This is a genomic window from Gemmatirosa kalamazoonensis, from assembly GCF_000522985.1.
Taxonomy (GTDB): domain Bacteria; phylum Gemmatimonadota; class Gemmatimonadetes; order Gemmatimonadales; family Gemmatimonadaceae; genus Gemmatirosa; species Gemmatirosa kalamazoonensis.
The window spans coordinates 2120652-2177647 of record NZ_CP007128.1 but is presented as its reverse complement, the minus strand read 5'-3'; the positions used below and the strand labels follow the sequence as shown (position 1 = coordinate 2177647).

The 56996-nt window shown below is 73.2% G+C and carries 52 protein-coding genes (2 of these 52 cut by a window edge); 16 read left to right on the top strand and 36 right to left on the bottom strand.

Features of this window, described 5'->3' with window-relative positions:
* From panC to J421_RS09395, 6 genes are all read right to left on the bottom strand, one after another.
* On the bottom strand, positions 1-376 hold the start of the coding sequence (panC, locus tag J421_RS09420) for a pantoate--beta-alanine ligase (RefSeq protein ID WP_025410930.1). Its footprint begins 479 nt before the window's first position; the window shows 376 of its 855 coding nt (coding positions 1-376); its start codon is at positions 374-376; the stop codon falls past the left edge of the window.
* Between the two features lie 139 nt (positions 377-515).
* Positions 516-950, bottom strand: a complete 435-nt coding sequence (locus J421_RS09415; protein ID WP_025410929.1) for a hypothetical protein — start codon at positions 948-950, stop codon at positions 516-518.
* 84 nt (positions 951-1034) lie between these two features.
* Complete coding sequence (locus J421_RS09410) at positions 1035-1703, bottom strand: response regulator transcription factor (RefSeq protein WP_025410928.1); 669 nt, start codon at positions 1701-1703, stop codon at positions 1035-1037.
* Between the two features lie 4 nt (positions 1704-1707).
* Positions 1708-2268 carry a hypothetical protein gene (locus tag J421_RS09405; protein ID WP_025410927.1) on the bottom strand — a complete coding sequence of 187 codons (561 nt, stop codon included), beginning with the start codon at positions 2266-2268 and terminating at the stop codon, positions 1708-1710.
* Between the two features lie 17 nt (positions 2269-2285).
* Entirely contained in the window at positions 2286-4031 is a 1746-nt protein-coding gene (locus tag J421_RS09400; protein ID WP_025410926.1) for a fibronectin type III domain-containing protein, read from the bottom strand.
* Between the two features lie 100 nt (positions 4032-4131).
* Positions 4132-6909 carry a TonB-dependent receptor gene (locus J421_RS09395; protein WP_025410925.1) on the bottom strand — a complete coding sequence of 926 codons (2778 nt, stop codon included), beginning with the start codon at positions 6907-6909 and terminating at the stop codon, positions 4132-4134.
* A gap of 247 nt (positions 6910-7156) precedes the next feature.
* Between J421_RS09395 and J421_RS09390 the strand changes: the two genes are divergently transcribed.
* On the top strand, positions 7157-7870 hold the full coding sequence (locus tag J421_RS09390; RefSeq protein WP_025410924.1) for a matrixin family metalloprotease: 714 nt from the start codon (positions 7157-7159) through the stop codon (positions 7868-7870).
* A gap of 42 nt (positions 7871-7912) precedes the next feature.
* Here J421_RS09390 and J421_RS09385 read toward each other — a convergent pair whose 3' ends face one another.
* Complete coding sequence (locus tag J421_RS09385) at positions 7913-8671, bottom strand: response regulator (RefSeq protein WP_025410923.1); 759 nt, start codon at positions 8669-8671, stop codon at positions 7913-7915.
* 281 nt (positions 8672-8952) lie between these two features.
* On the opposite strand from J421_RS09385, the gene J421_RS09380 reads away from it, so the two are divergent.
* The 3 genes from J421_RS09380 (at position 8953) to J421_RS09370 (ending at position 11704) form a co-directional block, all read left to right on the top strand.
* The gene (locus tag J421_RS09380) at positions 8953-9585 is read left to right on the top strand and encodes a hypothetical protein (RefSeq protein WP_025410922.1); all 633 of its coding nucleotides are present in this window, start codon (positions 8953-8955) and stop codon (positions 9583-9585) included.
* Between the two features lie 65 nt (positions 9586-9650).
* Positions 9651-10862, top strand: a complete 1212-nt coding sequence (locus J421_RS09375) for an acyl-CoA dehydrogenase family protein (protein WP_025410921.1) — start codon at positions 9651-9653, stop codon at positions 10860-10862.
* A 53-nt stretch (positions 10863-10915) separates the two neighbouring features.
* Positions 10916-11704, top strand: coding sequence for a pentapeptide repeat-containing protein (locus tag J421_RS09370; RefSeq protein WP_025410920.1), 789 nt, complete (start codon positions 10916-10918; stop codon positions 11702-11704).
* A 146-nt stretch (positions 11705-11850) separates the two neighbouring features.
* On the opposite strand, the gene J421_RS09365 is transcribed toward J421_RS09370, so the two are convergent.
* From J421_RS09365 to J421_RS09285, 18 genes are all read right to left on the bottom strand, one after another.
* Positions 11851-12108, bottom strand: coding sequence for an anti-sigma factor family protein (locus J421_RS09365; RefSeq protein WP_025410919.1), 258 nt, complete (start codon positions 12106-12108; stop codon positions 11851-11853).
* Positions 12105-12749, bottom strand: a complete 645-nt coding sequence (locus J421_RS09360) for a sigma-70 family RNA polymerase sigma factor (RefSeq protein ID WP_025410918.1) — start codon at positions 12747-12749, stop codon at positions 12105-12107. The genes J421_RS09365 and J421_RS09360 overlap by 4 nt, the downstream gene beginning before the upstream one ends.
* 48 nt (positions 12750-12797) lie before the next feature.
* Entirely contained in the window at positions 12798-13679 is an 882-nt protein-coding gene (locus tag J421_RS09355) for an L-histidine N(alpha)-methyltransferase (RefSeq protein WP_025410917.1), read from the bottom strand.
* Positions 13680-13685: 6 nt separating this feature from the next.
* Positions 13686-14429, bottom strand: a complete 744-nt coding sequence (locus J421_RS09350) for a spondin domain-containing protein (RefSeq protein WP_025410916.1) — start codon at positions 14427-14429, stop codon at positions 13686-13688.
* Positions 14430-14467: 38 nt separating this feature from the next.
* On the bottom strand, positions 14468-14947 hold the full coding sequence (locus J421_RS09345; protein WP_025410915.1) for a DM13 domain-containing protein: 480 nt from the start codon (positions 14945-14947) through the stop codon (positions 14468-14470).
* A gap of 12 nt (positions 14948-14959) precedes the next feature.
* Entirely contained in the window at positions 14960-16339 is a 1380-nt protein-coding gene (locus tag J421_RS09340) for an NAD(P)/FAD-dependent oxidoreductase (RefSeq protein WP_025410914.1), read from the bottom strand.
* Positions 16336-16527, bottom strand: coding sequence for a hypothetical protein (locus J421_RS09335; RefSeq protein ID WP_025410913.1), 192 nt, complete (start codon positions 16525-16527; stop codon positions 16336-16338). The genes J421_RS09340 and J421_RS09335 overlap by 4 nt, the downstream gene beginning before the upstream one ends.
* A 238-nt stretch (positions 16528-16765) precedes the next feature.
* Positions 16766-17926, bottom strand: coding sequence for a glucose 1-dehydrogenase (locus J421_RS09330; protein ID WP_201773131.1), 1161 nt, complete (start codon positions 17924-17926; stop codon positions 16766-16768).
* Positions 17923-19539 carry an SMP-30/gluconolactonase/LRE family protein gene (locus J421_RS09325; RefSeq protein ID WP_025410911.1) on the bottom strand — a complete coding sequence of 539 codons (1617 nt, stop codon included), beginning with the start codon at positions 19537-19539 and terminating at the stop codon, positions 17923-17925. The genes J421_RS09330 and J421_RS09325 overlap by 4 nt, the downstream gene beginning before the upstream one ends.
* Before the next feature lie 2 nt (positions 19540-19541).
* Positions 19542-20405: a heme-binding protein gene (locus tag J421_RS09320; RefSeq protein WP_025410910.1), complete on the bottom strand. Its 864-nt coding sequence runs from the start codon at positions 20403-20405 to the stop codon at positions 19542-19544.
* A gap of 210 nt (positions 20406-20615) precedes the next feature.
* The gene (locus J421_RS09315; protein ID WP_201773130.1) at positions 20616-21395 is read right to left on the bottom strand and encodes a VOC family protein; all 780 of its coding nucleotides are present in this window, start codon (positions 21393-21395) and stop codon (positions 20616-20618) included.
* Entirely contained in the window at positions 21344-21622 is a 279-nt protein-coding gene (locus J421_RS33590) for a VOC family protein (RefSeq protein ID WP_201773129.1), read from the bottom strand. The genes J421_RS09315 and J421_RS33590 overlap by 52 nt, the downstream gene beginning before the upstream one ends.
* Complete coding sequence (locus J421_RS09310) at positions 21619-23244, bottom strand: GMC oxidoreductase (RefSeq protein ID WP_025410909.1); 1626 nt, start codon at positions 23242-23244, stop codon at positions 21619-21621. Before J421_RS09310 ends, J421_RS33590 begins: the two co-directional genes overlap by 4 nt.
* Before the next feature lie 382 nt (positions 23245-23626).
* On the bottom strand, positions 23627-24448 hold the full coding sequence (locus J421_RS09305; protein ID WP_025410908.1) for an aquaporin: 822 nt from the start codon (positions 24446-24448) through the stop codon (positions 23627-23629).
* The gene (locus J421_RS09300; protein ID WP_025410907.1) at positions 24445-25011 is read right to left on the bottom strand and encodes an OsmC family protein; all 567 of its coding nucleotides are present in this window, start codon (positions 25009-25011) and stop codon (positions 24445-24447) included. Before J421_RS09300 ends, J421_RS09305 begins: the two co-directional genes overlap by 4 nt.
* Positions 25012-25069: 58 nt before the next feature.
* Complete coding sequence (locus J421_RS09295) at positions 25070-26020, bottom strand: RNA polymerase sigma factor (protein WP_025410906.1); 951 nt, start codon at positions 26018-26020, stop codon at positions 25070-25072.
* Positions 25981-27948: an amylo-alpha-1,6-glucosidase gene (locus J421_RS09290; RefSeq protein WP_104023073.1), complete on the bottom strand. Its 1968-nt coding sequence runs from the start codon at positions 27946-27948 to the stop codon at positions 25981-25983. Before J421_RS09290 ends, J421_RS09295 begins: the two co-directional genes overlap by 40 nt.
* Positions 27945-30653: an MGH1-like glycoside hydrolase domain-containing protein gene (locus tag J421_RS09285; RefSeq protein ID WP_025410904.1), complete on the bottom strand. Its 2709-nt coding sequence runs from the start codon at positions 30651-30653 to the stop codon at positions 27945-27947. The genes J421_RS09290 and J421_RS09285 overlap by 4 nt, the downstream gene beginning before the upstream one ends.
* Before the next feature lie 172 nt (positions 30654-30825).
* Between J421_RS09285 and J421_RS09280 the strand changes: the two genes are divergently transcribed.
* Positions 30826-31725 (top strand): hypothetical protein, encoded by a 900-nt coding sequence (locus J421_RS09280; RefSeq protein ID WP_025410903.1) that lies wholly within the window; start codon positions 30826-30828, stop codon positions 31723-31725.
* 84 nt (positions 31726-31809) lie between these two features.
* On the opposite strand, the gene J421_RS09275 is transcribed toward J421_RS09280, so the two are convergent.
* The 3 genes from J421_RS09275 to J421_RS09265 form a co-directional block, all read right to left on the bottom strand.
* Positions 31810-32184 carry a GIY-YIG nuclease family protein gene (locus J421_RS09275; RefSeq protein WP_025410902.1) on the bottom strand — a complete coding sequence of 125 codons (375 nt, stop codon included), beginning with the start codon at positions 32182-32184 and terminating at the stop codon, positions 31810-31812.
* Positions 32185-32369: 185 nt separating this feature from the next.
* Positions 32370-34205: a chloride channel protein gene (locus tag J421_RS09270; protein WP_025410901.1), complete on the bottom strand. Its 1836-nt coding sequence runs from the start codon at positions 34203-34205 to the stop codon at positions 32370-32372.
* Between the two features lie 10 nt (positions 34206-34215).
* On the bottom strand, positions 34216-37095 hold the full coding sequence (locus tag J421_RS09265) for a BTAD domain-containing putative transcriptional regulator (protein WP_148306229.1): 2880 nt from the start codon (positions 37093-37095) through the stop codon (positions 34216-34218).
* Positions 37096-37258: 163 nt separating this feature from the next.
* Between J421_RS09265 and J421_RS32710 the strand changes: the two genes are divergently transcribed.
* From J421_RS32710 to J421_RS09250, 4 genes are read left to right on the top strand one after another with little or no spacing between them, the layout of a single operon-like run.
* Positions 37259-37639, top strand: coding sequence for a hypothetical protein (locus J421_RS32710; protein ID WP_025410899.1), 381 nt, complete (start codon positions 37259-37261; stop codon positions 37637-37639).
* A gap of 2 nt (positions 37640-37641) precedes the next feature.
* Positions 37642-39048: an alpha,alpha-trehalose-phosphate synthase (UDP-forming) gene (locus tag J421_RS09260; RefSeq protein ID WP_158508717.1), complete on the top strand. Its 1407-nt coding sequence runs from the start codon at positions 37642-37644 to the stop codon at positions 39046-39048.
* Positions 39049-39063: 15 nt separating this feature from the next.
* Positions 39064-40290: a cation:proton antiporter gene (locus J421_RS09255; protein WP_025410898.1), complete on the top strand. Its 1227-nt coding sequence runs from the start codon at positions 39064-39066 to the stop codon at positions 40288-40290.
* A 4-nt stretch (positions 40291-40294) separates the two neighbouring features.
* On the top strand, positions 40295-41662 hold the full coding sequence (locus tag J421_RS09250) for a cation:proton antiporter (protein ID WP_025410897.1): 1368 nt from the start codon (positions 40295-40297) through the stop codon (positions 41660-41662).
* Positions 41663-41668: 6 nt separating this feature from the next.
* On the opposite strand, the gene J421_RS09245 is transcribed toward J421_RS09250, so the two are convergent.
* The 6 genes from J421_RS09245 to J421_RS09220 form a co-directional block, all read right to left on the bottom strand.
* On the bottom strand, positions 41669-42913 hold the full coding sequence (locus tag J421_RS09245) for an ROK family transcriptional regulator (RefSeq protein ID WP_025410896.1): 1245 nt from the start codon (positions 42911-42913) through the stop codon (positions 41669-41671).
* Positions 42914-42921: 8 nt separating this feature from the next.
* On the bottom strand, positions 42922-43515 hold the full coding sequence (locus tag J421_RS09240; RefSeq protein ID WP_025410895.1) for a LutC/YkgG family protein: 594 nt from the start codon (positions 43513-43515) through the stop codon (positions 42922-42924).
* A gap of 151 nt (positions 43516-43666) precedes the next feature.
* Positions 43667-45883, bottom strand: a complete 2217-nt coding sequence (locus tag J421_RS09235) for a bifunctional rhamnulose-1-phosphate aldolase/short-chain dehydrogenase (RefSeq protein ID WP_025410894.1) — start codon at positions 45881-45883, stop codon at positions 43667-43669.
* A complete protein-coding gene (locus J421_RS09230) occupies positions 45880-47307 on the bottom strand; it encodes a rhamnulokinase (protein ID WP_025410893.1) in 1428 nt (475 codons plus the stop codon). Before J421_RS09230 ends, J421_RS09235 begins: the two co-directional genes overlap by 4 nt.
* Positions 47308-47461: 154 nt before the next feature.
* Complete coding sequence (locus J421_RS09225; protein WP_025410892.1) at positions 47462-48745, bottom strand: sugar isomerase; 1284 nt, start codon at positions 48743-48745, stop codon at positions 47462-47464.
* 356 nt (positions 48746-49101) lie between these two features.
* Positions 49102-49950, bottom strand: coding sequence for an AraC family transcriptional regulator (locus tag J421_RS09220; protein ID WP_025410891.1), 849 nt, complete (start codon positions 49948-49950; stop codon positions 49102-49104).
* A 134-nt stretch (positions 49951-50084) separates the two neighbouring features.
* Here J421_RS09220 and J421_RS09215 point away from each other — a divergent pair, with 134 nt between their 5' ends.
* From J421_RS09215 to J421_RS09205, 3 genes are read left to right on the top strand one after another with little or no spacing between them, the layout of a single operon-like run.
* Entirely contained in the window at positions 50085-50771 is a 687-nt protein-coding gene (locus J421_RS09215; protein ID WP_025410890.1) for a DJ-1/PfpI family protein, read from the top strand.
* A 24-nt stretch (positions 50772-50795) separates the two neighbouring features.
* Positions 50796-51236: a hypothetical protein gene (locus J421_RS09210; RefSeq protein WP_025410889.1), complete on the top strand. Its 441-nt coding sequence runs from the start codon at positions 50796-50798 to the stop codon at positions 51234-51236.
* Complete coding sequence (locus J421_RS09205; protein WP_025410888.1) at positions 51233-52261, top strand: alpha/beta fold hydrolase; 1029 nt, start codon at positions 51233-51235, stop codon at positions 52259-52261. Before J421_RS09210 ends, J421_RS09205 begins: the two co-directional genes overlap by 4 nt.
* A 6-nt stretch (positions 52262-52267) precedes the next feature.
* On the opposite strand, the gene J421_RS09200 is transcribed toward J421_RS09205, so the two are convergent.
* On the bottom strand, positions 52268-53086 hold the full coding sequence (locus tag J421_RS09200; RefSeq protein ID WP_025410887.1) for a helix-turn-helix transcriptional regulator: 819 nt from the start codon (positions 53084-53086) through the stop codon (positions 52268-52270).
* Between the two features lie 157 nt (positions 53087-53243).
* On the opposite strand from J421_RS09200, the gene J421_RS09195 reads away from it, so the two are divergent.
* From J421_RS09195 to chrA, 4 genes are read left to right on the top strand one after another with little or no spacing between them, the layout of a single operon-like run.
* Positions 53244-53768 (top strand): hypothetical protein, encoded by a 525-nt coding sequence (locus J421_RS09195; protein ID WP_025410886.1) that lies wholly within the window; start codon positions 53244-53246, stop codon positions 53766-53768.
* A gap of 4 nt (positions 53769-53772) precedes the next feature.
* Positions 53773-54195, top strand: a complete 423-nt coding sequence (locus J421_RS09190; RefSeq protein ID WP_025410885.1) for a FixH family protein — start codon at positions 53773-53775, stop codon at positions 54193-54195.
* A 10-nt stretch (positions 54196-54205) separates the two neighbouring features.
* Positions 54206-55459 (top strand): cytochrome-c peroxidase, encoded by a 1254-nt coding sequence (locus J421_RS09185; protein WP_201773128.1) that lies wholly within the window; start codon positions 54206-54208, stop codon positions 55457-55459.
* 22 nt (positions 55460-55481) lie between these two features.
* The gene (gene chrA, locus J421_RS09180) at positions 55482-56624 is read left to right on the top strand and encodes a chromate efflux transporter (protein WP_025410883.1); all 1143 of its coding nucleotides are present in this window, start codon (positions 55482-55484) and stop codon (positions 56622-56624) included.
* On the opposite strand, the gene crtI is transcribed toward chrA, so the two are convergent.
* Positions 56621-56996, bottom strand: the final stretch of a protein-coding gene (gene crtI / locus J421_RS09175; protein WP_025410882.1) for a phytoene desaturase family protein. The gene runs 1151 nt beyond the window's last position; 376 of the gene's 1527 nt are visible here — the last part of the coding sequence; its start codon lies beyond the right edge, outside the window; its stop codon occupies positions 56621-56623. The two genes, chrA and crtI, sit on opposite strands and share 4 nt — an antisense overlap.

Genomic DNA, 56996 nt, shown 5'->3' with positions numbered 1-56996 from the left:
AGTGGCCCGGTCCGCGCTGCGCGCCCTCCATCGGCTCGGTGACCCGCGCCACGGTGACGCTCGTGGCGAATCCCGGCGGGTAGATCTCCGCGGGCTCCGGCGCGAACAGGTACGCGACGCCCGCAACCGCGGCGACGCTCGCGTCGCGCGCCTCGTCGCGCGGGTACGCCACGAGGTCCGCGGGATCGTCGAACTGCGTGGGGTTCACGAACAGCGACACCACGACGACGTCGCACGCGTCGCGCGCGCGGCGCATGAGCGACGCGTGGCCCTCGTGGAAGTAGCCCATCGTCGGCACGAGGCCGACCGTACGGCCCGCGCGCCGCTCGTCGTCGAGCAGCGCACGCAGCTCCGCGACCGTGCGCACGATTCTCATCGCGGCCTCACGACGACGCGCCGACGCGCGCGCGCCGTCCCCGACCGCCGTGCGGCCGCTTCACTGGCGATCCCTGACATGCCGGGAAGTTATCGACGCGACGGCGGGAGTGCGTCCGCGGTCGCGAGGCGCTCGCCGCTCAGCGGTCGAGCGCGCGCATGTCGGTGACCGCGACGGCGATCGTCCCCTCACCGATGGGCGCGCCGTCGCGCACGATGCCCGCGTCCAACTCGGCGCCGACACCGAGCCGCGTCACGACGCCGCCACGGAACCAGCCGCCGCTTCCGCCGCTCGCGCTCCACGTCACGCGATAGGTGAACGACACCGCACTCGGCCCGCTGCCGACGAACGAGAGGCGCACCGGGACCGCCTGCGCGCACCCATCGTCGATGCCCGGCGCGTAGCGCTGCACGACGCGCAGTCGCGCGAGCGACGCCGCGCCGGTCCCCGCCGTCGATACGTCGATCAGCCGGTCGACGTCGGGGAACGGGCGGTCGCACGGGTTCACCGCACCGCGCTCGCATCCCATCCCCGCCAACACCAGCATCGCCGTCGTCCACACCGGCATGCGCATGCCCCATCATGGCGCGCCGATCGCCGCCGCGCCGCGCGAACCGGTCACGAGCGCGTCACGGCCGCGTAACGTGCCCTCTCGCCATCACCAGCGTAGCGCGTACCCCGCTTCGTCCGCCGATCGCCCCAGCGTCACGCCGAATGGGCGCAGCTTGCGCCGCAGGCGGTGCGCGACGGAAACGAGGGCGCGGATGTGCGCGCGCGTCCCGTCGTCCCAGAGCACGCGGCGCAGCCGCACGTCGGGGACGCCGCGTGGATGCGCGAGCAGGAGGCGCAGCAGCGCGAGCTCGCTCGGCGACAGGGCGAGACGCGCGTCGCGCACGCGCACCTCGTTCAGCAGCCCGTCGAGCGCGATGGGACACGCGGTGTCGCCGCCCGCGCGGCCGGCACGCTCGCGCACGAGTCGCAGCACGCTCCCCGCGGCGGCGGCGATCGCCGGCGCGTCCGACGGGCGCGCGACGACGGCATCGCACGCCGCGGGCGCCGGGCCATCGGTGACGATGATGACGCCGACGTGCCGCACCGTGGGATCGCGGCGGAGGCGCGGCAGCAGTCCCACGCGCGGCGACAGCGCGAGCGCCTCGCTCGCGACGAGCAGCTCCGGTGGCCGCTCGTGCACCGCGATCCACGCCTCGGCGACGCTCGGCGCGCTCGCCACCGTGAAGCCCGCGCGCGCGAGCCCGTACGTGAGGTCGGCGACGACCTCCGTCTCGCGCGCGGCGACGAGCGCGTGCGGCGCCGCGCGGGCCGTCATCGACTCAGAGGTTCGTGCCGAAGCCGACCAGCTTGAACCGCCCGTCGCGCTCCACCACCGACAACCGCAGCGTCGCGCCGCCAGCCGCGGGCACGGCGACGGTGCAGTCGTAGAGCCGCAGCGCACGCGAGACGCGCGGCGCCGTGCACGCCGAGCGTACGGCGCCTAACGATCGGCCGCCGAAGCGCTGCAGCGCGCGCGTGAGCCCGCGCGCGCTCTGCGACGAGATCTGCGTCCACATGACGTCGGGATCGAGCTCGTACGGCGGCTGCGCCATCGGGCTGTCGGCGTAGTAGAGCCACGCGAACTCGCTCACGGTGAGCGCGAGCGGCCGCAGCGCCGCCGTGTCGCGCGCCGCGACGCCACGCGCCCACCGGGCGAGCAGCGTGTCCGCGCCCTCCGCGGCGCCGTCGCCTAACCGCGTCGGCCGCTCCGGCACCTGCTGCCGGAAGCGCGCGATCATCACGCTCGGCGCATATGCACTGTCGGCGGCCGACGGCCGCTCGGCGCCGCGACAGGCACCGAGCAGCGCGAGAACGAACGAGACACGAGACGCGAGCTTCATCGGCGATCGGGATCCGATCAGTTGCGCGCGTAGCTCGTCCAGCCGGCCCACCACTTCGTGCCGCTCGGGTCGGCCGCGCCGCGGTACGACGTGGCCGGCATCGCGCCGCCGAAGAAGCCCGTCACGCGCGCCGCGACGCGAGGCGGCAGCGTCGTGAGACCGCCGCTGCGCAGGGGCGACGCCGCCGACGGCGTCCAGTCGAGCCCAGCGAGCGTCGGCGTCGCGCCGGCCGCGGGGAGCGCGGTGAAGAACGTCGTCGGATCGGCCGGCGAGTCGTCGTTGTTCGGGAAGCTCGTGAGCTGGCCGAAGCCGGTGCCCGCGGCGTTGAAGTTCCCGCCGGCGTTCGACGCGAACACGTTGTTGCTCACGAACAGGCTGTCTTCCTGCCGACGCTGGTCGGTCTGCGCGTCGACGACGTTCAGCCCGATCCCCTGCCAGCGCGCGATCACGCCGTTGAACAGCGAGCCGCCCGAGCCGCGGCGGATCGTCGCGCCGCTCGTGTTCGCGGCCGAGATGCCGGTGAAGACGTCGGGGCCCGACCCGATGAGCGTGAAGTTCGCGAACACCGGCATCGAGTACGGCTTCGTGTTGTAGTCCGGGCAGCCCGGCTTGTCGTTCTCGCAGCCGTCTCCCTCGAAGCCGCGCGGGTCGCTCGACGCGAAGCCGGCGCCGGCGCGCGGCGTGGGCTTGTACGTCTGCAGTCCGATGATGAACTGCACGCGGCCGTTGAAGCCCTCGGTCCAGTCGAAGTGGTCGTCGCCCGCCTCGTACGACACGAGGTAGCGCGCGTCGACCGAGCCGCCGAAGAACTCGAACGAGTCGTCGAGCCCCGACAGCGCCTCGAGGTACTCGTACGTCGTGCCGCGGCCGACCGCGTAGCTCGACAGCGCGTTCAGCTCCTGATTCACGTCCACCGCGTAGCCGGCGAACTCGATGCGCACGTAGCGCAGCGTGCCGCTGTTGTCGTTCGGGTCCGTACCGCCGGCGTAGTTCTCGGCGGTGTTCTGCAGGCCGCCCGACGGGCCCTCGGTGAGGGTCGCGTTCACGCACGCGGGGTTCGCGGCGTTCGGGCAGCCGCGGTTCGCGATCGCCTTGCCGACGATGATGACGCCGCCCCAGTCGCCCGGTGCGCGCGTGCCGGCGGCCCGCTCCGACGTGAACACGATCGGCTGCGCGGCGGTGCCCTGCGCGTCGATCTTGCCGCCCTGCAGGATCCAGAGCGAGGAGCCCGGCACGAGCGTGTCGCCGACGATCACGGTGCCCGGCTTCACGACGAGCTGCCCGCCCGCGCGCACCTTGTAGAAGCCGCTCAGCACCCAGTTCGTGTCCGGCGTGAGCGTGCGCGTCGTGGTGAGGTTGCCGGCGAGCGTCACCGTCGCCTTCTGCGCCGAGCCCATGGCCACCGCCGCCCACGTCGTGCTCGTGTCGGCGTTGCGGAGCGTGGCGACCTGGTAGCGGTACTGGGTCGCCGGCGTGAGGCCGGTGTCGGTGTACGTCGTCGTACCGACGTTCGACGCGATGGTCGCGAACGCGCCGCTGCCCGCGGCGCGCTGCACGACGTAGCCGGTCGCGGTCGTCGGACCGCTCCACGTGAGGCGGATCGACGTCGGCGAGAGCGCGACGGCGGTGAGGTTCGAAGGCGCATCCGGCTTCGTGACCACTGGCGGGTTCGTCGTGCCGACGACGCCGTTGTCGTTGCTGCTGCAAGCCGCGAGCGCCGTGATCACGGCGAGCGTGAGGAGCCGACGGGGGTGAAGACCCATGTTGGCGAGGTGTGTCGAGGTGTGTTGAAGCAAAGAGAACGACCCCACGAACGATGTCCGTGGGGTCGCACAGTTCCGTTACGACGAGGTCACAGCTCCGTCACGGCGTCCAGGTCAGCGCCATGGAGAGCACGCGTCCCGTGCGGTAGCGCACGCGCGTGAGGCCGCCGGCGCGCTCCTCGTACGGCGCGTCGAGCAGGTTGCGCCCGTTCAGCTTCGCGGCGACGCCGCCGGCGAGCGGGAACTGGAGCGAGAGGTCGAGCATGTTGCGCGGCTGCACGTAGGTATCGGGCGTCGGCTTCGTGCCCGTCGCGGCGATCGCGCGGCCGACGACGTTGTACAGCAGCGTCGCGCTCGTGCCGCCGCCGGCGGTGGCCCACGACAGCCCGGTGTTCACGACGTACGGCGCCTGGCCCACCATCGGCCGGTCGGCGCTCGTGAGCGCGCTGATGTCGGTGTTGCCCGGCGTGATGGTGCTCTTCATCAGCGTCACGTTCGCGAAGCCGGAGAACGGCCGCAGGGGCGCACCGAGGAAGCCGAGCCCCTTCCGCGCCTCGAGCTCCACGCCGTAGTTGTGCGCCGCGTCCGCGTTCACGAACGAGTAGATGTTGCCGCCGTTCGTCGACACCTGCACGCGCTCGATCGGATGGTCGAACCGCTTCGCGAACACGGCGAGGCTGAGGATCTCGCCCGGGTTCGGGTACAGCTCCCACCGCGCGTCGACGTTGTCGATCAGCGCGCGCTGCAGCGACGGGTTGCCGACGAAGTCGAGGTCCCCGATCGGCCCGCGCTCCTGCAGCGGCGACAGCTCACGGTACTCGGGGCGCGACAGCGTGCGCGACGCCGACAGCCGGACGTTCTGTGCGTCGGTCAGCTTCACGTTCAGCGCGAGCGATGGGAGCACGTCGGTGCTCGTGTACGTGGAGTCGAACCGATCGCCGACGGTCTGCCGCGTGTTCAGCGCGAGCCGCCAGCTCTCGACGCGCGCGCCGCCGACGAGGCGGAGATGGTCGCCTAACGGGATCTCCGCCATGCCGTAGCCGGCGGCCACGCGGTCGTTCGCGGTGTACGCGCCCGACGCCGGGTCGCGGTCGACGATCACGCGGTTCTCGGCCGTCAGCGTGGGGAAGAGCTGCTCCGGCGTCTGACGCAGCTCCGCTTCGGTGACGCTCGGCGACGTGAAGAAGAACGGCTCGTTCGACGCCGTGCGCCGCGTGTCGCGGTAGGCGCCGCCGACCTTCAGCGTCCACGGGCGGACGTCGCTGCCGAGCTGCACGCGGTAGCTCGCCTGTGGCGCCACGCTGTTCTCGCGCAGCGCGGCATAGAGCCGGCGCGCCGCGCGGGGCTCGCCGAGCGGCAGCACGTAGGCGTCCCGCGGCGTGTCGCGGCGCAGGAACACGTCGGTGCGGTCGGGCTGGTCGCGCGTCACGCCGGACGACGTGATCGTCCAGTCGAGGCTCTGCCGCGCGCCGATCGTGTGCTCGCCGCGGAGCTGGTTGGAGCGCACCGTACGCTGCACGAAGTCGAGCCACGAGCGGCGGATGGTGCTCGCGTGCGCCGTCGGATCGACGCTCTGCGACTCGTCGAAGCCCTCGTCGAGGTGCGCCTCGTTGTCCGCCGACCGGTTGTACATGTTGTTCAGCGCGATGCGCGTGTGCGTGCCGAGCAGCGTGCTGACGTTCGCGATGCCGCCCCACAGCACGCTCTCGCGTCCGGTCTCGCCGGCGAGCGAGTTGAACGCGCGCACCTGCGCCGGCCCGCCGCCGACCACGAGCTGCCGCAGCTCGTCGGCCCGGACCTCCTGGTTGTACGCGTACGACAGCGACGCGACGTATCCGATGGAGCGGCCACCCAGGAAGCCTAACGGCGCCTGGCCGCCGATCGACGCGCCGAGGCCGGCATTCGGCCGCGCGGTGGACTGGAACGGCGTCCAGTTGTTGTGCAATTGCCCGACGAAGCGGCGCGACTGCGCCGGATCGAGGGCCCGTACCGCCAGATCGCCGCCGGCGGGCAGCGCGCGCCCGCTGCCGCCGAGGCCGAGCCACTCGGTGCCGAGCCGCGCGCCGCCGAGCACCGTGCGGCCCGTGGCGATCGAGTTGTAGCCGGTCGTCGCGGTGAGCGTGACGAGCCGCTTCGCCGGGAACTCGCGCGTCGCGATGTCGACCGAGGCGCCGGTGAAGTCGCCGGGCTGGTCGGGGGTGAACGTCTTGCTCGTCGTCACGCTCTGGAGCAGCGCCGACGGGAACAGGTCGAGCGGCACGACCTTGCGCTCGGGCTCCGGGCTCGGCATGCGCGCGCCGTTCAGCGACGCGGTGGTGTAGCGCTCGCCGAGCCCGCGCACGAGCACGTACTTGCCGTCGGTGACCGTCACGCCGCTCACGCGCTGCACGGCCTGCGCGGCATCGCGGTCGGGGCTGCGCGCGATCTGCTCGGCGGTGACCGAGTTCACGATGCCGGTCGCGGTGCGCTGCCGGTCGAGCGCCTCGCTCACCGTGCCACGCTCGGCGGACGCGGTGACGGAGACGGCCTGGAGCTGCACGGTGGCGGCGCCTAACGCGATGCTCTGCTCCACCGAGCCGCCGGCGGGCACGACGATGCCGGTGACCGTCTTCGCCTGATAGCCGATGCGGCGCGCCATCAGCGTGACGCTGCCGGCGGGCGCCGCCGGAACGGTGAACCGGCCGTCGACGCCGGTGAGGGTGCCTAACGTGGTGCCGACGACCTGGATGCCGACGTCGGCGAGTCCCGCCCCGCTGGCCGCGTCCACCACACGGCCGACGATCCTGCCGGTGGTGCGCGCGGGTTGCTGCGAGACGGCGGGCGCGGCCAGCGCGAACGCGGGCGCCACGGCGAGGACGAGCGGATGGGGGATTCGCATGGCCGATATCTCGCCGGGCGCGGTATCGGGGCGATTGCGGTTCGGCAACGGACTTGTAACGGAAGGGCGGCGCTTCCGCTGATCCGTCACCAGAGCTCTGAGGGGAGTGCGTCTCGAGGAGCCGGGCTCCCGAGCGCCGAGCACCCGTCCATGTAACAGGGCCGCCGCCCGAATTGTCCGTCTTGTCACGGCTTCGTATCTTCTGCGTCACGGACAGGTCTCGTCCTCGGGTCGCAGGTGCAGCGCCATGCCGTTCTTCCCTCTCCTCGCCGCGCTGCTCGTGCAGCGCCCCCAGCCCGCCGTGGACGTCGACTCCACGCCGGCGCTCGCGTGTGGGAGGCTCGCCGCGAGCGTCGCCGGAGGAAGCGTGGCCGCGAGCCTGGAGCGTGCGCTCCTCGTGCACGGCGGCGCCGTGCGGTGGCCCGCGCGGACGGTCTCGGTGTGGCTGCAGCGCCGCCCGCTCGACGTGGGGAGCACCGGTCACGACGCTGGCGAGTGGCGCGCGGCGCTCGCCGCTGGAGCGACGGCGTGGAGCGACGTCGTCTCGGGGCTGCGGGTGACCGTCGCCCGCGACTCGACGCGGGCCGACGTGCGAGTGGTGTGGGCGCCGACGCTGCGCACCGCACCCGACGACCCGTCGGCCGGCGCGCTCGGGGCGCTCACGGCCGGCCGCACGACGCTCGTCTCCGACGACGACGGGCGCGCCGTGGCGGCCACGGTCGTCCTCGCGCTCGCGACGCCCGACGGCGCGCCCTACGCGCCGCGCGACGTGCGCGCGGTGACGCAGCACGAGATGGGGCACGCGCTCGGCCTCGGCCACCACGCGTCGGCCGGCTCGGTCATGGCGCCGCTCGTCACGGCGGAGCGCATCGGCGACGAGGACCGCGCGGTGCTGCGCGCGCTGTACGCGCTGCCGATCGGGACGCGCTGCACGGCGCCGGCCGTGATCGCGGCCCGTTAGGCGGCCCGTCGGCGGTCGATCGACGGCGCCCACCGGAGCGCGTTAGGCATCTCGGATCGGCGTGGCGCCGTCGGGCTCGAAGCGATAGCCCACGCCGGGATCCGTCTGGATGAACCGCGGCCGCACCGGATCCGCCTCGATCTTCCGGCGCAGGTGTCCCACGTACACGCGCAGGTACTGCTGCGGGTCCCCCTCGGACGTGCCCCACACCTCGCGGAAGAGCTGCCCGTGGGTGAGCGTCTGCCGCGGGTGCAGCACGAACGTGCGCAGCAGCGCCCACTCGGTGCGCGTGAGATGCAGCGGCGCGCCGGCACGCTCGACCCGTCGGCGCGGCAGGTCGACGGCGAAGTCGCCGAACGTCACCACCGTCGCGGACGCCGACGCGCTGCCCGCCCGCGCCCGGCGGAGCTGCACGCGCACCCGCGCGAGGAGCTCCACGGTGCTGAACGGCTTCGTGATGTAGTCGTCCGCGCCGGCGTCGAGCAGCGCCGCCTTCTCGGTGTCGGTGTGGCGCGCGGAGAGCACGACGATCGGGGCGTCGAGCCAGCGGCGGATCTCGCGGCACACGTCGATCCCCGGCATGTCGGGGAGGCCGAGGTCGAGCACGACGAGCGCGGGAGACTCCGCCGCGGCGAGGTCGATCCCCTCCTGACCCGTGCCGGCCTCGATGACGCGCACCTCCGCGGCCGGCTCGGCGTCGGCGGATGCGTCGACCGGACCCGCGGTGAGCGCGTTGCGCAGGAGCCGGCGGATCTGCGGCTCGTCGTCGACGACGAGCATCGTGAGCGTCGCGGACGCCATCGCGGGTGGCCTCGGTGTGCGCGCGCCGGCGCGTTTCTTACGCGGCCGCGGCGTTTACGAGAGAAATCATAGCGTCCGGACGCGCGGGTCGGACGGCCGCGCGCCACTTCGTCGGACGGAGGAGACGGCGGCGTATCTCGCCTGCCGCCGAGCGCCGGTGGACGCGGCGATGCGGGAGCGCGCGCAGACGACGGTGGAGGCGGCGGCTGCTGTGCGCGCCCGCCCCGATTCGAGCACACTGAGCTCTCTCGTCGGCGTGCGCGCCGGGCTATCGTTCGCCGATGCCCGCGCTCTCCGTCGACGTCGCGCCGCACCCGCTGCTCCGCGCGGCGTGGTTCGTCACCACGTTCCCCACGCCGCTCGGCGAGCTCGCGACGCCGCCCGACGTGCTCGCGCTGCTCGATGCGAACGCCGCGGCCCCGCTCGCGCGCGACGAGCGCGTGCGCGCCGACGTGCGCGACATGCTGCGCATCGGCGGCTACAGGCCCACGGGCCGCGGCAAGCCGGCCTCGGAGTACCTCGTGCGCGCCGCGTCCGAGGGCGCGCTCGGCTCGATCAACGCCGCCGTCGACACGTGCAACGCGGTGTCGCTGCACAGCGGGTTCCCGATCAGCGTCGTGGACCTCGACCGCGCGTGGCCTCCGTTCCGCATCGACGTCGCACCAGAGGACTCGCGCTACGTGTTCAACGCGTCGGGGCAGGAGATCGACCTCGCGGGACTCGTGTGCCTGTTCGACGCCGAGGGGCCGTGCGCGAACGCGGTGCGCGATGCGCAGCGCACGAAGACGTACGCCGGGTCGACGCGGACGCTGAGCGTGATCTGGGGCTGCGCGGGGCACGAGGCGCGGCTCGACGACACGGTGCGGTGGTATCGCGCGCTGCTCGAGGGCGCCGGCGCGACCGTCGCCGACTGACGCCGCGATCGGAACCTTTTCGGAACGCTCGCCCTTCTGCGGTGCATCTACCTCGGAGGTGCGAGATGACGACGACGATGCAGGCCGGCGCCGACCGCGGCGCCACGGTCGACGAGACGCTGCTCGCGCGGGCCCGCGCGCTGGGACCGATCGTGCGTGAGCACGCCGCCGCCGCCGAGCGTGAGCGGCGGCTCGCGCGGCCGGTGGTCGACGCCCTGCGGGCGGCGGGCCTCTTCCGGATGTTCACGCCGCGCGAGTTAGGCGGCCTGGAGACCGACCCGGTCACGGTCGCGCACGTCGCCGAGACGATCGCGAGCTTCGACAGCGCCGCGGGGTGGGCGCTGCAGGCGGGCAACACGGGCGCCTGGTGGGCGTCGCGCTTCCCCGAGGCCGGCGCGCAGGAGCTGTTCGCCGACGGCCCGGACCTCGTCATGGCGGCGTCGTTCAGCCCGCCGCACCGCGCGGAGGCCGTGCCCGGCGGCTACCGGCTCACCGGACGCGGGCCGCTCGCCAGCACGATTCACGAGGCGCCGTGGGTGATGATGACGGGGATCGTGTTCGACGGCGACGAGCCGCGCATGACGCCGTTCGGTCCCGCGATCGTGGCGCTCGTGGCGCGCACGAGCGAGGTCGAGATCGTGGACACGTGGCATTCGCTCGGCATGCGCGGCACCGACAGCAACGACGTCGCGGCGGACGGCGTGTTCGTCCCCGCAGCGCGGAGCACGTTGATCGCTCCGACGTTCGAGCCCGCAGGGCCGTTCGCCGGTCCGCTGTACCGCATGCCGGCGCTCGCGTCGGTCGACGTGGTGATCGCGCCCGTGGCGCTGTCGATCGGGCGCGGCGCGATCACGGCGCTGCGCGAGCTCGCCGAGCGCAAGACGCCGCTCGGCGCGACGAAGACGCTGCGCCACCGCGCGGCGGTGCAGAGCGCGGTGGCGGAAGGCGAGGCGCGGCTCCGCGCGGCGCGCCTGCTGTTCTACGACACGCTCGGCGCGACGTGGCGGCGCACGGTCGCGGGAGAGGCGAACACGCTCGAGCACCGCGCCGACCTGATGCTCGCGAGCGCGCACGCCGTGCGCACGGCGGCACGGGTGACGGACCTCATGCACCGCGCCGGCGGTACCGGGGGGATCTACGCGCGCAGCCCGCTCGAGCGGCACTTCCGCGACGCGCAGACGGTGCGCCACCACGGGTTCGTGGGCGAGGCGCGGCTCGAGACGGTGGGACAGGTCTACCTCGGCGTCGAGCCGGAGTTCGGGATGGTCGCGTTCTGAGTCGATGCCGCGCGGCATTGACATACGCCGCGCGGTGGCTCGATTCGCACGCCATGCTCTCCGTTCACCGCTGGGACACCGGCGTCACGATCCTCGAGCTGCCGTGCGACACGCTCGCCGCCGCGGAGCTCCCGCGCGCGGTGCTGTCGTACGCCGACCTGCGCGCGGCGGATCTGCGCGACGCGGATCTCCGCGGCAGCGATCTCTGTCTCTCCGACCTGCGCGACGCGGTGCTCGCCGGCGCGGCGCTCACCGGCGCGGACATCACGCTCGCCGACCTCGAGGCAGCCGACTTCTCGCGCACGCTGCTCGGCGACGCGCGGCTGCAGGCGGTGAACCGCAAGCGCCCGGGCCCGAAGCGCACGTCGTTCGCCGCCGCGGACCTCACGCGCGCGACGCTGAAGAACTCGAACCTCTCGGCGTGCCGCTTCGACGACGCGACGATGTTCCGCGCGGACCTCACGCGCTGCGATCTCAGCGGCGCCGACCTCACGGGCGCCGACCTGTCGTACGCGACGCTCGCGTTCGCGAACCTGGCGGGCGCCACGCTGCGCTACGCGTCGCTCGTCGGCGCGAACCTCACGGGCGCCGTGCTGGAGAACGCCGACCTCGCGCACGCCGACCTCTCGCTCGCCGCGCTGAACGGCGCACGCGTCGCCGGCGCGGACTTCACCGACACGCTCTGGTCGCGCACCGCGCTGTCGCGATGCACCGGCTTCGGCGCCGCGCGCGGGCTCGACACGCTGCGCTACGGCGACCCGTCCGGCGCGGATCCGTCGAGCGTGCACGGCGCGACGCTGCCGGCGGAGCTGCTGGCGCACCTCGGCTACGGTGCGGATTGAACCGCAGAGGGCCGCAGAGGACTGCCCTGTCGAGTTGAACCACAGAGGACACGGAGGACACAGAGGAAACCACCTTTCTTGAGGGGTTCTCCTCCGTGTCCTCCGTGTCCTCTGTGGTTCAAATCAAAGGCACCGTGGCCCGCCGCCTAACGCGCTCCCTCCGCCGCGAGCGCGCGCAGCACCCGGTCCCGTAGCCCCGCTGGTAGCGTGACCTCGATCTGGCGCAGCTTCGCGCGCACGCCGCGCAGCACGCTCGCCTCGAAGCGGAATTCGCGCGCGCAGCCGGCGCAGATCTCGAGATGCTCGTGCACCAGCTCCGTCTCCGCGGCGCTCAGCTCGCGGTCGAGGAAGTCGTCGAGGCGACGGAACGCCTCCTCGCAGGTAAGGCGGGTGAGGTGGCTCATGGCCGCTCCTCCCGGTGCGCGAGATCGCGCACGATCCCCGCTTCCTCGGCAACGTGCCAGAGCACTTTCTGGAGCATCTTCCGCCCTCGGTGTAGTCTCGACCGCACGGTGCCGACCGGGATCCCGAGCACGGCGGCGATCTCGTGGTACGCGAAGTCTTCGGTGAAGTAGAGCGCGCACACGGTGCCGTACTCCTCGGGAAGCTGCTCGATCGCCGCCTCGACGCGCTCGGAGCCGAGTCGGTCGATGAGCAGGCTGGCCGGATCCTCCCCCTCCCATGGCAGCCCGGCCGCTGCCGATCGCGAGTACAGATACAGGTCGGGCGTGTCCTCCAGGTCCACCGTCGTAGGGCGGCGCTGCTGCCGTCGATGTCGCGCGTAGAAGCAGCGCGTCAGTATCTGGAAGAACCACGCCTTGAAGTTGGTTCCCGGCTCGAACGTGTGCGCCGCGCGGAACGCGAGCAGCGACGCGTCCTGCACGAGGTCCTCGGCGTCGGCGCGGTTGCGCGCGAGACGCAGTGCGTAGCCGAACGCGGGCGAGAGCACCGCGAGCAGCAGCGGCTCGAACCCGCCCGGCGCGAGCCCACCCACCTCGGCGGGCGCGACGGGCGATGCGGTCGATGTGTGGGTCGACTCGGTCATGAGGCTCACGATGACGCGATCTCGTGCGCTGTCAATGGTACGTGCCCATCACGCGGCGGGCGCCGCGACGACCAGGGCGAAGCGTTCCGCGGCGTCGGTCCACCACGACGTCGCGCGGAGGCCCACCCCGCTCAACATCGCGTCGACACGGCCCCGATCGAACTTGCAGTCCACCGCCGTGCGGATCGACTCGCCCTGCCGCAGCACGATCGAGCCGTGCCGCGCCGTCTCCACGAACAGCGCGCGGCGCGCGACGAGCGACGTGTCGACGCGCCGCAGATCGGCGTCGTAGCGCACGGTGTACGCGAACTGCCGCGCGTCGAAGTCGGCGCCGAGCTCGCGGTTCAGCAGTCGCAGCACGCCGAGGTGCGTCGCGGCGCGGGCACCGGCGGCGTCGTGCCCCTCGTCCTCCAGCACCGCACGGTCGCGCCGCAGGTCGAGACCGAGCAGCAGGCGGTCGGCGGCGGTCATCGTCGCGCGCACCACGCGCAGGAGCCGCACCGCGCCCACGGTTCCAAAGCGGCCCAACGCATTTCCCGTGCAGACGTGCAGCCGTGGATGCGGCAGCGACGGCAGCCCGAGGTCGAGCGTGGGATCGCCGGCGACGGCGTGCACCGTGGTCCCCAGCTCGCCGAGCGCGTCGAGCAGCGGCTCGGCGGCGCTCGCCGCATCCGGCGCCACGAGCACGGCGACACGCACGTCGGCGCGCAGCAGCTCCGGCAGATGGTTCGTGATCAGCGCGCGCTCCACCGCCGCGCACGCGTGCCTAACGATCTCGTCGCCGTCGGCGCGGGCCTCGGCGAGCACCCACGCCGGCACCTCGCGCTGCCGGTGGCGCAGCGCGTCCATCACCTCGGCGACGCGGGCCGGGCCCCAGTGGGGGCTCCCGGTCCGCGATGCCTCGTCGGATCCCGCCGGCGCGGTCCGCATCTGCGCTCAGCGCGCCGCCGTCGCGGTGGACGGACGGATGGTGACCTTCACCACGTCGCGCGTGGCGGGGTACGTGAAGCGGTCGTGCACGAGCTGCACCGGCCTGCGCTCCGCGGCGCCCGTGTTCGGCGCGGGCTGGCGCGGCGCCTGGCTCGCGCCGAGCCCGGGCTCCTCGTTCACCTCCGTGCCGGCGTCCCACAGCCGCAGCTCGCTCGTGACGTCCGCGACGCGCGGCTGTCCCTTCGCGTCGAACAGCGCGATCGCCTTCGGGCCCGGCGCGTAGAACAGGTCGTTCGACTGGCCGAACATGAACGCGAGCGTCAGGCGCTGGCCGGGCGACGCCGCGACGGTGAACTCGTACGCCTTGCCCGGCGTGATCGGACCCGCGTGCGCGTCGCCGACCGGCGTGCCGGCCACGCCGTTGCGCAGCACGCTCTTCAGGTTCGCCGTGACGTAGTCCGCGAGCACGCCGGGGTTGCCGTCCTCGGCGAGCCGCTCGAGCCCCTGGCCGCGGTCCACCGCACCGGGCGTGAACAGCGGGTTCCCCTCGTCGGTGATCGTCCACAGCAGCGGCGCGGTGGGCGCTGGCGCGGTCTTGCCGTTCGACAGCTTGAGCGTGGCGGGCGTGGACACGTTCTCCACGCGGATCGTGAACTGCACCTCGCGGCCGGCCGCGTACTGCGCGCGGAGCGAGGCGGGAAGCGTGAGCGCGGCGACGGCGAGCAGCGCCGCGGAGCGGGAGCGAGTCATCGGAGTGTGTCGGTCGTGTGTGTGGTGTTGGGACGCGCTCAGCTCGCGGCGAGCGGCGCGGTCGCGAAGTTGACGCTGAAGCGGCGGCACCAGACGGTGACCGCGCGGTACTTCGCGAGGTCGACGGAGTCCGGCACGTCGTAGTTCTGATCGCCACGGTTGCCCTTCATCGCGCCGAGGCTGATGAACCCGGCCTTCGTCACGGTCGCGTTGTCCGACGCGTCCGGCGCAGCGACGAGGTAGATCTGCACGTCGGGGCCGTTCGACGTCTCGAAGCCGGTGAAGCGCACGATGCGCTTGCCGTTAGGCAGCCGGTACACCGTGGCCTGCCCCTTCGTCTCGTGGTGCACCCCGTGGAACGCGCCGGTCTCCAGCGCCACGGGCGTGGTGCTCGGCGCCGCGGCGGCGAGCGTCTCGTTCACGGTCTGGTTCACGAACAGGCGCTCGGGGCGGAACGCGTACCAGGCGCCGCCGGCGATGATGGCGGCCACGGCGATCAGTGCGGTGCGACGTTGCATCGGTCGGGCTCCTCAGGTGTGGGCGGATTGCAGTGCGTCACTCGTGTCGGCTAGATGTGTCGCCGCCGCGAAATGGTTCCGAGCAAAGCGAGGCACCTGCTCGTGCCGAGCGAAGGGCGACGTGCGCGTGCTGAACTGGACGAGGTCCTTCGAGAACAGCACGTCGAGCGTCCAGTCGATCGCGACGCGCACCTTCTTCTCGAGCCGCGGCAGCTTGGCGAGGTAGATCGTGCGCCACAGCCACCACGCCACGAAGCCGGAGAAGTTCACGCCGAGGATGTTCGCGACGCCGGTGCGCCGTCCGATCGTCGCGAGCAGCCCGATCGTGGAGAACGTGAACGGCGTCATGCGCCCGCCACGCAGCTCGGCGACGATGTTGCGCGCCACGCACCGTCCCTCGCGCAGCGCGTGCTGCGCGGTGGGCGGGAACGCGCTGCCCGTCGCGGGGTCGGCGATGTGCGCGCAGTCGCCGAGGGCCCACACGCCGGGGAGTTGCGGCACGCGCAGGAACGGATCGACGACGATGCGCCCGCGCTCCATCGCGCACGGCACGTCGGCGAGCGCGGGATTGGCGGCGTTGCCGGCGGTCCACACCACCGTGCGCGCGTCGACGCGCTGGCCGTCGCTGAGCACGACCGCGTCGCCGTCGAGTCCTTTCACGCGCGCGTTCAGCACCACCTCGACGCCGCGCTCGGCGAGCCGCGCCTGCGTGTACCGGACAAGCGCCTCGCCGAGCTCCGGCAGCAGGTACGGGCCCGGATGCACCACCAGCACGCGCAGGTCGGCGGGCCCGAGGTTGCGGTAGAAGCGCAGCGCCTCGCGCAGGAAGTCGTTCGCGGCCGCGACCGTCTCGACGCCGGCGAAGCCGCCGCCCGCCACCACGCACGTGAGCAGCGGCCGCCGGATCGACGCGTTGCACTCGAAGTCGGCCTCCTCGAGGTGCTGGATGAGCCGGTTGCGCAGATGGATCGCGTCGCCGAGCGACTTCATGGTGACGGCCCGGTCGGCGAGACCCGGGATGCCGAAGAAGTTCGTGACCGCGCCGAGCGCGACGACGAGGTGGTCGTACGGCAGCGTGTGCGCGTGCGCGCCCTCGGCGTGCGACACGGTGACCGTGCGCGCCTCGGTGTCGATCCCCTCCACGGTGCCGCAGAAGATGCTCGTGCGGCGCAGCAGCTTGCGCAGCGGGCTCACGATGGTCGTCACGTCGAGATCGCTCGCCGCGACCTCATGGAGCATCGGCGTGAACAGGAAGTAGTTGTCCCGGTTCACGATCGTGAGCCGCACCGGCGCGTCGTCCGGCAGCAGCCGCTCCAGCTCGCGCGCCGCGGTGAGCCCCGCGAACCCCGCGCCGAGGATGACGATCCGCGTCGGCGTCGCCTTCGCGCTCACGCGACCACCGCCATGCCCGGCAGCGCGTACAGCCGCTCCGGCGACGTGAGGTCCTCGCGCGGCGGCATGAGATCGGGGCGGGCCCACGCGAGGTACGGCAGGAGGCCGAGCGCGGCGAGGGCGACGTGCACGTCGGCTTCGGTGAGGCGCGCACGCGGACGCGGCGCGGTGGGCTCTTCGTTAGGCATGGCGGCATTCCCGTGTGGGTGACGCTTGGCGGGAATGCCGGGTCGGCGGGAAGAGTTCCTTCTGCCTTCGCGCCCTGGCAGGGCTCCACGTACGTGTTTCTGTAGGACTGAAGAAGGACTGAAGGAGGACTGAAGAAGGACCAACGACTCTGTTGGTGTTCTCCTTCTTCAGTCCTTCTTCAGTCCACCTTCAGTCCAACGCACACACGTACGTGGCGCCCGGACGAGCCACGCCGATCTATCCCTCGAGCGGCGCGACCTCGCAGTACACCTTGATCGCGTCCTTCCCCATCGTGAGCGTGTCGAGCAGCGCCCGGTAGCTCTCGAGCCCCTTCACGGGATGCGTGAGCAGCCGCGCGAGCCAGCCGGGATGCGTCGCCTCCGCGAGGGCGAGATCCTGCACGCCGCGCTCGAAGTCCGCGCGGCTCGCGTTCACGCTGCCGACGGCCACCTTGTTGCCGAGCACGAAGCCCTGGTTGATGCGGTCCGCGGGCACGGTCACCGTGCGGTCGCCGCCGGTCACGCTCACCATCACGAGCACGCCGTTCTTGCCGAGCGCCTCCATCGCCTCGAACACGAGCGGCGAGTAGCCGGTCCCCTCGATGATGAGATCGAACGGCCCGTGCAGCCGCGACGCCTCGCGCACGCTCGTCGCCGCCGTGGACAGGTAGGTCGCGCCGATCGCGTCGAGCAGATCCGCGTTCACGTACGGGCGCTCCGTGCGTCCCATCGTCACCACCTCGAGCCCGCGCAGCCGCAGGAACATCGACGCGAGCAGGCCGAGCGTGCCCGAGCCGAGGACGAGCGCGCGCCGCGGCTGCCACACGCGCAGGCGACGCTGGATCTCGTACGCCTGCGCGATCGCCTTCTCCGCCACGCTCGTCGGCTCCAGCAGCACGCCCACCTCGCGCAGCTCGCGCGGCACCGTCACGAGATACCGCGCGCTCTCGGCGAAGTACTCCGCGAGAAAGCCGTGACGCAGGTTGATGCCGCGCTCGAAGTACGTGTCGTCGGTCGTCATGTCCTGCAGCCCGACCTGGTCGTACACGCTCGACCCCGGCCGCCGCACGGACGCGACGACGTGGTCGCCGACGCGGATGCCGGTCACGTCGGGCGCGACCGCCGTCACGATGCCGAAGCTCTCGTGGCCGAGGATGAGATGGTCGTCGCCGGGCGGCGCGGCGCCGTACTCCGCGGCGTTGATCTCCTTGTCCGTGCCGTCGACGCCGACGCGCAGCACGCGCACGAGCACCCCGTCCGGCAGGTCGAGATGCGATGGTACGCGCACGTCGCGCAGGTGGATGCTGTCCGGCGTTCCCGGCACGACGGCGACCGCCTTCATCGTCGCGCCGGGCACTGGAGGCGTGTAGGCGGTCGTGCCGGGAGAGATCGTGGTCATGGCCTGCTCCTGGTGGTCTGGGCGGTCAGGGCGGTCTGCGTACTCGGCGCCGGCCATGGCCGGACGCCGGGCACGCTGAGGCGGATGCGATAGAGGCTCGTGCGCGCGGTGATGTAGAGCGTGCGGCCGTCGGCGTCGCCCCACGCGAAGTTCGCGGGCGTCTCCGGTGGGCTGATGGTGCCGAGGTGCGTGCCGTCGGGCGCGAAGATCCAGATCCCGCCGGGGCCCGCCGCGTACACGTGCCCCTCGCGGTCGACCTTGAGGCCGTCCCACGCCTGCTCACCGGGATCGCTGCGCGTGACGTCGGCGAACACCGCGCCGGCGCCGAGCGAGCCGTCGGCGAGCACCGGATAGCGCATGATGACCTTCCGCGCGACGTCCCAGTCGTCGACGTACACGAACCGCTCGTCGGGCGAGAACGCGAGGCCGTTAGGCCCCGTGAGGTCGCGCGCCACGAGCCGCACCTCGCCGTTCGCGACGCGGTACACGCCGGAGTACGGCAGCTCCTTGCGTGGGTCGTCGAAGAACTTCGGGAGGCCGAACGGCGGATCGGTGAAGTACAGCGCGCCGTCCGACTTGTAGACGAGATCGTTCGGGCTGTTCAGGCGCCGGCCGTCGTGGCGATCCGCGAGCACCGTGATCTGTCCTCTGCGCTCGAGCCGCACGACACGCCGCCGCCCGTGCTCGTCGATCGTCAGCCGTCCCTCGGCGTCGAGCGTGAGGCCGTTCGAGCCGGGCTGACCGTACTCGCCGACGTCGACGCCCGCGTAACCGCTCTTCGGACGGAACACCGACACCTGGCCGTCGGGCGACCAGCGGTAGATGGTGTTCGCGTTCGGGTCACTGAACAGCAGGTAGCCGTCGGGGTGCCACACCGGCCCCTCGGTGAACTGGAAGCCCGTCGCGATGCGCTCGATCGTCGCGTCGCGCGGCACGATCGCGTCCACCTCGGGACGCAGCCGCTTCACCTCGCCGCCCGTCACGCGGCGCACGCCTAACGACGCGTCGGAGTGGAACTCCAGCGTGGCCGAGCGGATCCAGACGAAGTTCGCCGGCGGCTGCGAGAGCGGGGCGTTCGCGCCGAACACCGCGAGCTGGAACGTCTGCCCGGGGCGCACGTCGCGGGCGACGATCACGCGGTTCGGCGCGTTCCACCCGCGCGCGAGCCCGGCGCCGCTCGCGCCGAGCACCTGCGGCAGCCGGCCGTCGACCCACACCTCGGAGTAGTCGTCGACGACGACCTCGAACACCACGGTCGCGCCGGTGGGGTCCAGCGAGCCGACGCGCTCGGGGATCGTGAAGCGCAGCCGGTACCAGCTGAACGACAGCCGGCCGCCGCCGCGTCGCGCGTCGAGCGCGTCGGGCGCGATCGTCTCCCACGCCGCGTCGTCGAAGTCGGCGGCCCCGGCCTGCGGCGCGACGTCGTGCGTGCGGTCGACCGGCACGATCGCCGCGTCGTGGTAGCGCCACGTGCCGCTCACGAGCCGCGCGCCGTCCGGCGTCGCGAGATCCACGATCGCGGCGGGGCGGCCCGCGGGCACGCTCCCGGTTTCCTGCGCGCCGGCACCTCGAAGCGCGACGAGTGCCAGCAGCGCGCCGATGATCGGTCGCATGGCTAGCGCACCTTCACGACGTAGTACGTGAGCGGCGCGTTCACCTCGCGGAACCAGTGCGGCGTGCCGTTGGGCACGATGACGACGTCGCCCACCGCGAGACGGCGCGTCTCGCCCCCGGTGACGCCGGTGCCGCGGATCTCGCCGGGCACGGTGCTCTTGCCATCCACGACGGCGCCGCCGGTGACGAACGTCGCGGAGCCGCCGGTGACGTAGATGATGTCGGTGTCCTGCGTGTGCACCTCGACCTGTCCGGGTCCCTCGCGTCGGCTCGTGTGCACCATGTAGCTGCGCCCGCCCGCACCGTCGAACAGCACGGCGCCCTTCGCGAACGACGCGGTCACCTGGTCGTTGGACCAGTACGAGACCGGGCCCGTGGCGGCGCCCTCCGCGGCGGCCGGGCCCAACGCGGCGGCGCCGGCGGTCGCCAGCTCCTCGTCCTGCTGCGCGCTCGCCGCGCCGCTCACGCCCACGCCGCCCACGATCTGTCCATCGACGACGATCGGCACGCCGCCCTGGAGCGGCGTGAAGTCGTCGAGCGCGACCATCGCGGTGCGGCCGTTCTTCACCACGTCCTCGAAGAACTTCGTCGGCTTCCTGAACAGGACCGCCGTGCGCGCCTTGCCGATCGAGATCTTCGCGCCGGCGGCGAACGTGCCGTCCAGCCGCTCGACCGCCATCAGGTTGCCGCCGTCGTCCACCACGGCGATCACGCCGGTGGTGTGGTTCTGTCGCGCGTACTGCTCGGCCGCCGCGATCACGCGGCGCGCACCGTCGAGCGTGAGCGAGGGTTTGGAGCTCGTGGGCTGCGCGCCTAACGGAGCGGCGAGCAGCGCGGCAATCGGTAGTAGTCGTGTGGTTCGCATGGAAGTGTCTCGGGAAACTGCCTTGGCTGTGTGAATGAACCGCAGAGGACGCGGAGGGCCGCAGAGGACTTCAACAGGTCTCGACCACGGAGGACACGGAGGACACGGAGGAAACCATCAAGACTTGGTTGTCCTCTGCGTCCTCTGCGTCCTCTGCGGTTCAATGCCGTTCTCCGCGCGGCTCCGCGTGAGGACGTCGTCTTTCGCCGGTCAGCGCGGCTGCGCGATCCGCACGACGTGCCCGTCGGGGTCGCGCACGAGCAGCGCGCGCGCGAAGCCGAGCGGCAGCGAGTCGAGCGCGATCACGCCCGACGACACGAGTGGCGCGTGCGCGGCACGCAGCGCGCGCTCGGCTGCCCCGGCGTCGGGCGCCGCGATCGTCGTCTCCCAGTGCAGCAGGTCGTTCGCGCGCGCGTCGGGCGGATACGGGCGGCCGTCGCGCGGCGCGAGGTACTCCAGCAGCTCGATCCCCGGCCCCTGCGGCGCGCGCAGCGCCGTGATGCGCAGGTGTGCGCCGAACACCGCGTTCAGCCGCTCCTGCTCCGGACCGTAGTTCTCGCTCTCGCCGGCGACGCGCAGGCCCAGCACGTCGCGGTAGAACGCGAGGCTCGCCTCGGTGTCGCCGGAGACGATCGCCGTGTGGTCGATGCCGAGAAACAGCGGGCCATCGGCGCGGTGCCACTTCGCGGCGCCCTTCCCCGGCGGGAACCAGAGGATCTCCAGCGTGTGGCGGTCGGGATCCTTGAAGTAGAACGCGCGGATGCCGCCCGCGTTCGGGTTCCAGTCCGGCAGCCGCTGCGGCTCGGACGACGCGTGCTCCACGTGGAAGCGGCGCAGCACCGCGTACGCGCTGTCCATGTCGCGCACGATCACGGCGACGTGCTGGAACCAGCGGTCCTCGCTGCGCGAGTCGGCCGGCACGGGCTGCCCGCGCGGCGTCAGGTACTCCGTGAGCTCGAGCTCCTCGTCGCCGAGCCGGAGCCGCACCACGCGCGCGCGCGCGCCGGGAACACCCCCTGCAGGTGCTCGTAGGCGCTGCCCGCGACCTCCACGTCGGAGATCGTCCGGAACGAGAGCACGCGCGTGTAGAACGCGACGGCGCGCTCCATGTCGGAGACCGTCATCCCGACGACCGGCACCGCGAGCGGCTGCGCCGACGCCGCGGACGCGGGGCCCGACGCGAGGAGCAGGACGAGGAGCAGGCGGCGCATCGTCACGCCCCCACCGCGCCGGCGTAGCGCGCCGTCGACGCGCTCACGGCCGCCGCGGCGCCCATGCGGTCCAGCAGGTGGTCGCCGACGCGCAGCGCGTTCGCCATCACGGTGAGCGCGGGATTCACCGCGCCGCTCGACGGGAAGAAGCTCGCGTCGACGACGTACAGGTTGTCGACGTCGTGCGCGCGGCAGTGCACGTCGAGCGCGGACGTGCGCGGGTCGGTACCGAACCGGATCGTGCCGTTCTGGTGCGCCACGCCCGCGAGCGGGATGCGCTGGCCGACGAACAGGCTGCGCGCGAACAGCCCCACGTGACAGTCCTTGCCGTGGATGGGGCACGCGCGCTGGCCGTTCATGAGGCGGTGCAGCTCGCGGATCAGCCGCTTGTGCCCCTCCTCGTTGTTCGGCCGGTACGCCAGCACGACGTTGCCGTCGCGGTCGAGCGTGACGCGGTTGTCCGGATGGGGCAGATCCTCCGACGTGAGCCAGAAGTCGAGCGAGTGCGACGCCATGAGCTCCAGCGTGAACCCCGGCGCGATCGCCGGCGCGCCCGCGGAGAGCGTCACCGCGTCGAGCTTCCCGACGAACGAGATGTGCCCCATCGGGTACGCCCATTCCGGCGTGCCGAAGTAGAAGTCGTTCAGCGCGAGCGTCTTCTGGAAGACCGTGGGATTGGGGCAGCGCGACACCGCCATCTGCACCGAGTTGATGTGCCCCATGTAATGCCGCCCCACGACGCCCGAGGCGTTCGCGAGCCCGTGCGGATGGCGCTCGCTCGCCGACCGCAGCAGCAGCGCCGCGGAGTTGATCGCGCCGCACGCGACGACGACCACGTCGGCCGAGTAGCGCTCCGTCGCGCCGTCGCGTTCCACGATCACGCCCGTGACCTCGCGCCCCGACGCGCTCGTCTCGAGCCGGCGCACGAGCGCGTTCGTGAGCAGCGAGACGTTCGGCTGCTCGAGCGCCACGTCGACGCCGAGCACCTGCGCGTCCGACTTCGCGTTCACGAGACACGGGTGGCCGTCGCACGTCGCGCAGCGCACGCAGAGGCTGGTGCGACGATTCGCCTCGTTCAGCCGCACGCCTAACGGCACGTGGAACGGCTTGTGGCCGAGCGCGGCCCAGTCGTCATGCAGCTGCTGGATGCGCGGCTCGTGGCTCACCGGCGCGTGGGCGTACGGCGCGCTCGCCGGCGGATCGGTCGGGTCGACGCCGCGCTCGCCGCGCACCTCGTAGATGCGCTCCGCCTCGGTGTAGTACGGCTCCAGCTCGTCGTACGAGATCGGCCACGCGGGCGACACGCCGCCGTGGTGCGCGATCTCGCCGAAGTCCTCGCGCCGCAGCCGGAACAGCGCCGCGCCGTAGAACTTCGTGTTGCCGCCGACGCAGTAGTTCGTGTGCGGGTGCAGCTCCCCACCCGCCGCGTCGCGCCACACCTCGCGCGTCTGGTACTTCCCCTTCTTGTTGACGGCGAGCGTGCTCCAGTTGTCCGGCTCGCGCGGCACGTAGTCGCCGCGCTCGAGGATCAGGATCCGCTTGCCGGAGGGCGCGAGCCGGCGCGCGAGCGTGCCGCCGCCCGCGCCGCTGCCGATGATGATGACGTCGTAGTGGGTGTCGTGCGGCATGGCCGGCCTCGGCGCTGAGAGAGCGCGACGCGGAGTGCGTCGTTCGTGGCCGGCTGTAAGTGCACGCCCTGCCGGATGGTTCCCGTTCGTCTCACGCAGAGGACTGCCTCTTTGAATTGAACCACAGAGGGCACAGAGGGCACGGAGGAAACCAACTTCTTCTCTTGAAGGGTTCTCCTCTGTGTCCTCTGTGCCCTCCGTGGTCAATGGCAGTTGACGTTCTCTTCGACAGGTTCGAGGTGACAGGCGAGTACTCTGGGAATCCAACGGCGATGAAGAGGATCTCGAGATCTCTTCAATCGCACTTGGATCCCCAGGGTACTCGTCTATCCCCTCGCCTTATCGATTTTCTCTGCGGCCCTCCGCGTTCTCTGCGGTTCATTCACACAGCCAGGGCAGTCCTCCGCCTCCTCCGCGGCTCCGCGTGAGACGTCTGCGCGGCGTGCTCGCAGAAGATGCACGGCTCCGCGTGCGCCATCTTCGGGCAGGCGACCGCCCGCATTCCCCGCCGCGCGACGTAGAGCTGCGCCGCCGCGAGCATGCCGAGCAGCGGCGCGGTGAAGTAGACCCACAGCGCGGTCCAGTCCCCCGCCACGACGGCCGAGCCTAACGTGCGCGCGGGGTTCATGCTCATCCCCGAGATCGGCGACTCCAGCGTGATGTACGTCGCCACGAGCAGCGCGGCGAACACGCCGGTGAAACGCGACCAGCGCGGCGACGCCGTCGCGTGCAGCACCACGGTCATCAGCACGCCCGCGATCGCCGCCTCCGCCGCGAACGCGACGGCCGCGCCGCGCGGACCGGGACGCGTCACGACGTAGTGCACCGCCGGGTGGCCGAGCGCCATGCCGACGAGCCCGCGCGCCGCGAGCACGCCGGCGAGCCCGCCCGCGAACTGCGCCGCGACGTACGCCGCCGCGTCGCGCGGCGCGATCTTGCCGAGCCGCAGGAACGTGAGCGTGAGCGCGGGGTTCAGCTGCGCGCCCGACCGCTTGCCCCACGGCGAGTACACGATGGCGATCAGTGTCGCTCCCATGAGCGCGCCGCCCAGCGCGCGCGGCATCCATCCGCCGCCGAGCGCGCGGTGCAGCGGCGACGCCGGGTGGCCCAGCACGGTGCCGACGACGCACGCCGACACCATGAAGCAGCCGAGCAGCGTCGCCTCGAGCAGGTACTCGGGCCAGTGGGAGCGATGCGCGGTCATCCTGCCACGGTGGAAGTCGCGCGGCGCGCCGAGGGTTCCCCGGCCGGCACCGTCACCAGCTCGCTCGTGAGCGGGATGCCGCGCAGCGCGTCGAGCACCATGTTGTGCGCCAGCACGCGCGCGTGCAGCCGCTCCAGCGCCGCGCGCGGCGCGGACGACGTCAGCGTCGCCCGCACGTGCAGCGCCGGATAGCAGTGGCGCGCGTCGGCCGGCGCGGCGAACCCGGCGAGCCCGTCGAACTCGCGGCGCGGATCGAACACGCCTTCCACGACGAAGTGGACGCGCTCGAGCGGGATGCCGAGATGCGCGGCGAGCATCGGGTAGTCCGAGCCCGCGCACGCCGCGGCCGTCGTGAAGATCTGCTCCCACGGGAAGAGCGTGTCGGCCGGGTTGTCGCGCAGCGACGCCGGGCGCTCGAGCCGCGGCGCCGTGTATGGATCGCGCGTCGTGGAGTCGAACGTGTAGTGCGCGCGGTACGTGCCGCGCACGGAGTCGCCGTGCCGCTCGAACGCGTCGACGATCTCCTCCACGCTGCTCGCCATCTCTCCGAACACGATCGGCATCGCGTCATCCTCCGTGAGGGTGTACGGGAGAGAGGCGCGAGACGGACGGAAAGTTCGATCAGTCGTCGGGGCGCGGCGCGCGCGGGGCGAGATGGAGGTGCACGCGCGACGCGCGGTCGTCGCCGCCCCCGCCGAACAGCACGAGCGCGATCCCCGGCGGGCAGTGCGTGGGATCTTCCGGCGGGTTCACGAAGCGCCCCTCCACCACGGTCACGCCGTCGGTCGTCAGCGCGCGCTCGGCCACCAGGCGCACGCCGGCGGCGATGTCGCTCTCGATCTCGGCCGCGAGGTGGTGGCGGCCGCGCGCCGTCGCGCCGCTCGACCACGCGACGAGCAGCTCCGGATCGAGCAGCGACACGAACGGATCGCTCGCCCCGCGCCTGACGATGTCGTCGAACGCGTCGAGCCAGCACCGCTCCCGCGCGCGCCACCGCGCCCGCGAGCCGTCGTCCAGCCGTCCCGCGAGCAGCGCGTCCGACAGCTTGCGCCGCACCTCCGACAGGCGACTCCGCACCGTCCCGACGGGGACGCCGAGGATCGCGGCCAGCTCGTCGTAGGAGTCGTAGCTGCCGAAGTAGCGGAGCATCGCCGCGACGCGCAGCGGCTCGGGGATCCGCTGCAGCGCGCCCCAGATCCAGTCGCGCAGGTCCGCGCGCTCGAGCCGCTCGTCGGGCCCCGCGCTCGCGTCGACGACGTCGATGACGTCGACGAGCGCGTCGGTCCGCAGCGCGTCGGGGCGCCGCCGGTGCTGCAGGCACGCGCGGCGCAGCACCGTGTGCAGCCACGCGCCCACCGCCGCCGGCTCGCGCACCGCGTCGAGATGCCGCAGCGCGGCGAGAAACGTCTCCTGCACCGCGTCCTCGGCGTCCGCGCGGTAGCCGAGCAGCCGCAGCGCGGACGCGAGCAGGCGCGGGCGGTGGCGCGCCAGCAGCAGGCCGAGCGCGGCACCGTCGCCGGCCCGCGCCGCGATCACCAGGTCGCCGTCGCTCGGCTCGGGGTTCGCTCGCATGCCATGGAGATGCACCGACTCGGCGAAAAGTTCGAGGCCAGCTCCTGACTCAGGCGCAGCGCCTCGCCCACCGACCACGCCTGGAACGGACAGCCGCGCGGCGCATGCGGCGGCTCGGCGTCGGCGATCTCGGCCAGGTGGCCCGGTGTCGTCGCCGCGTAGTGCGCGACCAGCGGCTCGAGGAACCGCGTGCGCGCCTCCTCGCGTGCTTCCGGCGTGTCGGAGTGCACGCGCACCCACGCGTCCACGAACGGCCCGGCGAGCCACGGCCATACCGTGCCCTGGTGGTACGCGCCGTCGCGCCTGCGCATGTCGCCGCCGTACGTGCCGATGTATCCCGGCTCGCCGGGTGCGAGCGAGCGCGGGCCGGCGACAGTCCACAGCGCGCGCTCGCACGCGTCGACGATGCGGCGCGCACGCGCGCCGTCGACGAGCACCCACGGCAACCCGCCGACCGCGAGGAGCTGGTTCGGGCGGAGCGACGCGTCGGCGGTGTCGGGCACGTGGTCCACGTCGACGACGTCGAACAGGCAGCCGCGCGCCTCGTTCCAGAAGCGTCGCGTGAAAGCGGCCGAGGCGCGGTCGGCGACGTCGTTCCACCGCGGCTCGCGCGCGGCGGCGATGCGCAGCGCGTTGATCCACAGCGCCTGCACCTCCACCGGCTTGCCGATGCGCGGCGTGATCTCGCGGCCGTCGACGCGCGCGTCCATCCACGTGAGCTGGACCCCGGGCACGCCGGCGGCGAGCAGCCCGTCGTCGTCCATGCGAATGCCGAACCGCGTGCCGGCCGCGTAGCCCGACACGATCGCCTCCACCGCGTCGCGCAGCGCGGGGAGGTCCGCGCCCGACGCGTGCAGCGTCTCGTGCACCGTCACGCAGAACCAGAGCGAGGCGTCGACCGCGTTGTACTCCGCCGGCTGCCCACCCTCGGGGAAGTAGTTCGGCAGCATCCCCTCGCTGACGTGCCGCGACCACTCCAGCAGGATGTCGCGCGCGTCGTCGAGCCGCCCACCGGCGATGCACAGCCCGCGCATCGCGATGAACGTGTCGCGTCCCCAGTCGGAGAACCACGGGTAGCCGGCGACGATCGTCTTGCCAGCGCCGCGGCGCACGACGTAGTCCTCGGCCGCGCGGTGCAGCGGCGTGCGGAACGACGACCGCCGCGCGCGCTCGGCGCGCTCCACGTCGCGCCAGCATGCGTCGGCCGGGCGCGCGATCCACGGCGCGGCTTCCGGCAGATCCGCCGCGAGCACGAGCACGGCGCGTCCCGCCGAGAGATCGAACGTGAACGTGCCCGGCGCGGCGAGGTCCTCCACGAAATCGAGCCCGCGGGCGCGCTCCTCGTCGTACTGGAAGTTGTGGTACCACACCGGCTCGTGCGCGTAGCGCCCGTTCGACGCCGCGACGACCGCCGGCCGGTCCGCGTACGGCTGCCACCGCACGCGGTCGTCCTCCACGCGCGGCGTGAAGTCGAACGCGCCGTTCGCGTGATGCGTCGCGTGCGTGTCGCGCCCGGACAGGAATGGCCGCACCACGAGTCCCGAGTCCCGAGTCCCGAGTCCCGACAACCTCCAGGACAGCGCGACGACCGGCGCCCCGCGCAGCACCAGCAGCTCCTGCACGATCTCGATGCCGTTAGGCAGCCGGTACGTCCACGTCGGCCACGGGTCGACCGTGAACGACGCGAGGTGCGTCGCGCCGTCGGGTGCCGTCACGTCCGGCGTGTAGCGCTGCGACGAGATCGCCCACTCGCCGTCCGGCGTGCGCACGGTCGCGTCGAACCCGTTCACGAGCACCGCACGCTCGGTCGGCGGCGACGCGGCGGCGAGCAGCAGCGCGTGATAGCGCCGCGTGCGCACGCCGTCCGCCCGCCCCGACGCGAACCCGCCCAGCCCGTCCGCTTCCAGCCACTCGGCGGCGGGATTCATCCGACCCTCGCCCACGTGCCGGTGTGCTCGTGCGCGTGCCCGTGCGCGGTGGGCGCGCGGCGGCCGTGCGCGAGGTTCTCCAGGCAGCGCACCACGAGCGCGGTCCACCCCGTCTGGTGGCTCGCGCCGAGCCCGCGCCCGGTGTCGCCGTGGAAGTGCTCGTGGAACAGCACGAGATCCTGCGATGCGGGGTCGCGCGCGAGCAGACGGTCGTCCGCGTGCGCCGGTCGCCGCCCGTGCTCGTCGCGCACGAACAGCCGCACCAGCCGCGCGGACAGCTCGCGCGCCACGTCGTCGAGCGGCAGCATGCGCCCCGAGCCGGCGGGACACTCCGCGCGCAGCGCGTCGCCGTAGAAGTGCGCGTACCGCTCCAGCGCCTCGATCAGCAGGTAGTTCATCGGAAACCAGATCGGGCCGCGCCAGTTGGAGTTGCCGCCGAACAGGCCGCTCGTCCCCTCGCCCGGATCGTAGTCGACGCGGAACTGCTGCGCCCCGTGATGGAACACGTACGGCCGCTCCGCGTGCACGCGTGACAGCGAGCGCACGCCGTACGGCGACAGGAACTCGCTCTCGTCGAGCAGATAGCGCAGCACGCTCTCCAGCCGCTCGCGCGACGGGATGGCGAGCAGCCGGTGCGCGTGGCCGTCCTCGCCGGCGGCCGTCATGTACGACGCGTAGCGCGCGAGCTCGGGGCGGTTCTCGAGGAACCACCGCATGCGCTTCGCGAACCCCGGCAGCCGGTCGATGACGTCCTGCTCCAGGATCTCGCACGCGAACAGCGGCACCAGCCCCACCATCGAGCGCACGCGCAGCGGCTCGCGCGTCCCGTTCACGTGCAGCTGGTCGTAGTAGAAGCCGTCGGCGTCGTCCCACAGCCCCGCGCCGCCGAGCGTGTTCATCGCGTCGGTGATCGCCACGAAGTGCTCGAAGAACTTCGACGCCACGTCCTCGTACGCCGGATCCTCGCTCGCCAGCTCGAGCGCCATCGACAGCATCGTCGCGCAGTAGAACGCCATCCACGCCGTGCCGTCGGCCTGCTCCAGGTGCCCACCCGTCGGCAGCGGCTGCGAGCGGTCGAACACGCCGATGTTGTCGAGGCCGAGGAACCCGCCGGCGAACAGGTTGTGCCCCTCGAGATCCTTGCGGTTCACCCACCACGTGAAGTTGAGCAGCAGCTTCTGGAACACGCGCGCGAGGAACACGCGATCGCGCGTGCCGCGGCGGCCGGTCATCTTGTACACGCGCCACGCGGCCCACGCGTGCACCGGCGGGTTCACGTCGCCGAACGCGAACTCGTACGCCGGGATCTGCCCGTTCGGGTGCATGTACCACTCGCGCAGTAGCAGCACGAGCTGCCCCTTCGCGAACTCGGGGTCCACGCGCGCGAGCGCGATCGTGTGGAACGCGAGATCCCACGCCGCGTACCAGGGATACTCCCACTTGTCGGGCATCGAGATGATGTCCGCGTTGTACAGGTGCTTCCACTCCGCGTTGCGCCCGCCGAGCCGCTGCGGCGGGGGCGCCGGATGCGCGGGGTCGCCCTCGATCCACTCGTTCACGGCGTAGTGGTAGAACTGCTTCGACCAGAGCAGGCCGGCGTACGCCTGCCGCGCCACACGCCGCTCGTCGTCCGACAGCGGGCCCGGAACGCGCTCGCCGTAGAAGTCGTCCGCCTCCGCCACGCGCCGCTCGAACACGGCGTCGAACTCGGCGCCTAACGATCCGGCGCGCGGCGCGTCCTCGGGGGCGAGGCGCAGCTTCACGACGATCGTCTCGCCGGCGGCGACGACGAGCCGGTACCACGCGGCCGCCTTCGTGCCGGCCCCCGCGTCGCTCACCGCATCGACGTCGCCGTGGATCACGCGCGCGTGGAACGCGTCCTTCACGTGCGGGCTCGCGCTCGGCACGCCGTACAGGCGCGCGGCGTTCGTCTCGTTCTCCGTGAACAGCAGCGCAGGCGCGTGCGGCGCCTCCTGCACGTCGAGCGCGAAGCGGCCTAACGTCCCGTGCTCGGCCACCACGCGAGCATCTCCCGCCTGACGCAGACGCGGACGCTCGCCGGACGCGCGCCCCCAGCTCCACGTGTTGCGGAACCACAGCGTGGGCAGCAGGTGCAGCTCCGCCGCCTCGGGGCCGTGGTTCGTCACCGAGATCCGGATCAGCACGTCGTCGGGCGACGCCTTCGCGTACTCCGCGAGCACGTCGAAGTAGCGGCCGTCGTCGAACACGCCGGTGTCGGCGAGCTCCAGCTCGCGATCGAGCTTGCCGCGCCGGCGGTTCTCCTCGACGAGCCGCGCGTACGGGAACTCCGCCTGCGGGTACTTGTACAGCGCCTTCATGTACGAGTGCGTCGGCGTGGAGTCGAGGTAGAAGTAGTGCTCCTTCACGTCCTCGCCGTGATTGCCCTCGGGACCCGTTAGGCCGAACAGCCGCTCCTTCAGGATCGGATCGCGGCCGTTCCACAGCGCGAGCGCGAAGCACAGCCGGCACTCGCGGTCGGTGATGCCGAGCAGGCCGTCCTCGCCCCACCGGTACGCGCGGCTCCGCGCGTGGTCGTGCGAGAAGTAGTCCCAGCAGTTGCCGTACTCCGAGTAGTCCTCGCGCACGGTGCCCCACTGCCGCTCCGCGAGATATGGACCCCACCGCTTCCAGTTCTCCGCTCGGCGGGCGTCCGCGTCGAGGCGCTGCTGTTCGGCGTGCTGCACGGTGGGTCTCCAGGCGCTGTGGGTTCGGTGCGGCGTCGGTGCGGCGTGTGCCCGGTTGGAAGCGACCCGTGGCGTGGATGGTTCCCGCGCCGTGGAACCGTTCGCGACGCCGGTGCATTCATCTCCCCGAGTCAGCGAGAGAGAACCTGCGACGTTGAACCCCGGAGGCGAGATGTCCCGGCAGGCGACGACCGGCCCGACGCTCCACGAGGCGCGGATCACCGCATGGCGGCCGCTCGGCGCGGTCGCTCCCACCGCGCTCGCCGATGCGCGTGGCCAGCTCCACCACGCGGCGCAGGTCGCGAACGCGGCGGCCATCTCGCTGCTCCCGCCGGCGCCCGACGACTCGCACACCAGCTTCGTGTGGAGCGCGGCGCTCGGCGCGCTCGTCGCGCGCGAGATCCCGGCGCCGCGGCCGTTCCGCGTCGCGCTGCAGGTCGAGGCGCTCGCGCTCACGGTGCTCGACCTCGACGACGCGCCGCTCGCCCGCTTCCCGCTCGACGGGCACGGACGCGACGACGCGGTCGCCTGGCTGCAGGCGTGGACCACCCGCGCCGGCGGCGACGGCGCACGCGTGACCATGCGACGCCACTTCGAGATCCCCGGCACCGCGCCCGACGCGTCGCACCCGTGGCGGCTCGGCGACGGCGCCGCGTTCCGCGAGCTCGCCGCGTGGTACGGCAACGCCGACGCGCTGCTCCGCGCGTTCGCCGCGTCGGAGCCGGGAGCGGGGCCGGTGCGCTGCTGGCCGCACCACTTCGACATCGCCACGCTGGTCGACGAGGGCGCCGACGCGGGCGGCGCGAAGCACACCACCGGTGTCGGCCTGTCGCCGGGCGACGACTCGTACGCGGAGCCGTACCTCTACGTCGGCCCCTACCCCTACCCGCGCGCCGACGCGCTCCCCGCGCTCGCCGCCGGACACTGGCACCGCGAGGGATGGGTCGGCGCCGTGCTCACCGGCAGCGAGATCGTCGCCGCCAGCGCACCCGACGCCCAGGCCCGCCTCGCCACGACGTTCGTGAGCGACGCCGTGGCCGCGGTGCGGGCGCTCCGGGCGGCGAGTCGTTAGGCGGCAGCGAACGTCGACTTCTTCGACCGCAGAGGACGCAGAGGAGAACCAATTCTTGTCGGTTTCCTCTGCGTCCTCTGCGGTTCAACGTCGTTCGCCCGGCACGCGCGGCCGCCGCATGTACCCGCGCTCGTCGTACGGCTCCAGCCGCTCGAGCCACAGCGCGAGCAGCACGCGCAGGTCGTCGGCGGGATCGTACTCCGGCTTCCCCTCCGGCACCTCCAGCGTGTCGAGGATCTCGAACGCGAACGCGTCGGGGCCGAGTGCGTTCCAGTCGCGCTGGAGCGCCTCGTTGCGGTGGCCGCCGAACGTGAGCTGGGTGCGCTCACGGTTCAGCACCGACGGCAGGTCCACGGACTGGCCGACGAGCGACCGGCCGTCGCGGAGGTTGCGGACCCGGTACACGCCCATTGGGCGGCGGGTCTCCTTGTAGCGGCGGACGAGATCCTTGCGAGTCATGGGCGGCGGGACTGGGGTCGCGCCAATTATACCCGGGTTCAATACCCGGCGCAATATGACCCGGGCAAATTTCTCTTGCCGGCTGCCGCGGCTGCGGTTCTCGCCGGCCCGCCAGGACGGCGTGCCGGCCTGCGAGCTGCTGCGGCTCCCGGTGTCGTTCGCCGGCCGTTAGGCACGCGCCACGGTCACGGCCCGGGCTCCGGCTCGGCCGCCACCGCGCGCTCGTACAGGCCGAGGATCCGGCTCCGCGTCACGACGCCCACGAGCCGCCCCGTCGCGGGGTCCACGACGGGGAGCGACGCGGAGCCGCGCACGCCCATGCGGCGCACCGCGTCGAGCAGCGAGTCGTCGGGCGCCAGGACCTCCCACGGCTGCGCGACGTCGGCGGCGACGAGCACCGCGTCGAGCGCGTGGCCCGCCCGCGCCACCTGCCCCAGCTCCGCCGCCGCCAGCGCGCCGACGTACGACCCCGCGGCGTCGACCACTGGGAACAGGCTCTGGTCGGGATGCCCGAGGTGGTCGAGCAGGTGCGCCACCGGCGCGTCCTCGCGCACCACCACTGCGTCGCGCTCGCACGCGTCGGCGACGAGCATGCCCGCGAGCACGTCGCGGTCGGTGCCGTGCTCGAGGTGCTCGCCGCGGCGCCGCAGCCATCCGCTGTACAGGTTGTCGCGCACGAGCTTGCGCGACACCACGTGCGACGTCACCACGGCGATCATGAGCGGCACGACGAGCGCGTAGTCGTTCGTCATCTCGAACACGAGCAGGATCCCCGTGATCGGCGCGCCCGTCGCGCCGGCGACGACGGCGCCCATGCCGACGATCGCGTACGCCTCCGGTGTGATCGGCAGCCCGGGGAAGAGGCCGTGCAGCGCGACGCCCACCGCGCCCCCCGCCGCGGCGCCGACGAACAGCGACGGCGTGAACAGCCCGCCCGAGCCGCCGCCGTGCAGCGTGACCGTCGTGACGAGGATCTTGCCTAACGCGAGCAGGAACAGCGCCCACCACGCGAGCCGCCCGAACGCCGCGAGTGGGATCGCGAGGTGCCCCGTGCCCACGAGAAACCCCGCCGAGACGTGCACGACGAGTCCCACGAACGCGCCGGCGAGCCACGGCACGAGCGCCGCCATGCGCCGCCGGCCGCGCGGCGCGTCCGGGGCCGGCGAGAGCCACGCGCCGAGCCGCCCGCCGAGGTCGAAGTACGTGCGCACGAACAGCGCGGACACCGCGCCGCACACCGCGCCTAACAGCGGAAAGAACAGCACCACCTCGCGCACCGACGTGTAGCCGTACTCGCGCGGGATGGGGAACGCGGGGTGGTTGCCGAACACCGCACGCGACACCACCGCGCCCACCACGCTCGCGATCACGACCGGTGGGAACGATGCGACCTTGAAGTCGCCGAGGATCTCCTCGAGCGCGAAGAAGGCGCCGGCGAGCGGCGCGTTGAAGGCCGCCGCGATCGCCGATGCCGCGCCCGCGCCGACGAGCACCGCGGTGCGCTCGCGGGCGAAGCGGAACGCGCGTCCGAGCGTCGACCCCGCGGCCGCGCCGAGCACCACGACCGGGCCCTCCGTCCCCGCCGAGCCGCCGCCGCCGAGCGTGATCGCGCTGGCGACCGTGCGGCCCACCGTGGTGCCTAACGGCACGCGCCCGCCGCGGCGCACCACGGCGAGCTGCACGTCGGGCACGGTCGCGCCGTCGCTCCCGCGCCCCAGCCGCCGCCACACCGCCCACGCGAGCGCCAGCGCGCCGCCAGTGAGCAGCGGTCGATAGAACAGGAAGTGCGCGCGGGTCGTGAACGACCCGGGCCACCGCACGAGCACCGCGTACGCGAGGTCGATCGCCTCGTAGAACGCCACCACGCCGAGCGCGCCGCAGACGCCGACCGCGACGGCGAACGCCAGCAGCACGCCGTTCTCGGAGAGCCCGAGCTTCCCGCCGAGCCGCTCGATCCGGTCGAGCCAGCGCGCCCAGCCCGTGAGCGCCCGGCGCCAGGCGACGTGGGGTGTCCCCTTCATCGAGCGCAATCTAGGGACGTTGGGCGGCGCGCCGGACGGCCTCCACCTCGCCCGCGAGCGAGGAGTCCGGCGCGACCCGCAGCGCGAGGAACCGCTCGTACGCGCGCCGCGCCACGTCGGGCTCGCGGAGCGACTCCGCGTACCGCCCCTCCTCGCGCAGGGCCGTCGCGAGGTAGCGCGGCCACCCCGCCATGTACGCGCGCCGCTGCACCGACGCGAGCGCCCCCGCGACGTCGCCGAGCCGCTCGTGCAGCCGCGCCACCAGGATCGGCGCGTACGCGCTCGCGTCGCCGCTCACCTCCGGCGTGAGCGCGAGCGAGTCGAGCGCGGCGAGCGCGACGTGGGCGTCGAAGCCGCCGCGCACCACGGCGAGCGTGGCGTCGAGCAGCGTCGCGCAGACCGCCGGTGTGGTCGCGATCGGGATACCCGGCACCGCCGGCTCCGCGCGCAGCTCGCCGATCATCGCCGACACGCCCGTCGTGTCGCGGCGCGACAGCCGCCACTGCGCGAGCACGCACCGGTCGGCGACCTGCGCGGCGCGCACGCCGGGCTGCGCGGAGAGCGGCGCCACGCCGTCGAGCGCGGCGACCGCCTGCTCCGCGGCCGCCGGGTCGCCGTCCCCGTACAGCGCGTCGAGCACGCGCAGCCGCAGCTCGGCCCGCGATCCGGGCTGCAGCTCCTGCAGCCGCCGCGTGGCGTCGAGCGCGTCCCGCCGGCGCCCTTCGTTCAGCGCCAGCGCGTGCTCGGCCTCCAGCGCGTCGAGCCGCTCGATCGGCGAGACGGCGCGTGACTGTAGGAGCTGCAGCGCGCGTCGCGCGTCCGCGAGCCCCACCGCGTCGAACTGCGCCGCCTGGACCATCGCGCGCAGGTTAGCGCCGCCGAGTCGCGGCATGGTGTCGCGCAGGTGGCGCAGTGCCGACGAGTCCGCGCGCTGCGCCGCGGCGAGCCACCGCGCGAACGGCGACAGCGGCCCCACGTTCGGCGGCGCGCCCGCCGCGAGCTGCGCGAGCAGCGTGCGCGCGGATGCGTGCGTGGAGTCGATCGCGAGCGCCCGCTGCAGCGCCGCGATGGCGCGCGCGGGCGCGTCGGGCAGTCCCACCACGGCGCCGACGCGGAACAGTCGCGCGCCGAGCTCGTACCAGGCGTCGGCGCGGTCCGGCGTGAGGCTCACCACCCGCTCCCACGCCGCGACCTGCTCCGCCGACGGCGACGGCGCCGGGTAGCGCGGCCCCACCAGCGCCACGAGCAGCGTCCGATCGCGCTCGCCGAGCGCCCCCATCTCCTGCCAGGCGATGGCGAGCATCCGCCGCCGCTCCACGCTGCTCTGCAGGCGGTCGCCGGCGCGCACGAGCTGCAGCGCGGCGAGCGCGAACATGGAGTCGCGCTGCAGCGCGCGCTCGTACGACCGCCGCGCGGCGACGTAGTCCGCGCGCCGGAACGCCGCCTGACCGGCGAGGAACGCGCGCAGGGCCGGGAGCGACGCGGTGGTCCGGTCGGCCACCGACACGTCCTCCCCCGCCTCTTCCACGAGCAGCCGCGCCGCGAGCCGGTCGACGAGCGTCGTCACGCTGTCCGCCGGCCCCTCGACCGACGCCTGCCCGACCACCGCGCCCGTCGCGACGCCGACGACGGTCGCGCTGATCACGACGTGGTTGCGGGTGCCGACCACGCTCCCGATCACCACCCGCTCCGCGCCGAGCCGCGACGCGAGCTTCACGACCGTGTCGCGCGGGACGTCGCCGCTCCGCCCGAGGCCGGCGGTCTGCCAGGCACCCAGGACCGCGCCCGCATCCACCGACCGGGCCGCGCTGTCGTCGGCGAGCCGCGTGGACAGCAGCTCCACGAGCCCCTCGCGAAGATACGACAGCGTCTCGCTCGCGCCGGACACGCGGAACGGCGCGATGACGACCTTCTGGCGGAGCGGCACCGCCACCACCACGTCGGCCGCCGGGCCGCGGCGTCGGACCGACAGCGCGACCGCCACGATCACCAGGATCACCGCGAGCGCCGCGAACGCCATCCACCGGTGCGCCCGATTTCGCGCGGGCTCGGCCGGTACGACGCGGACCGGCGAGCCGCGCACGATCGCCGTGCCCGGCGACGCCGGCTCCTCCTCCTCGAGCGCGAGCGGCTCGCTCGGCTCCGGCTCGGCGACGTCGAGCGCCTCGCCGTCGATGGAGTCCCACGCCAGCGCGCTCGCCTGCCACACCACCGGCTCGCGCAGCCGCTCGGCCAGCGCGGTGACCACCGGGTCGGGCTCGAGACCGAGCTGGTCGCGCAGGAGCTCCTCGTGCAGCCGCGCGTGGTGGATCGCGCGAGCCCGGTCGCCGGAGCGCGCGAGCGCCGTCATGAGCCCGACCGCGGTGGCCGAGTCGAGCGGGCGGATGGCGGCGAGCTGCTTTCGCCACTCGACGGCCGCCCGAAAGTCCTCGGCGGACTCGGCCTTCTGGGCGAGCCGCTCGAGCGCGCCGGTGATCCGATCCTCGAGCCGCGCGCGCTGGGCGGACGACCACTGCTCGAACTCGGGTGCGCTCGGGAGGAAGAAGCCGTCGAGGAACGGCCCGCGGTACAGCCCGACCGCGCGCTCCAGATCCCCCTCGTCGAGCGCCGACTCCAGCTCCTGCACGTCGCTCGTGATGCGGCTCCGGTTCAGGCGGATGTCGCCGCCGACGACGAACAGGTCGTCCACGCCGACCGCGCGGCGCGCGGCGTACAGCGCCTGGGTCAGCGAATGCCGGGCCCGGTCCGCGTCGACGTCCGGCCACAGCAGCCCGGTGATCTTGTCCCGGGTGAGCCCGTCGTCGCCCGCCACGGCGAGCACCGACAGGAACGCGAGGTTCCGTCGCTGCCCGGCCGCGCCGGTGAGCGGCTCGCCGTCCGCGCCCACCACGAAAACGCCACCAAGCGTGCGCAGCCTAAGCACTTAACTGCACTGGCCGTCGGTTTCTGAGGTTCGTTTGAGGTCTCGGTGCGGGCCACCTGAGGGGTGCTCGCTAGAATCGCCCGCCGGAGAAAGATACCCCCAGCGCCGACCACTCGCCCCGAGGTGACCCGTGGATCTCGTCAGCACCGCCGACTCCGTCACCATTCGCCACGACGACCTGGCGACGCTCGCCCAGGTCGCTCTGCTGAGACTGCCGCTGCGCGCCGCCGAGTCCGAGCGGGCGGCGCGATACCGCACGCTGGTCGCCGCCGCCACGGAGCTGGCGCGCGTGCTGAACTCGCACATCCACTGCACGCTCGTGAACTGTCAGGGAAGCCACGGCGTCGGCGACCTGTCCGCGGAGGCCGACGAGCTGTTCGTCGCTCTCGAGCGCTACGGCACGCTGGTGCGCCAGGTCGCGGCGGAGTACCGCCGCTTCGGGCAGCCGACCGTGCCGGTGGACCTGATCGCGCCCGCGACGGGCACCCCGAGCCTGCTGCAGGTGGGGTGAACGTGCTCATCGTCTCGAACCGGCTGCCGGTGACCACCCGCGTCGACGCGGGCGGCGTCACCGTCGTGCCGAGCAACGGCGGCCTGGCGACCGGGCTGCGGGGAGTCCACGAGCGGTCGGGCGGCCTGTGGATCGGCTGGCCGGGGGTGCCGGCCGAGCTGCCGACGCCGATCCGCCGGGCCATCGACCAGCGGCTCGCGGCCGTCGGCGCGGTCGGCGTGCCGCTCGCCGCGCGCGAGATCGACGCGTTCTACCAGCGCTACTCGAACGGCGTGCTGTGGCCGGTGCTGCACGACATGCTGGACCATCCCGCAGCAGAGCCGTCGGACTGGGAGGCCTACCGCACGGTGAACGAGCGGTACGCGGACGTCGTGGCACGGCGCGCGCGACCCGACGAGGTCGTGTGGATCCATGACTTCCATCTGATGCTGGTCCCGCGGCTGCTGCGCGAGCGGTGCCCGTCGCTTCGCATCGGCTTCTTCCTCCACACGCCGTTCCCGTCGATCGAGGCGCTGGCCACGGTGCGCCACCACGCGGCGCTGCTCGACGGCCTGCTCGGTGCCGACGTCGTCGGCGTGCACACGCGGGCGTACGCGGCGCGCTTCCTCGACGCGGTGCGCGCGCTGCTCGGCCGCGCGACGTCGCCGAGCGACGTGGAGGACGGAGCGCGGCGCGTGCACGTGCGCGCGTGCCCGATGAGCGTCGACGTGTCCGCGTTCGAGGCGCGGGCGACGGAGCCGCGCGTGGCGGCGATGGCGTCGCACATGCGGCGCGACGGCGAGCGGCTGCTGCTCGGCGTCGACCGGCTCGACTACACGAAGGGGATCCCGGCGCGGCTCGACGCGTACGCGCGGCTGCTCGAGCGCGAGCCGTCGCTGCGGGGTCGCGTCAGGCTGCATCAGCTCGCGGTGCCGTCGCGCGAGTCGGTACCGGCGTACCAGGCGCTGCGCGCCGAGGTCGAGTCGACGGTCGCGCGCATCAACGCGCGCTTCGGCACGCGCGAGTGGACGCCGATCGAGTACCGGTACGGCTGCGTGGACGACGTCACGCTGTCGGCGCTCTACCGCGCGGCGGACGTGATGCTCGTGACGCCGCGGCGCGACGGGATGAACCTCGTGGCGAAGGAGTTCGTGGCGAGCCGCGTGGACGGCGACGGAGTGCTCGTGCTGAGCGAGCACGCGGGCGCGGCGGCGGAGCTGCGCACCGCGCTGCTCGTCGATCCGGACGACGTCGACGGGCTCGCGCGGTCGTACTCGGCGGCGCTCGCGATGTCGGCGCCGGAGCGGCGCGTGCGCATGCGCCGGCTCCGCTCCGCGGTGCGGCGGCACGACGTGTTCCAGTGGGCGCGCGAGTTCCTGCTCGCGTTAGGCGGCGGGGGCGCCGCGCTCGTCGGCCGCAGTGCGGGCTAGGCGGGAGGCGGCGCGGTGAGCGCCGGGGTGCTGCTCGTCGTCGTGGTCGTCGTCGCGTACCTCGCGACGCACGTCGCGTACGACTGGGTGGCGCGGCGGTTCCTCGTCGTGTCGGGAGCGGAGTATCTCGTGCTCGGGCTGCTGCTCGGGCCGCAGGCGAGCGGCGTGATCCCCGCGGACGTGGTGAAGGGGTTCGCGCCGCTGGCCGCGCTCGCGGTGGGGTGGATGGGCGTGCTCGTGGGGATGCAGTTCCACCTGCCGACGCTCGTGCGCGTGCCGGGGCTCACGTTCCGCCTCGCGTTCGCGGAGGCGCTCGCGACGCTCGCGGCGGTGAGCGGCGCGACGTTCGTGCTCGTGCGACCGCTGTTCGCGCTCACGTCCGCGCAGGCGGTGGTGCCGGCGGTCGCGCTCGGGGCCATCGCGTGCGCATCGACGCCGGCGGGACTGGAGCTCGCGGCGCGCATGCTCGACGAGCGCGCCTCGGCGCGCGACCTCGGACGCGGCGGCGCGCGGCTGCTGCGGCAGCTCCGCCACTCGGTGGCCATCGACGCGCTCGTGGCGATCGTCGCGATCGGGCTCATCGCGTGCGTCGCGCATCCGGCGGTCGCTGGACTGTCGCGGCAGCCGACGACGACGGAGTGGGCGGCCATCACGTTGGGCATCGGCGTCGGTGGCGGAGTGCTGTTCCATCTCTTTCTCGGTGGGGAGCGCGAGCCGGACCGGCTGTTCGTGGCGCTCGCCGGCGCGGTGATCCTGGCGAGCGGCGCGGCGACGTTCCTGCGGCTATCGCCGCTGCTCGCATGCATCATCGTCGGGGCGATCCTCGTGAACACGTCGAGCAGCCGCGTGGCGATCGCATCGGCACTCCGCGCCGGCGAGCGGCCGCTGTACTACGTGCTGCTCATCTTCGCGGGGATGTCGTGGAAGGCGAGCACGCAGGCGGCGTGGTTCGCGCCGGTGCTGGCGTTCCTCGTCGTGCGCACGGCGATGAAGGTAGGGGCCCCCGCCGCCGCGACGTGGTGGAACGACGCGCTCCCGACGCTCGGCGGCCGATGGGGACGCGCGCTGCTCGGACAGGGCGGGCTCGCCATCGCGCTCGCGTTCGACTACCTGCTGCGCCGCGACGTGCCGCTGCCGAACGTGGTGTTCACCACGGCCGCGGTGTCGGTGCTGCTCACCGAGTTCGCCGCCGTGCGGCTCGTGCGCGCGGCGATCGGCCCGGTCGCCGAGCCGGCGCGTTAGGCGGATGCGCGAGGCGCTCGCCGTCCGTCGGCTGGTGATCCTGGCCCTGCTCTACGGCGGGCTGCAGCTCGTGCTGCCGCTCGGCCTGCCCACGTCGCAGGCGCTCGCGCTCGTGACGTTCGGCTTCCTCATCCTCGCGGCGTACACGATCGGCGAGGTGGCGGAGGCGCTGCGGCTGCCGAAGATCGTCGGCTACCTCGCGGCGGGGATGCTGTTCGGCCCTCCGGGGCTGGGCACGCTGCCGGCCGACGTGCTCGACGCGCTCGCGCCGGTGAGCGCGCTGGCGATCGCGCTCATCGCGTTCCTCGCCGGCGCGGAGCTGCAGTGGGCGGAGGTGCGCGCGCGCGGCATCGCCGTGCTGAAGATGCTCTCGGTGGAGCTGTCGCTGACGTTCGTGGGGCTCGTCGCGGTGCTCTACCTGCTGCGCGGCTTCCTGCCGTTCCTCGCGACGGCGCCGGCGCGCGAGGCCATCGCGTTCTCGGTGCTGTTCGCGGCGGTGGCGATCGTGCACTCGCCGGCCGTGACGCTCGCGCTGCTCACCGAGACGGGCGCGCGCGGCCCGGTGGCGCGCACCACGTTAGGCATCGTGCTCGTCGCCGACGTGGCGGTCGTGCTGTTCTTCACCGGCGCGCTGGCGCTCGCGCGCGCGCTCGTCCCGCCGGCGGGTGGTGCCGCGACGCCGCTCTCCGCGGTGGTGTGGGAGGTGGGCGGCGCGGTGCTCGTGGGCGCGCTGCTCGGCGCCGGCGTGGCGCTGTATCTGCGCTTCGTGCGCCGCGAGCTGTTCATCTTCGCCATCGTCGTCGCGTTCTTCGGGGCCGAGATCGCGCGGCTCGCGCACGTCGAGGGGCTGCTGACGCTGCTCACCGCGGGCTTCGTCGCCGAGAACGCCGGCGGCGGCCAGGGCGAGACGCTGCGCAAGGCGATGGAGCGCGCGGCCTCGCCGGTGTTCGTCGTGTTCTTCGCGATCGCCGGCGCGCGCATCCTGCCGCAGGCGGTGATCGCGTTCTGGCCGCTGGTGCTCGCGCTGGTGCTGGTGCGCTCGCTCGGCCTGTGGGGCGGCGTGCGGGTCGGCGCGCGGTGGGCGTCGGTGCCGACGCGCGACGCGAACCTCGTGTGGATGGGGCTCGTGTCGCAGGCCGGTGTGGCGATCGGGCTCGTCTCGGTGGTGGCGAGCGTCTACCCGAGCCGCGGCGAGCAGCTGCGCACGCTGTTCCTCGCGGTGCTCGCGATCAACCAGACGCTCGGCCCGGTGCTGTTCCGCCGCGCGCTGCTGAAGGCGGGGGAGATTCCTGGGGAAGTCTCACGCGGAGCCGCGGAGGACGCGGAGGAAACCGAGGACGGTGGCCTCCGCGTCCTCCGCGGCTCCGCGTGAGCCGACTCAGGCGACGCGCGGCGCGGCGAACGTCGGCACGGCGACGAGCGCGACCGCGCCTAACAGCCGGTACTCCGCGGGCCGCGGGTCGGCGAGCACGGGGGTGGTGCGGCCGGCGTCGCTCAGCGTCGCCTCGGCGAGCGCCTCGCGCATCGGCGGCTCGAGCAGCGACCACGCGCCGGTGATCTCGCCGCCGAGGTAGATGCGTCCCGGGTTGAACGCGTTGACGACGGTGGCGAGCCCGCGGCCGATGTACCAGCCGGTCTCGCGGATGGCCGACACCGCCGCCTCGTCGTCGCGGCGCGCGGCGTCGAGCACGTCGTCGATCGTCGGCGGCGTGTCGGGGAGCGTGGTGCCTGAGGATTCGCCAGGCGCGCGGTGCGCCTGCAGCATGCGGTCGACGTAGCGGCGCACGGTGGCGCGGTTCGACGCGAACGCCTCCCAGCAGCCGCGCTTCCCGCACGAGCAGATCGGCCCGTGCGGGTCGAGCGAGTTGTGGCCGAACTCGCCCGCGGTGTGCGTCTCGCCGCGCAGCACCTCGCCGTTCACGACGAGCCCCGCGCCGACGCCGTCGGAGACGTGCACGTACGCGAAGTTGCGCACCGCCTGCTGTCCCTCGGGGGCGAGCCACAGCCGCGCGAGCGCGCACGCCGCCGGCGTGGCCGCGATGTCGACCGGGAGCTCGACGCGCGCCGCGAGCGCGTCGCGGATGTCGACGTTGCGCCAGCCGAGCAGCGGCGAGTACAGCACGCGTCCCGTGCGACGGTCCACCATGCCCGGCACGACGACGCCGACGCCGCGGTAGTCCGCGTCGGTGACGTGTGCGCGGCGCATCGCGGCGATGCGGTCGGCGAGCGCGGCGACGAGCGTGTCGGGGGTCGTGGGCGTCTCCATCACTTCGCGCGCGAGCGTCTCGCCCGCGAAGTCGGCGATGGCGACGGTGGTGCCGCCGGGCCGCACGTCGACCGCGACGGCGAGGCGGCCGCTCGTGCGCACGCGCAGCAGCGTGGGACGCCGCCCGGGGCCGACGTCACCCGCGACGCGCTCGGTCGTCTCGACCACGTCGCCCGACTCGATCAGCTCGCGCACGATGAGCGTGAGCGCGCTGCGCGCGACCTCCATGTGCCGCGCCAGCTCGGCGCGCGAGATCGGCTCGTGCTCGCGGATGATGTTGAGCACGATCTGCCGGTTCACCTCGCGCGGCGTGGCGCGGGTGGCGAGCTGGAAGTTGCGCGTGTCGATCTTCCGCATGCGACCGATCAGGACTCCGTGACGAGAACGACGGTGAGGCTCTTCGGGCCGTGCGCGCCGACAACGAGCGACTGCTCGATGTCGGCGGTCTTCGACGGGCCGGCGATGAACGCGCCGAACGGCTCGGCCGTGAGATCGAGCCGCGCGTACGCCGCGTGCAGGTCGGCGACGATGGCGCGCCGGTCGAGCACGATCGCGACGCGGGTGGCGAGGAACGCCGCCGCGCGCGCATGTCCGCCGAGCCGCGACGCCGGGAGCCACACGGCCCCGTTCTCCGCGACGCCGAACGCGCCCTCGCACACGAACAGGTCGGTATCGGCGAGGTCGTGCGGATCAGCCGGCAGCGGTTCCGAGCCGGGGACGCCGGAGAGTGTGGATACGACCTTCCCTGCCTGCGGGTACACCGCGCGCGCGAGTCGGTTCGTGTCGGCGCGCGCGCCCTCCACGACGTGGGCGCCGGCACCGCGCGCGGCGTCGGCGAATCGCGCGCCGAGGTCGCCGTCCGGGATCGGGAATGCCGGGTGATCGGGCAGCGGCACCGCCGCGGGACGCGCGGCACGCACGGCCCTCAGGATCGCGTCGCGCGTGCTGGAATGGGACACGGAATGGCTCCTTCTGCTCGCCTGCTGTCACGTAATCGAACCGCAGAGGACGCACAGGACGCAGAGGAGAGCGCTCTCATTGTTCTCCTCTGCGTCCTCTGCGTCCTCTGCGGTTCGATCAAAGAGGTCGTCCCCTGCGGCTCGACCCATGTCAACGGAGAAACGCCTCGGCCAGCCCACCGTCGACGTTCACGATCTGCCCCGTCGTGCGGCTGAACGTGTCGCCGACGAGCGCCACGATCGCGCTCACCTGGCTGTCGAGCGTGATCGCCTGACCGGTGAGCGTGCGCTTGGCGTAGAACGCGGCGAGCCGGTCGCGAAGCGTCTCGGTGCTCTCGGCGTCGTCGTGCGGCAGCTTGTACTTCGCGAGCGACGCGATCACGCGGTCGCGCGGGAACATGCTCGAGCCCTCGATCACCGTCGCCGGCGCGACGCCGTTCACGCGCACCGTCGGCGCGAACGCGACGGCGAGCTCGCGCACGAGATGGTTCGCCGCGGCCTTGCTCGTGTCGTACGCGAACGAGCCCGCCTTCGGCACCACGCCGTTCACGCTCGTCGTGATCACGAGGCTGCCCGCGAGCCCCTGCGCCTTCCACAGCCGCCACGCCTCGTCGGCGACGAGGAACGGGCCGGTGACGTTGATGGCGAACGCGCGCGCCCACTCGGTGTCGGCGACGCGGCCCTGCGCGTCGGGGCTCGGGTAGTAGCCCGCGGTGACGACGACGTGGTCGATGCCGCCGTAGGCGAGCGTGACCTCCTCCAGCGCGCGCCTAACGGCCTCCCGGTCGGTCATGTCCGCGCCGAGCCCGACGACCTGTCCGGCACCGGAGATGCCCGTACCGGCGACGCCGATGCCGAGGCCCACCTTGTGCTGCACCGCCGTCGCCGCGGCCTCGGCACCGCTCGCGTGCAGATCCACGGCCGCGACGCTCGCGCCCTCGGATACGAGCCGCGTGAGCAGCGCCCGCCCGATGCCGCTCGCCGCGCCGACGACGACCACGACCTGGCGGTCGAGCGCCTTCTCGGGCGGCATGCGGCGAAGCTTCGCCTCCTCCAGCAGCCAGTACTCGATGTCGAACGCCTCCTGCCGGTCGAGCGCGCGATAGCGGCTCACCCGCTCCGCGCCGCGCATGACGCCGATGGCCGCGTTGTAGAACTCCGCCGTCACGCGGCTCTCGCTCTTCGACTTGCCGAACGCGATCATGCCGACGCCGGGCACGAGGATCACGCTCGGCGCCGACGCGCGCATCGCCGGCGAGTCGTCGCGTCGGCACGCGCCGTAATAGTCGGCGTAGTCGGCCTGATAGGCGGCGAGCCCCGCCTCGAGCTTCGCCTTCAGCGCGTCGACGTCGCCGGTCTGGGGATCCCACTCGACGTAGAGCGGCTTGATCTTCGTGCGGAGGAAGTGGTCGGGGCAGCTCGTGCCGAGCTCCGCGAGCCGCGGCGCGTCGGCGGAGCTCACGAACTCCACGACCTCGTCGCGCGTCTCCACGGTCGCGATCTGGCGCTTGTCGGCGCTCACCTTGCCGCGCAGCCAGGGGAGGATCTCCACGAGCACGCGTCGCCGCTCCGCGTCGCCCAACGATCGAGCGCGCGCGCCGCCGAACGCCGGCGCGCCGTCGCCGCGCGCGTCCAGGTAGGCCTGCGCGCGGCGGATGAGATCGAGCGTGAGCTCGTAGCACTCGCGGTCGTCGTTCGCCCAGTTGATCAGCCCGTGCTGGCCGAGGATCGCGCCCTTCGCGTGCGGGTGCTCGCGCACCACGCGCTCCAGCTCCAGCCCGAGCTCGAAGCCGGGGCGCTGCCACTCGGTCCACACGACGTCGTCGCCGTACACTTCGCGCGTGAGCGCCGGCCCGTCGGCCGCGGTGGCGAGCGCGATCACGGCGACGGGGTGCATGTGGTCGACGTGCGCGTACGGGATGAACGCGTGCAGCGGCGTGTCGATGCTCGACGCGGTGGGGTTCCGGTCGAACGTCGTGTGCGGGTACATGCCGACCATCGCGTCCTCGGCCGGCGTCTTCGCGCCGCGCGTCGGGAACCGCTCGTAGACGCCGCGCAGGCCGAGCACCTGGTCGAGGTAGAGCGACGCGAAGTTCGCCTTCGTCGCGGTGCGCAGGTCGCCGCCGGAGCCCTTCACCCAGAGCACGCGCGTCGGCTGTCCGGTGAGCGGGTCGGTGGCGGTGAGCTTCGACGACGTGTTGCCGCCGCCGGTGTTCGTGATGCGCGCGTCGGCGCCGAGCAGGTTGGAGCGATAGATCAGCCGCTCCACCGGGTCGAGCCGCGCCGCGACCGCGTCGTCCCACCGCGAGCGCAGGTAGTCGTCGGCCGGAGGCGGGGCCGTCGCGGCGTCGAGCGTGGTCGTCGTCATCGCAATGCGGGACTGGAGCGTGGAGTGTACTCGGTGAGGCGGGCGCTGCGACGCGCGGCGTCGCGCACGGTGCTGCCCGGCGCGAGGTCGCCCATCGTGCGCGCCTGCACGAGCAGGTTGCCGAGCACGGTCGCCTCCTCGGGGCCGGCGAGCACGCGGCGCCCGCACGCGTCGGCCGTGAGCTGATTCAACAGCGCGTTGCGCGCGCCGCCACCGACGACGTGCACGTCGTCCGTGCGCCGCCCGGTGAGCGCATCGAGCTCGGCGAGCGTGTCGGCGTAGCTCGCGGCGAGGCTGTCGAGGATCAGCCGCACGACCGCGCCGCGCGTGTCGGGCGCGTCGTGTCCCTGCGCGCGGCACGCCTCGGCGATGCGCGCCGGCATGTCGCCGCGCTCGCCGAACGCGGGCGCGTTGAGATCGAGCGTGACGTGGGACGGCGACGATGCCGCGGCGGCGACGAGCGCGTCGTACGCCGGCCGCGCGCCATCCTCCGCCTCCCACGCGCGCAGGCACTCCTCGAGCGCCCACATGCCCGTGCGATTCTTGAGAAACCGTACGGTGCCGTCGAGGCCCGCCTCGTTCGTGAAGCCGGCGCGCCGCGCCTCGGGCGCGAGCATGGGCGCGTCGAGCTCGGCGCCGACGAGCGACCAGGTGCCGGAGCTGACGTACGCCCACTGCCGCGCGGGCGACGCCGGCACCGCGGCCACCGCGGCGGCCGTGTCGTGCGCGCACGACGCGATCACGAGCACGCCCATCGCGTCGATCGCCTCGCCGAGCGCGGTACCCGGCGGCACCACGTCGGGCCATCGCGCGGGGTCGTCGCCGACGGCGCGGATGAGATCCTCGGCCCACCGGCCGGTGCGCGCGTCGAGGAGCTGGGTGGTGCTCGCGTTCGTCCGCTCGGCCACCATGCGGCCGCTCAGCTTGTAGAGCAGCCACTCGGCGATGAGCAGCCGCTTCGCGGTGCGCGCGACGAGCGCGGGCTCGTCGAGCAGGTCGGCGACGATCTGCGGCAGCGTGTTCAGCTCGAGGAACTGGATGCCGGTGCGCTCGTACAGCGCGTCGGCGCCGCCCGCACGCTTCACGGCTTCGTCGAGCCGCCCGCGGGTGCGCGGGTCGCGGTAGCAGTACGGCCGCCGCAGCGGCTCGCCATCGGTGCCTAACGGCACGTAGTCCACCGCCCACGAGTCGACGGAGACGGAGCGGACCGCGGGCGATGCCTCGCGGGCGAGCGCGAGCCCGCGTCGCACCTCGCCCCACAGCGCCTCGGCGTCCCACCACAGGTGTCCCTCGGCCTCGACGAGCGGCGTGCGGAACCGGTGCACCTCGCGCATCTCCATCACGCCGTCGCGCAGCGTCCCGACGACGGCGCGGCCGCTGGACGCGCCGAGGTCGATCGCGAGGTACGACGGGGCTTCAGTCACGGTGCGCTGCGTTGGAACCGCAGAGGCCGCAGAGGGCCGCCGAGCCTTTCATTTGAACCGCAGAGGACGCAGAGGGCCGCAGAGGAGAACCAATTGGTGTTGGTTTCCTCTGCGGCCCTCTGCGTCCGCTGCGGTTCAATGAACAAAGCAAGGTTCACAGCCCGCGCGCCTCTACGATGCCGCCGACGCGCTCCGCCGATTTCGTCGCGCGATAGCCAGAAGTGCGGAACGCGCGCACGGGATCGAGCGCGGCACCGGCGCGCCGGCGCGCCTCGGCGACGAGCGGGCGCGCGTCGGTCTCGAACGCGTCCTTCAGCGTCCGCTCGGCCATGAGCACGTCCCCGCTCTCCTGGTGCGCGGCGAGCGCGTCGTGGTCGACGAGCCACGCCTTCGCGCACGCGAGCTGGAGCTGATCGACCGTCTGCAGCAGATCCTCGACCGGATCCTTGAGGTTGTGGCTCTGGTCGATCATGTACGCCGGCCGGAACGACGGCAGCCGGTCCCGCTCCGCCAGCACCAGCTCGTGGAAGACGAGGAACAGCGCGTACGGCTTGATGGAGCCGGCCGTGAGGTCGTCGTCGCCGTACTTCGAGTCGTTGAAGTGGAAGCCACCGAGCTTCCCCGCGCCAAGCAGCCGCGCGACGACCATCTCGATGTTCGTGTTCGGCAGATGGTGGCCGAGGTCCACGAGGCACTGTGCGCGGTCGCCTAACGATTGCGCGAGCAGCAGCGAGGAGCCCCAGTCCTGCACGACCGTCGCGTAGAACGCGGGCTCGTAGGGCTTGTGCTCGGTGAACAGCCGCCAGCCTGCGGGAAGCGCGGCGTACACCTCGCGCAGGCAGTCGAGCACGCGATCGAACGAGCGTCGCAGCGACATCTGCCCGGGATAGTTCGAGCCGTCGGCGAGCCAGATCGTGATCGCCTCGGCGCCGAGCGCGCGGCCCACCTCCACGACGTGGAGGTTGTGGTCGACGGCCTGGCGGCGGACCGCGGCGTCGGGGTGGCTGAACGAGCCGAGCTTGTAGCTGAGCCGCTGGCCCTGCTGGTCCTGAAACGTGTTGGAGTTCACTGCGTCGAAGCCGAGCCCGAGCTGCGCGGCGTGCGCCTTCAGCGCATCGGGGTCGCGCGGATCGTCCCACGGCAGGTGGAGCGAGACGCGCGGCGTGGCGCCGGTGAGGCGATGGACGACGGCCGCGTCCTCGAGCTTCTCGTCGAGCGTGCGCGGCTCGCCGGGCCCGGGAAAGCGGCCGAAGCGCGTGCCGCCGGTGCCTAACGCCCAGCTGGGGACCGCCACCTCGAACCGGCGCACCGCGTCCACCACGTCGTCGGCGCGCAGCCCGCGGCGATCGAGCCGTTCGGCGAGGCTCTCGTAGTCGCGCCGGTGGTCGTCGAGGGCCGCGTCGTCGGCCGCGCGCGCGTCGGGGGGAGCGATCGTCATCCGCGCAAGATCGGCTGCGGGAGGCGGGTGTCAACGCCTGACGGCTTACTGCGGGACGCCTTACTGCGGGACGCCTTACTGCGGGACGCCTTACTGCGGGACGATATACCGCGGGATCGCTCGCGCGGGATCGTAGTTATAGTTACCAGGGGAGGCTCCCCCCCCTTCGCCCATAGTTCCACGCGCCGCATCGCGCGACGGTATCAAACCGACGCACCGCGGATCCCAGACGGCGCAGCCGGTCCCCGCCGTGGATCGTCCCGCCGTGGATCGTCCCGCCGTGGATCGTCCCGCCGTGGATCGTCCCGCCGTGGATCGTCCCGCCGTGGATCGTCCCGCCGTGGATCGTCCCGCCCTCAGTCGTCCCGCAGCAAGGCATCCTGCAGCAACGCATCCCCCCGCAGCGACCTCGCATACGCCCCCGGCGTCTCGCCGAACGCGCGACGGAACACGCGCGTGAAGTGCGACTGGTCCGCGAAGCCGGCCGCGAGCGCGATGGCCGAGAGCGATCGGTCGCCCTGCGCGATCGCTGCGCGGGCCTGCTCGATGCGCCGCTGTCGCGCGTAGTTGGCGACCGTCGCGCCGTGGTGCCGGCGGAACGTGCGCAGCAGATGCGACGCGTGCACGCCGGCGAGCGCGGCAAGGTCGGCCACCGTCGGCGGCTCCGTGAGCGACGCCTCGATCGCGTCCTCGACGACGCCGAGCCAGCGCGGACGCCGCGGCTCGCCGAGCCCGGGGAGGCGGGAGAGCTCGCTGACGAGCAGGAGCAGCGCGCCCTCGATGGCGAGGCGCGATACCGCGTCCGGCTCGCGCAGCTCGGCGCCGATGCGCGACGCCCAGTTCACCGCCGTGCCGCGCACGAGCTGCGGTGCCTTCGGGAGCGCGCGCTCGCCGGCGCCGACGCGCGCGAACCACGCGGCGGTGAACTGCACGTTGAGCCACCGCCCAGGCGTGAGGAAGCGATGCGCGTGCGTCTCGAACGACGGCGTGTAGAGCAGGCTCTGGGCGCCCAGCTCGCGCGTCCGGCTCCCGACGTCCTCCGTCGCGTTCCCCTGCAGCACGAGGCTGAGCAGCGGCGCGTCGTGCGCGTGCGCCGCGACGCGCAGGCCGGCGGCGTACGTGTTCTCCGCCAGCGAGACGCCCTCGAACGTGCGGGCGCGCACCGGTGCTCCGACGAACTGTCCGATCCCGATCGGCGCGGTCATGGCGCCCCAGTATGCGACGCCCCGAGGCGCACGCGCCAGCCGATTCGTTCCAGAACGCGTGTTCGGTGCAAGAGCCGGACGGCACCCCGGGCGATCTTCGCGATGAGACGTTCGCCCACCCCGCCCCCGAGGCCATGCGACCATCACTCTCCGTCGGGTTCGTGCTGTTCGACGGGCTGACCCAGCTCGACCTCACCGGGCCGTACGAGGTGCTCGCGCGGCTGCCGGACACGCGCGTGCATCTCGTGGCGGCGAGCCGCGCGCCCGTGCGCAGCGAGTGGGGGATGGCGATCGTGCCCGACGCGACGTTCGACGACGCGCCGCCGATCGACGTGCTGTGCGTGCCGGGCGGCTGGAGCGTGAACGCACGCCTCGACGACGAGCCGCTGCTCGCGTTTCTCCGCGCGCGGGGCGAACGCGCCCGCTACGTCACGTCCGTGTGCAGCGGCGCGCTGCTGCTCGGCGCGGCGGGGCTGCTCCGCGGCTACCGCGCGACCACGCACTGGCTCTCGCTCGACCTGCTGTCGCTCCTCGGCGCCGAAGCGGTGGAGGCGCGCGTGGTCCGCGACCGCAACCGGATCACGGGCGCCGGCGTGACGGCGGGGATCGACTTCGGGCTCGCGCTCGCGGCGGAGCTGTTCGGCGCGCCGGTGGCGCAGCGCATCCAGCTCGCGCTCGAGTACGACCCCGCGCCGCCGTTCGACAGCGGGTCGCCGCGCGCGGCGCCGACGGCGGTGCGGGCCGACGTCGCGCGGGCAAGCGAACGAATGCTGACCGAGCGGCGCACCCTCGTCGAGCGCGCCGCGCGGCGACTCGGCTGATCCCACCCACCCCGGAGCGATCACATGCCCTACGTCCTCGGAATCGTCCTCGCCCTCGCCGTCGGCGTCTACGCCACGGCGATGCGCTTCGATCGCGACCGCGTGCTCTACCCGACGCTGCTCATCGTCTTCGGGTCGTACTACGTGCTCTTCGCCATCCTCGGCGGCTCGGCCGGAGCGATCGTGATCGAGTCGCTCATCACCGGCGTCTTCGCGGTCGTGGCGACGGTGGGCTTCCGGCGAAACCTCTGGCTCGTCGTCGCCGGACTCGTCGCGCACGGCGCGATGGATCTCGTGCACGGTCACCTGGTCGCGAATCCCGGCGTGCCCGCGTGGTGGCCGGCGTGGTGTATGTCCTACGACGTGGTCGCGGGAGCGTATCTCGCGTGGCGGCTCGCGCGAACCCACACCGCGCGGACGCCGTTCCCGGCGACGCTCTCCGCACTTCCCGAGGCCGGACGATGAGCGCCGTCGAACGCTGGACGCGGCGCGTCGCACTCGCGGCGGCCGGCCTCACCGTGATCGCGTTAGGCACGGGCGCGAGCTACGAGGCCGCGCTGCGCCATCGCGCGACGCGCGCGTACCCCGTGCGAGGCCGGCTCGTCGACATCGGCGGACGGCGGCTGCAGCTCGACTGCCGCGGTGCGGGCTCGCCGACGGTCGTGCTGGAATCGGGGTTGGACCATCTCGGCTCGCTCGCCTGGGCCACGGTCCACGACTCCATCGCCCGGACCACGCGCGTGTGTGCGTACAGCCGCGCGGGCATTCTCTGGAGCGACGCCGCCCCCGGGCCGTTCGACGCCGAGCGGATCCCGCGCGACCTGCACGCGGCGCTCGCCGCCGCGGGCGAGCGCGGGCCGTGGGTGCTCGTCGGCCATTCGTTAGGCGGACCGTACGTCACGCTCTTCACGCACGCGTATCCGTCGGAGGTCGCCGGCCTCGTGCTCGTGGACGCGTCGCACCCGGCGCAGTTCGCGCGCTACTTCGAGATCACCGGCCGGTCCATGAAGCCGCCGACCGGCATGGTGGCCTTCGGATCGGCGCTCGCGTGGACGGGGCTCGTGCGGCTGGTCGCGGGCGGCGACGCGCCGGCCGACTGGCCGACGGACGCCGTCGCGACGGCGTCCGCCTATCTGCCCACCTCCCTCGACGAGCTGCACGCGGAGACGGCCGCGATCGACGCGACGCTCGCCGCCGAGGCGCGCGCGCGGGTGCTCGGCGACCGGCCGCTCGTCGTGCTCACCGCCGCGGCGGAGATGAGCGCCGAACGGCTCGCCGCCGAGGGCGTCACGCGCGCAGAGGGCGCGCGAATGCAGGCGGCGTGGAAGACGCTGCAGGACGACGAGGCGACGTGGTCGCGCGAGAGCCGGCACGAGATGGTGCGGGACGCGTCGCACTACGTCCAGTTCGATCGTCCGGACGTCGTGATCGGCGCCGTGCGGGAGGTGGTCGCACGGGTGCGCGGGACGAGGGCGTCCGTGGCTCGTTAGGCCCGCCTAACGGCCGCGGAGCGCGCGCGCGTACTGCCCGGGCGTCTCGCCGAACGCCTGCCGGAACACGCGCGTGAAGTGCGACTGGTCGGCGAAGCCCGCGTCGAGCGCGATCATCGACAGCGACCGGTCGCCCTTCGCGACCGCCGCCCGCGCGCGCTCGATGCGCCGCTGCCTGACGTAGTTGGCGACCGTCGTGCCGTGGTGCCGACGGAACGTGCGCAGCAGGTGCGTCGGATGCACGCCCGCGAGCGCCGCCAGCTCGTCCACCGGCGGCGGCGCGGCGACCGACGCCTCGATGGCGTCCTCCACGCGGTGCAGCCACCGCGGCCGCGTGACCGCGCCGTCGACGCGGAGACGGACGAGGTCCGCCACCATGAGCACGAGCGCGCCGTCGATCGCGAGCGTCGAGATCGCGTCGCGCTCGCGCACCTCCGCGCGCACGCGTGCCACCCACGCCGCCGCCGCGCGGCTGCGCACGACCTGCGCGGTCACGGGCAGCCGCGGCCCGCCGTCGACGACGCGGGCGAGCCACCGATCGGACAGCTGGATGTTGAACCAGCGCCCCGCGCTCCCGAAGCGATAGCCGTGCGGCGCGTACGACGGCGTGAGGAGCAGGTGCTGCGCGGCGACGGCGCGCGTCCGGCCGTCGACCTCCTCGACGCCGACGCCCTCCAGCACGAGGCTGATCACCGGCGCGTCGTGCACGTGACAGGGCAGGACCAGTCCCGCCGCGAACGTCCCCTCGTGCATCGCGACGTCGCCACGCACGTGCTCGTAGATCGCGGGGCCGACGAACTGGGCGAGCGCGACCGGCGTCTCCATCGCGCCACCTCTCGTGTGAGCGGACGCGGAAACACTACGGCGGCAGGGATCCGCCGCAAGAGCGGGTGCGAATCGTACCAGGACGTCCTCGTCGTGCTATAGCCCGCGCCCACGGCGCCGTACACTCGGCCCATCCACACCACGCGAGGGAGCGACCATGACCGACACCACCGCCCGCCGATCGATCGGCGCGATCGCGACCCTGCTGCTGCTCGCCGGCGCCGAGCGCGTGGGCGCGCAGCCGCTCGACTCGGTGACGCCGCGGGCCCGCGTGCGCGTCGATCTGCTCACCACCGAGCGCACGCGCCTCGGCCGCACGCGCGCGCAGTCGGTGGTCGGCACGCTGGCGGGAATGCGCGCGGACACCGTGCTGCTCGCCGTGCGCGACGACGTGCCGCCGCTCCACGTGCCGGTCGCCTCGCTCCGCGCCGCGTTCACGAGCCGCGGCCGCCCGCCACGCTGGGAGGCCGCGCTGCGCGGCGCCGTGGTCCCGGCGCTCATGGGCGCCGCGGTCAGCGCGATCGGCTCCGCCATCCGGCACCGCGAGGGCGACCCGAGCCCCGGACGCATGGCCGCGACGAGCGCGGCATGGGGCGCGGCGACCGGTGCGCTGCTCGCCGCGTGGTCGCCGAGCGAGCGATGGCACCGCCTAACGATGCCCACACTTCCTACACGTCCCTGAGACTATGCGTATCCATCAGACGCTCCTCGCCACGATCGGCGCGGCGCTGCTCACCGGCTGCATGCTGTTCGCGCGTCCGCCGAAGGATCTCGACTACTCGCGTACGCGCGCGAGCGAGGGCGGACGCTATCGCGCCACGATCCATCCCCAGGGCGACACCATCCCGCAGGGCAAGCTGCAGCGCTGGACGCTGCACGTGGAGACCGTGGCCGGCGCACCCGTCGACAGCGCCGCGATCACCGTCGACGGCGGCATGCCGCAGCACGGCCACGGGCTGCCGACGAAACCGCGCGTCACCCGCGCGTTAGGCCACGGCGACCACGTCGTCGAGGGGATGAAGTTCAACATGGGCGGCTGGTGGGTCGTCACGTTCCGCGTGCACGCCGACGCGGGCACGGACTCCGTGGTGTTCAACCTCAAGCTCTGAGGACCGCGCCATGACCTGCCCGTCACGTCGCGCGCTCGGTACGGCGCTGATGCTCCTCGCGCTCACGGCCATGGCGGCCGCCCGGTCGGCCGCGCCGCGGCGGCGTGGCTGGTCGGCCGAGCAGCGCACGCTGCTCCGGTCGCTGTCGCTCGCCAGCCTCGGCCCGCTGCCGGCCGATCCGTCGAACCGCTACGCCGACGACCCCCGCGCCGCGGCGTTAGGCCGCGCGCTCTTCTTCGACACCCGGCTGAGCGGCAACGGCAGGGTGTCGTGTGCCACCTGCCACGTGCCCGCGACGGACTTCCAGGACGGCACGCCGCTCGGCCACGGCATGGGCACCACGGCGCGGCGCACGATGCCCGTCGCCGGCACCGCGCACGGCGCGTGGTTCTTCTGGGACGGCCGCGCCGACAGCCAGTGGGCGCAGGCGCTGGGCCCGCTGGAGAGCGCGGTGGAGCACGGCGGCAGCCGCGCGCAGTACGCCCACGTCGTCGCCGATCACTACCGTCGCGACTACGAGGCGGTGTTCGGGCCGCTGCCGCGCCTCGACGACGTCCCGGCGCACGCGGGCCCGGTCGCCGACACGGCGTGGCGCGCGGCGTGGGGCCGCCTCGCGCCGGCACGGCAGCAGGACGTCAGCCGCGTGTACGCGAACGTCGGCAAGGCGATCGCGGCGTTCGAGCGGCGCGTGGAGCTCCCGCCGACGCGCTTCGATCGGTACGTCGAGGCCGAGCTCGCGGGGCGGCCGCACCCCGCGCAATCGACGCTGAGCGACGACGAGGTGGCGGGGCTCGAGCTGTTCCTCGGCCAGGCGAGCTGCGTGAACTGTCACAACGGGCCACGCTTCACCGACGACCACTTCCACAACACCGGCGTGCCGCTGCCGAAGGTCGCGCTGCCGTTCGACAGCGGCCGCATCGTCGGCGTGCGGCAGGCGGTGGCGGGAGAGTTCAACTGCACGAGCCGCTACAGCGACGCGAAGGTGGACGACTGCGCCGAGCTGCGGTTCGCGGTCACCGAGGGCGAGCAGCTGGTGCGCGCGTACAAGACGCCGTCGCTGCGCGGCGTGGCCGAGCGCGCGCCGTACATGCACGCGGGGCAGCTCGCGACATTGTCCGAGGTGATCGCGCACTACGACCGCGCGCCGCACGCGCCGGCCGGGCACAGCGAGCTCAAGCCGCTGCGGCTCTCGGCCACCGAGCGCCGCCAGATCGAGGCGTTCCTGCGCACGCTGAGCGCGCCGGCGCGCTTGAGCATGGAGTGATACAATCGTATCTTCGGCCGCCATGCCGGACCCCACGCGGCCGTCGCTGCGCGCGCTCGCGCGCTACTTCCTGCGCCTCGGCGCCGCCGGCTTCGGCGGGCCGATCGCGCTCGTCGGCTACATGGAGCGCGCGTTCGTCGACGAGCACGGATGGGTGAGCCGCCAGGAGCTGAAGGACGGCCTCGCGTTCGCGCAGCTCGCGCCCGGGCCGCTCGCCGCGCAGCTCGCGATCTACCTGGGGTGGCTGTGCGCGGGACTGCGCGGCGCGACGGTTGCCGGCATCGCGTTCGTCGGTCCGTCGTTCGTCATGGTCGTCGCGCTCGCCGCGCTCTACGTGCGCTTCGGCGGGATGGTGTGGCTGCAGGGGGCGTTCTACGGCATCGGCGCGGCGGTCATCGCGATCATCGCGCGCAGCGTGGTGAAGCTCGTGCGCACCACCGTGGGGCCCGGCCTGCTGCTCCGTGTGCTGTGCGCGACGAGCGCGCTCGTCACGGCGTGGACGGAGTCCGAGCTGCTGTGGCTGTTCGTCGGCTGCGGGCTCGTGTCGCTCGGCGCGCAGATGCGCTGGAGAGGACGCGCGGGCGCGCTCGCGCTCGTGCCGCCGTGGCTCGTGACGGGGCTCGGCACGACCGCGTCGGCGTCGCTCGTCGGCACGCTGTTCGTGTTCTTCGCGTCGGCGGGGCTGTTCGTGTTCGGCAGCGGCCTCGCGATCGTGCCGTTCCTGCACGGCGGCGTGGTGCTGCAGCACCACTGGCTCACCGAGCGCCAGTTCCTCGACGCGGTCGCGGTCGCGCTCATCACGCCGGGGCCGGTGGTGATCACGGTCGCGTTCATCGGCTACCTCGTCGCCGGCACGCTCGGCGCGACGGCCGCGGCGGCGGGCGTGTTCGCGCCGGTGTACCTCATCACCGTGCTGCTCGCGCCGCGGTACGAGCGATGGAAGAGCGACCCGCGGGCACGCGCGTTCGTCGACGGCGTGACGGCCGCGGCCACCGGCGCCATCGCCGGCGCCGCGGTGGTGCTCGGCCGCCGCGCCATCGTCGACGCGCCCACCGCGGTCATCGCGGCGGCGACGCTGGCGCTGCTGCTGCGCTTCCGCAGGCTGCCGGAGCCGCTCGTGATCGTCGCGGCGGGGGCGCTCGGCATCGCGATCCGCGCCGCCTAACGATCCAGGATCCGCTCGAGCACCTTCGCGGAGGAGAGCACGCCGGGGACGCCCGCGCCGGGATGCGTCCCCGCGCCGACGAAGTACAGCCCGTCGACGTCGGGGCTCCGGTTGTGGTAGCGGAACCACGCCGACTGCGTGAGCAGCGGCTCGGGGCCGAACGCCGCGCCGTCGGCCGATCGCAGGTCGCGCGCGAAGTCGAGCGGCGTCATGTGGAAGCGCGTCGTCAGCGCGCCGCCGAGGCCCGGCAGCACGCGCCGCTCGAGCGCGTCGAGCACGCGGTCGAAGTACGCCGCGCCCTCGCGTGTCCAGTCGACGTCGGCCTTCAGGTTCGGCACCGGCGAGAGCACGTACATCGCGTCGTGTCCCGGC

Excerpts from the sequence above, each read along its gene's own strand:
- J421_RS09415 (WP_025410929.1), bottom strand. The coding sequence starts at position 950 with ATGCGCATGCCGGTGTGGACGACGGCGATGCTGGTGTTGGCGGGGATG.
- J421_RS09410 (WP_025410928.1), bottom strand. The coding sequence starts at position 1,703 with ATGACGGCCCGCGCGGCGCCGCACGCGCTCGTCGCCGCGCGCGAGACG.
- J421_RS09405 (WP_025410927.1), bottom strand. The coding sequence starts at position 2,268 with ATGAAGCTCGCGTCTCGTGTCTCGTTCGTTCTCGCGCTGCTCGGTGCC.
- J421_RS09400 (WP_025410926.1), bottom strand. The coding sequence starts at position 4,031 with ATGGGTCTTCACCCCCGTCGGCTCCTCACGCTCGCCGTGATCACGGCG.
- J421_RS09395 (WP_025410925.1), bottom strand. The coding sequence starts at position 6,909 with ATGCGAATCCCCCATCCGCTCGTCCTCGCCGTGGCGCCCGCGTTCGCG.
- J421_RS09390 (WP_025410924.1), top strand. The coding sequence starts at position 7,157 with ATGCCGTTCTTCCCTCTCCTCGCCGCGCTGCTCGTGCAGCGCCCCCAG.
- J421_RS09385 (WP_025410923.1), bottom strand. The coding sequence starts at position 8,671 with ATGGCGTCCGCGACGCTCACGATGCTCGTCGTCGACGACGAGCCGCAG.
- J421_RS09380 (WP_025410922.1), top strand. The coding sequence starts at position 8,953 with ATGCCCGCGCTCTCCGTCGACGTCGCGCCGCACCCGCTGCTCCGCGCG.
- J421_RS09375 (WP_025410921.1), top strand. The coding sequence starts at position 9,651 with ATGACGACGACGATGCAGGCCGGCGCCGACCGCGGCGCCACGGTCGAC.
- J421_RS09370 (WP_025410920.1), top strand. The coding sequence starts at position 10,916 with ATGCTCTCCGTTCACCGCTGGGACACCGGCGTCACGATCCTCGAGCTG.
- J421_RS09365 (WP_025410919.1), bottom strand. The coding sequence starts at position 12,108 with ATGAGCCACCTCACCCGCCTTACCTGCGAGGAGGCGTTCCGTCGCCTC.
- J421_RS09360 (WP_025410918.1), bottom strand. The coding sequence starts at position 12,749 with ATGACCGAGTCGACCCACACATCGACCGCATCGCCCGTCGCGCCCGCC.
- J421_RS09355 (WP_025410917.1), bottom strand. The coding sequence starts at position 13,679 with ATGCGGACCGCGCCGGCGGGATCCGACGAGGCATCGCGGACCGGGAGC.
- J421_RS09350 (WP_025410916.1), bottom strand. The coding sequence starts at position 14,429 with ATGACTCGCTCCCGCTCCGCGGCGCTGCTCGCCGTCGCCGCGCTCACG.
- J421_RS09345 (WP_025410915.1), bottom strand. The coding sequence starts at position 14,947 with ATGCAACGTCGCACCGCACTGATCGCCGTGGCCGCCATCATCGCCGGC.
- J421_RS09335 (WP_025410913.1), bottom strand. The coding sequence starts at position 16,527 with ATGCCTAACGAAGAGCCCACCGCGCCGCGTCCGCGTGCGCGCCTCACC.
- J421_RS09330 (WP_201773131.1), bottom strand. The coding sequence starts at position 17,926 with ATGACCACGATCTCTCCCGGCACGACCGCCTACACGCCTCCAGTGCCC.
- J421_RS09325 (WP_025410911.1), bottom strand. The coding sequence starts at position 19,539 with ATGCGACCGATCATCGGCGCGCTGCTGGCACTCGTCGCGCTTCGAGGT.
- J421_RS09320 (WP_025410910.1), bottom strand. The coding sequence starts at position 20,405 with ATGCGAACCACACGACTACTACCGATTGCCGCGCTGCTCGCCGCTCCG.
- J421_RS09310 (WP_025410909.1), bottom strand. The coding sequence starts at position 23,244 with ATGCCGCACGACACCCACTACGACGTCATCATCATCGGCAGCGGCGCG.
- J421_RS09305 (WP_025410908.1), bottom strand. The coding sequence starts at position 24,448 with ATGACCGCGCATCGCTCCCACTGGCCCGAGTACCTGCTCGAGGCGACG.
- J421_RS09300 (WP_025410907.1), bottom strand. The coding sequence starts at position 25,011 with ATGCCGATCGTGTTCGGAGAGATGGCGAGCAGCGTGGAGGAGATCGTC.
- J421_RS09295 (WP_025410906.1), bottom strand. The coding sequence starts at position 26,020 with ATGCGAGCGAACCCCGAGCCGAGCGACGGCGACCTGGTGATCGCGGCG.
- J421_RS09290 (WP_104023073.1), bottom strand. The coding sequence starts at position 27,948 with ATGAATCCCGCCGCCGAGTGGCTGGAAGCGGACGGGCTGGGCGGGTTC.
- J421_RS09280 (WP_025410903.1), top strand. The coding sequence starts at position 30,826 with ATGTCCCGGCAGGCGACGACCGGCCCGACGCTCCACGAGGCGCGGATC.
- J421_RS09275 (WP_025410902.1), bottom strand. The coding sequence starts at position 32,184 with ATGACTCGCAAGGATCTCGTCCGCCGCTACAAGGAGACCCGCCGCCCA.
- J421_RS09270 (WP_025410901.1), bottom strand. The coding sequence starts at position 34,205 with ATGAAGGGGACACCCCACGTCGCCTGGCGCCGGGCGCTCACGGGCTGG.
- J421_RS09250 (WP_025410897.1), top strand. The coding sequence starts at position 40,295 with ATGCGCGAGGCGCTCGCCGTCCGTCGGCTGGTGATCCTGGCCCTGCTC.
- J421_RS09245 (WP_025410896.1), bottom strand. The coding sequence starts at position 42,913 with ATGCGGAAGATCGACACGCGCAACTTCCAGCTCGCCACCCGCGCCACG.
- J421_RS09235 (WP_025410894.1), bottom strand. The coding sequence starts at position 45,883 with ATGACGACGACCACGCTCGACGCCGCGACGGCCCCGCCTCCGGCCGAC.
- J421_RS09225 (WP_025410892.1), bottom strand. The coding sequence starts at position 48,745 with ATGACGATCGCTCCCCCCGACGCGCGCGCGGCCGACGACGCGGCCCTC.
- J421_RS09220 (WP_025410891.1), bottom strand. The coding sequence starts at position 49,950 with ATGACCGCGCCGATCGGGATCGGACAGTTCGTCGGAGCACCGGTGCGC.
- J421_RS09215 (WP_025410890.1), top strand. The coding sequence starts at position 50,085 with ATGCGACCATCACTCTCCGTCGGGTTCGTGCTGTTCGACGGGCTGACC.
- J421_RS09210 (WP_025410889.1), top strand. The coding sequence starts at position 50,796 with ATGCCCTACGTCCTCGGAATCGTCCTCGCCCTCGCCGTCGGCGTCTAC.
- J421_RS09205 (WP_025410888.1), top strand. The coding sequence starts at position 51,233 with ATGAGCGCCGTCGAACGCTGGACGCGGCGCGTCGCACTCGCGGCGGCC.
- J421_RS09200 (WP_025410887.1), bottom strand. The coding sequence starts at position 53,086 with ATGGAGACGCCGGTCGCGCTCGCCCAGTTCGTCGGCCCCGCGATCTAC.
- J421_RS09195 (WP_025410886.1), top strand. The coding sequence starts at position 53,244 with ATGACCGACACCACCGCCCGCCGATCGATCGGCGCGATCGCGACCCTG.
- J421_RS09190 (WP_025410885.1), top strand. The coding sequence starts at position 53,773 with ATGCGTATCCATCAGACGCTCCTCGCCACGATCGGCGCGGCGCTGCTC.
- J421_RS09185 (WP_201773128.1), top strand. The coding sequence starts at position 54,206 with ATGACCTGCCCGTCACGTCGCGCGCTCGGTACGGCGCTGATGCTCCTC.
- chrA (WP_025410883.1), top strand. The coding sequence starts at position 55,482 with ATGCCGGACCCCACGCGGCCGTCGCTGCGCGCGCTCGCGCGCTACTTC.